This window comes from Streptomyces sp. 5-10, from assembly GCF_014712245.1.
GTDB classification, from domain to species: Bacteria; Actinomycetota; Actinomycetes; order Streptomycetales; family Streptomycetaceae; genus Streptomyces; species Streptomyces violaceusniger.
Genome location: NZ_JACVYG010000035.1, coordinates 1 through 57,671 on the forward strand (window position 1 = coordinate 1; position 57,671 = coordinate 57,671).

The 57,671-nt window shown below is 70.1% G+C and carries 36 protein-coding genes and 2 pseudogenes (1 of these 38 running past the window's edge); 23 read left to right on the forward strand and 15 right to left on the reverse strand.

From position 1 onward, the window contains the following. Positions 1–657: 657 nt before the first annotated feature. The 3 genes from IEJ02_RS31180 to IEJ02_RS31190 form a co-directional block, all read right to left on the reverse strand. Positions 658–876 carry a hypothetical protein gene (locus tag IEJ02_RS31180; RefSeq protein WP_086881444.1) on the reverse strand — a complete coding sequence of 73 codons (219 nt, stop codon included), beginning with the start codon at positions 874–876 and terminating at the stop codon, positions 658–660. A gap of 340 nt (positions 877–1,216) precedes the next feature. After that, a complete protein-coding gene (locus tag IEJ02_RS31185) occupies positions 1,217–1,507 on the reverse strand; it encodes a hypothetical protein (RefSeq protein ID WP_191067884.1) in 291 nt (96 codons plus the stop codon). Then, positions 1,497–2,063, reverse strand: a complete 567-nt coding sequence (locus tag IEJ02_RS31190) for a bifunctional DNA primase/polymerase (protein WP_191067885.1) — start codon at positions 2,061–2,063, stop codon at positions 1,497–1,499. Before IEJ02_RS31190 ends, IEJ02_RS31185 begins: the two co-directional genes overlap by 11 nt. 190 nt (positions 2,064–2,253) lie before the next feature. On the opposite strand from IEJ02_RS31190, the gene IEJ02_RS31195 reads away from it, so the two are divergent. Further along, entirely contained in the window at positions 2,254–3,720 is a 1,467-nt protein-coding gene (locus IEJ02_RS31195) for an NsdA family TPR-like regulatory protein (protein WP_223864770.1), read from the forward strand. Positions 3,721–3,979: 259 nt separating this feature from the next. Then, entirely contained in the window at positions 3,980–4,516 is a 537-nt protein-coding gene (locus tag IEJ02_RS31200) for a nuclease-related domain-containing protein (protein ID WP_223864781.1), read from the forward strand. A 24-nt stretch (positions 4,517–4,540) separates the two neighbouring features. On the opposite strand, the gene IEJ02_RS31205 is transcribed toward IEJ02_RS31200, so the two are convergent. Both IEJ02_RS31205 and IEJ02_RS31210 read right to left on the reverse strand, forming a co-directional pair. After that, entirely contained in the window at positions 4,541–4,840 is a 300-nt protein-coding gene (locus IEJ02_RS31205) for a hypothetical protein (RefSeq protein WP_317985969.1), read from the reverse strand. 217 nt (positions 4,841–5,057) lie between these two features. Continuing rightward, a complete protein-coding gene (locus IEJ02_RS31210) occupies positions 5,058–5,804 on the reverse strand; it encodes a hypothetical protein (RefSeq protein WP_191067887.1) in 747 nt (248 codons plus the stop codon). A gap of 301 nt (positions 5,805–6,105) precedes the next feature. Between IEJ02_RS31210 and IEJ02_RS31215 the strand changes: the two genes are divergently transcribed. The 7 genes and pseudogenes from IEJ02_RS31215 to IEJ02_RS31235 all read left to right on the forward strand — a co-directional run bounded on the left by IEJ02_RS31215 (position 6,106) and on the right by IEJ02_RS31235 (position 18,138). Next, positions 6,106–6,303, forward strand: a complete 198-nt coding sequence (locus IEJ02_RS31215; RefSeq protein ID WP_191067888.1) for a hypothetical protein — start codon at positions 6,106–6,108, stop codon at positions 6,301–6,303. 94 nt (positions 6,304–6,397) lie between these two features. Next, positions 6,398–6,570, forward strand: a pseudogene (locus IEJ02_RS49085) (bifunctional DNA primase/polymerase); the annotation flags it as partial. Positions 6,571–6,794: 224 nt separating this feature from the next. Beyond that, a pseudogene (locus IEJ02_RS49090) lies at positions 6,795–6,952 on the forward strand (DNA-binding protein); the annotation flags it as partial. 102 nt (positions 6,953–7,054) lie between these two features. Continuing rightward, positions 7,055–8,485, forward strand: a complete 1,431-nt coding sequence (locus IEJ02_RS31220; protein WP_191067889.1) for a hypothetical protein — start codon at positions 7,055–7,057, stop codon at positions 8,483–8,485. 126 nt (positions 8,486–8,611) lie between these two features. Beyond that, positions 8,612–9,817 (forward strand): serine/threonine-protein kinase, encoded by a 1,206-nt coding sequence (locus IEJ02_RS31225; protein WP_191067890.1) that lies wholly within the window; start codon positions 8,612–8,614, stop codon positions 9,815–9,817. 78 nt (positions 9,818–9,895) lie between these two features. Then, positions 9,896–12,940 (forward strand): DEAD/DEAH box helicase, encoded by a 3,045-nt coding sequence (locus IEJ02_RS31230; RefSeq protein WP_191067891.1) that lies wholly within the window; start codon positions 9,896–9,898, stop codon positions 12,938–12,940. 11 nt (positions 12,941–12,951) lie between these two features. Further along, positions 12,952–18,138: a DNA methyltransferase family protein gene (locus IEJ02_RS31235; protein ID WP_191067892.1), complete on the forward strand. Its 5,187-nt coding sequence runs from the start codon at positions 12,952–12,954 to the stop codon at positions 18,136–18,138. An 82-nt stretch (positions 18,139–18,220) separates the two neighbouring features. Here IEJ02_RS31235 and IEJ02_RS31240 read toward each other — a convergent pair whose 3' ends face one another. After that, positions 18,221–18,484 (reverse strand): DUF397 domain-containing protein, encoded by a 264-nt coding sequence (locus IEJ02_RS31240; RefSeq protein WP_191067893.1) that lies wholly within the window; start codon positions 18,482–18,484, stop codon positions 18,221–18,223. Further along, positions 18,481–19,386, reverse strand: coding sequence for a helix-turn-helix domain-containing protein (locus tag IEJ02_RS31245; protein ID WP_191067894.1), 906 nt, complete (start codon positions 19,384–19,386; stop codon positions 18,481–18,483). The genes IEJ02_RS31240 and IEJ02_RS31245 overlap by 4 nt, the downstream gene beginning before the upstream one ends. Before the next feature lie 147 nt (positions 19,387–19,533). Between IEJ02_RS31245 and IEJ02_RS31250 the strand changes: the two genes are divergently transcribed. The 3 genes from IEJ02_RS31250 to IEJ02_RS31260 all read left to right on the forward strand — a co-directional run bounded on the left by IEJ02_RS31250 (position 19,534) and on the right by IEJ02_RS31260 (position 24,544). Beyond that, a complete protein-coding gene (locus tag IEJ02_RS31250; protein ID WP_191067895.1) occupies positions 19,534–20,043 on the forward strand; it encodes an ATP-binding protein in 510 nt (169 codons plus the stop codon). Between the two features lie 154 nt (positions 20,044–20,197). Further along, on the forward strand, positions 20,198–20,602 hold the full coding sequence (locus IEJ02_RS31255) for an effector-associated constant component EACC1 (protein ID WP_223864785.1): 405 nt from the start codon (positions 20,198–20,200) through the stop codon (positions 20,600–20,602). A 6-nt stretch (positions 20,603–20,608) separates the two neighbouring features. Then, a complete protein-coding gene (locus IEJ02_RS31260) occupies positions 20,609–24,544 on the forward strand; it encodes a caspase, EACC1-associated type (RefSeq protein ID WP_191067897.1) in 3,936 nt (1,311 codons plus the stop codon). A 33-nt stretch (positions 24,545–24,577) separates the two neighbouring features. Here the strand turns inward: IEJ02_RS31260 and IEJ02_RS31265 are convergent, their stop codons facing one another. Further along, positions 24,578–25,636: a beta family protein gene (locus tag IEJ02_RS31265; RefSeq protein ID WP_191067898.1), complete on the reverse strand. Its 1,059-nt coding sequence runs from the start codon at positions 25,634–25,636 to the stop codon at positions 24,578–24,580. A 305-nt stretch (positions 25,637–25,941) separates the two neighbouring features. On the opposite strand from IEJ02_RS31265, the gene IEJ02_RS31270 reads away from it, so the two are divergent. From IEJ02_RS31270 to IEJ02_RS31285, 4 genes are all read left to right on the forward strand, one after another. Continuing rightward, positions 25,942–27,162, forward strand: a complete 1,221-nt coding sequence (locus IEJ02_RS31270; protein ID WP_191067899.1) for an AAA family ATPase — start codon at positions 25,942–25,944, stop codon at positions 27,160–27,162. Beyond that, the gene (locus IEJ02_RS31275; RefSeq protein WP_317985970.1) at positions 27,159–27,809 is read left to right on the forward strand and encodes a hypothetical protein; all 651 of its coding nucleotides are present in this window, start codon (positions 27,159–27,161) and stop codon (positions 27,807–27,809) included. Before IEJ02_RS31270 ends, IEJ02_RS31275 begins: the two co-directional genes overlap by 4 nt. Before the next feature lie 94 nt (positions 27,810–27,903). Then, on the forward strand, positions 27,904–34,824 hold the full coding sequence (locus IEJ02_RS31280) for a DEAD/DEAH box helicase (protein WP_191067900.1): 6,921 nt from the start codon (positions 27,904–27,906) through the stop codon (positions 34,822–34,824). Then, a complete protein-coding gene (locus IEJ02_RS31285) occupies positions 34,821–37,103 on the forward strand; it encodes a UvrD-helicase domain-containing protein (protein ID WP_191067901.1) in 2,283 nt (760 codons plus the stop codon). Before IEJ02_RS31280 ends, IEJ02_RS31285 begins: the two co-directional genes overlap by 4 nt. A 36-nt stretch (positions 37,104–37,139) precedes the next feature. On the opposite strand, the gene IEJ02_RS50015 is transcribed toward IEJ02_RS31285, so the two are convergent. The 6 genes from IEJ02_RS50015 to IEJ02_RS31320 form a co-directional block, all read right to left on the reverse strand. After that, positions 37,140–37,268: a hypothetical protein gene (locus IEJ02_RS50015; RefSeq protein ID WP_263408001.1), complete on the reverse strand. Its 129-nt coding sequence runs from the start codon at positions 37,266–37,268 to the stop codon at positions 37,140–37,142. Between the two features lie 171 nt (positions 37,269–37,439). After that, positions 37,440–39,116, reverse strand: coding sequence for an SWIM zinc finger family protein (locus IEJ02_RS31295; protein WP_191067902.1), 1,677 nt, complete (start codon positions 39,114–39,116; stop codon positions 37,440–37,442). Continuing rightward, positions 39,100–39,339, reverse strand: a complete 240-nt coding sequence (locus IEJ02_RS31300) for a hypothetical protein (RefSeq protein WP_191067903.1) — start codon at positions 39,337–39,339, stop codon at positions 39,100–39,102. The genes IEJ02_RS31295 and IEJ02_RS31300 overlap by 17 nt, the downstream gene beginning before the upstream one ends. 362 nt (positions 39,340–39,701) lie before the next feature. Then, a complete protein-coding gene (locus IEJ02_RS31305) occupies positions 39,702–40,970 on the reverse strand; it encodes a hypothetical protein (protein ID WP_317985971.1) in 1,269 nt (422 codons plus the stop codon). A 55-nt stretch (positions 40,971–41,025) separates the two neighbouring features. Beyond that, the gene (locus IEJ02_RS31310; protein ID WP_191067904.1) at positions 41,026–43,065 is read right to left on the reverse strand and encodes a hypothetical protein; all 2,040 of its coding nucleotides are present in this window, start codon (positions 43,063–43,065) and stop codon (positions 41,026–41,028) included. A gap of 749 nt (positions 43,066–43,814) precedes the next feature. Beyond that, positions 43,815–44,486 carry a hypothetical protein gene (locus IEJ02_RS31320; RefSeq protein ID WP_191067905.1) on the reverse strand — a complete coding sequence of 224 codons (672 nt, stop codon included), beginning with the start codon at positions 44,484–44,486 and terminating at the stop codon, positions 43,815–43,817. A 510-nt stretch (positions 44,487–44,996) separates the two neighbouring features. Here IEJ02_RS31320 and IEJ02_RS31325 point away from each other — a divergent pair. The 4 genes from IEJ02_RS31325 to IEJ02_RS31340 all read left to right on the forward strand — a co-directional run bounded on the left by IEJ02_RS31325 (position 44,997) and on the right by IEJ02_RS31340 (position 53,345). Continuing rightward, positions 44,997–46,586 carry a TIGR02677 family protein gene (locus tag IEJ02_RS31325; RefSeq protein ID WP_191067906.1) on the forward strand — a complete coding sequence of 530 codons (1,590 nt, stop codon included), beginning with the start codon at positions 44,997–44,999 and terminating at the stop codon, positions 46,584–46,586. Then, positions 46,583–47,848 (forward strand): TIGR02678 family protein, encoded by a 1,266-nt coding sequence (locus IEJ02_RS31330; protein WP_191067907.1) that lies wholly within the window; start codon positions 46,583–46,585, stop codon positions 47,846–47,848. The genes IEJ02_RS31325 and IEJ02_RS31330 overlap by 4 nt, the downstream gene beginning before the upstream one ends. Then, positions 47,845–51,990, forward strand: coding sequence for a TIGR02680 family protein (locus IEJ02_RS31335; RefSeq protein ID WP_191067908.1), 4,146 nt, complete (start codon positions 47,845–47,847; stop codon positions 51,988–51,990). Before IEJ02_RS31330 ends, IEJ02_RS31335 begins: the two co-directional genes overlap by 4 nt. 107 nt (positions 51,991–52,097) lie before the next feature. Then, positions 52,098–53,345 (forward strand): TIGR02679 family protein, encoded by a 1,248-nt coding sequence (locus IEJ02_RS31340; protein ID WP_191067909.1) that lies wholly within the window; start codon positions 52,098–52,100, stop codon positions 53,343–53,345. A gap of 194 nt (positions 53,346–53,539) precedes the next feature. On the opposite strand, the gene IEJ02_RS31345 is transcribed toward IEJ02_RS31340, so the two are convergent. Next, complete coding sequence (locus tag IEJ02_RS31345; RefSeq protein ID WP_191067910.1) at positions 53,540–55,234, reverse strand: TIGR04141 family sporadically distributed protein; 1,695 nt, start codon at positions 55,232–55,234, stop codon at positions 53,540–53,542. Positions 55,235–55,491: 257 nt separating this feature from the next. On the opposite strand from IEJ02_RS31345, the gene IEJ02_RS31350 reads away from it, so the two are divergent. The 3 genes from IEJ02_RS31350 to IEJ02_RS31360 form a co-directional block, all read left to right on the forward strand. Next, on the forward strand, positions 55,492–56,367 hold the full coding sequence (locus IEJ02_RS31350; RefSeq protein WP_191067911.1) for a hypothetical protein: 876 nt from the start codon (positions 55,492–55,494) through the stop codon (positions 56,365–56,367). Positions 56,368–56,457: 90 nt separating this feature from the next. Beyond that, complete coding sequence (locus tag IEJ02_RS31355) at positions 56,458–57,576, forward strand: hypothetical protein (RefSeq protein WP_191067912.1); 1,119 nt, start codon at positions 56,458–56,460, stop codon at positions 57,574–57,576. Next, positions 57,573–57,671: the start of a hypothetical protein gene (locus tag IEJ02_RS31360; protein ID WP_370467159.1), read on the forward strand. It continues 1,164 nt past the right edge of the window; 99 of the gene's 1,263 nt are visible here — the first part of the coding sequence; the start codon lies at positions 57,573–57,575; its stop codon lies off the right edge, out of view. Before IEJ02_RS31355 ends, IEJ02_RS31360 begins: the two co-directional genes overlap by 4 nt.

Here is a 57,671-nt window from a genome sequence, read left to right on the forward strand (position 1 = left end):
GACCGACAACTCCACCAGCGCCAATCCCGGCCTCCTGCCACGCACCGCAACGACGCGCACAGAAAAGCCGATCACGGCCACTGTCAACCATCAGCTGGGACCGAAGTGTCAAGCATCTCCCGGGACCGGACACGCGACGCTTGCGAGCTTGGCTCAAACTTTCTCTACGTCTTCAAGGGCGGCGCATGCGCGCCGCCGGGCGCCCCGCCGCCCCGTCCGGGCTGCGGCGCTGGGGCGCCGGTCCCGGCCGGACGGACGGGACGCCCGTAGCCAATGCGCGTCAGGGCGTTTCAAGTTCATGGCTGGGGCGGGCGGCCGAAGAGTCTTGAGCCACCTCCCCGGTTCGGGTCCCGCGTCGAGCAAGACCAGGGGGCCACTCGTGCTAATTGCGGGCAGGTCCAAAGCCTGCCCGAGTTGCCAACCAGCGTACGGCCCCCTGATCATGCTCGACCCCAAACCGGGCAGGCCACCGGCCCAACACTCTCCGGCCGCCCGCGTGCCCACGCTCGACACTCCCCGGCCCCGGTAAGACACCACGGCCCCGCACACCAACCGCAGTTAATCGGTGGCGCGCGGGGCCCGAAGCATGATGTTCCCGCGAGTTCTTCCGTATTCGCGACCCTAACCCGAATCGGTCGCCATGGGTGATGCAAATATTCAGCGCGTTATTTCGATGATGCTGAGCCGTTTGGCGAACAAGGGGACAGCAGGGCCAAGCGTGAACGGTTCGCTCGTGTCGAGGATCAACCGCTTCCCACCGCCATGTAAGGCAAACATGTTGTCCACGCGGGATTCCGTCCCGCCGATATTCACAATGTCGCCTATCCGCACAGTGGACGCGTAGACAGTCACGACGCGCACCAACTCGCTCCGCATGCCAACCCCTACCCCTCGGCGCCAGGCTGCCGAGGCACACGAGGCCGCTCGCCGTCAGCGCTCGCCCCCACCTGCTCCGCCATCTCCAAAGCAAGCCCCGTGACGAGCATTCCGACCAGGTACTGAACCGCCTCCGGCCGCACCTCCCCGAGGCACACCATTCCCTCACCGGCAACATTCACGTCAGCCCTGAGCCCCGGGAAATCGGATTCCAACCCCACCGCCCGCAACTTCTCCGCAAGAGCCTCCGCACCCCGCTTCGCAGCCGCCCAGCCCCGTACATACGGCACCTCCGGCGCAAGATCCTCCGCGCGCCTCGCGCACACACCTCGTGGGTCCGTCACGGCTTCCTCCCCTGTGCTTGGTTGCGAAGATCATTCGGGCACGAAATGGCACGGCGCAGCAGCTCCGCCAATCGCTCGGCCGTCTCAGGAGAAACGCGCCCAAGCTCAATGAGCCCGTGTCCGAACGCATTCAGGTCGGCCCGGAGATACGGGAATTCCCGTTGCATGCCCACCGCGGTCAGGACATCCCGCAGGGCCGCCGCCGCATCACGCGCCGCGTACCACTCCTGGCTTGTGTGTGGAGCCCAGGACGCGCTGTCATCCGACTTCCCGCCCTCACTGTGCATGGGCATCCTCCTGCCCAGAGCAAGACGCACCCGCGTCCGGCGCCCCTCGCTCGTTCTGCTCCTCGCCATACCGGTCGGCCCGCAACACCACCGAGGCGGCGGCAACGAACATGGCAGCCAGCGCGCCCAATCGCGCAGGGTTCGCCTCTGGCCTCCGCATCGGCGCGCGCAGCCATGCGTATCGATCCCCGCTGAGCGGCATCGGCCCAGGAACAACGACCACCGATTCCGGACCCAGGTACCGGTACTCCGGGGGATGTGGTGTCTCCCCCTTCACCTTGTCGTCGAACCTCTGACGCGACTTCGAAGGGAGGAAGAACCCGACCTGCTTCGCACCCCAGTCGGCCAGTACGGGGCCTATCGGCAAGCCACGTCGGTCCAACTGCTCGAACGTCTCCAGGCCGATCCGCTGCTCAATCACCACCACGTCGAAGAAGCGTCCCGTGGGCAGCGTGTACGGACTACGCGGATCCCGCGTCCATGCCGCCCGGCACTCCTCTGGGCTATCCGCCGCAGCGGACAGCCACTGAACCCCCCGTTTCGTCATCATCTGCATGGCGCCCCACTTCGCTAGCCTCGCCGACGACCTGTCAGCCGCCGCAGAACTAGCGTCTGTCCCACGCCCCTGAGCTGGGCAGATGACGAGGGGTGATGCGGGATGACGCCCACCACCAACCCACGTCACCCCACGTCATCTCTTTCCACGCACGACCAACCTGAAATACCGCTCCCATCAGCGGCTTTGATTGCGTAGATTCAAGGGAACGCAAAGTGACAGCTTCGTCACTCAGGAGGAGGCGAGCACCACGGACTCGGCACCACCGTTCGGCACGCTCCTGCGCGAGACCCGGAAGAACCGCGGTTGGGGTCAGCTGCGCCTGGTGCGAGAGATGCGCGCCGCCGCAGCGCGACGAGGAACAGCCCTTCCGACCGACGCCAGCGTCAAACGCCGCATCGCCAGCTGGGAGAACCTGCATAGCACCCCTGATGAGTTCTACGGGCCGCTGGTTTGCGAAGCGCTCGAGATGACCGCCGCCGAGCTCGGGCTGAACCACCTCACCGGCCAGGACACCCAACTCCTTGAGACCCGCTATCCACCCACCCCGGAGGATGCGTTCAGAGCAGTCGATCAGCTCTGGCGCGCGGACTTGCACGGGTACGAACCGCTGGTGCTGTCCGAGCCGTCACAGCCCGCGTGGAGCGAAGCGTCTCTCCGGTGGCTCGTAGCACCTGAGCCATCCTTCCCCGCAGCCCCGAGGAAGGGCAGTGCCCGCGTCGGCCTCGCAGACGTGGCAATGGTCAAGTCCACCAGCGGCATGTTCGCCCAGCTTGACGATCGATTCGGCGGAGATCACGCCCGCCACTCAGTGGTGCAGTACCTCAGCCGCGACGTCGCTCCTCTGCTCACCGGCCAGTACACGGAAGCTGTTGGACGCGCGCTCTTCTCGACCGTGGCGGAGTCCACGCTCCTCGCCGGGTGGATGTCCTACGATTCGTGCCATCACGGTCTCGCGCAGCGGTACTTCCTCCAGGCCCTCCGCCTCGCCCAGGATGGCGATGACCGCCGGCTGGCGGGAAGCATACTGTCGGCGATGAGCCACCAGGCCACGTTCCTGGGGCACTACACCGAGGCGGCCACGCTCGCCCGCGCCGCCCGCATGGGCATCTCAGGAGTCGCGACCCCAACCCTCATGGCCCAGTTCCACGCCATGGAGGCCCGCGCCTTGGCCCGCACAGGGGACACCCGCGCATGCGAACTTGCCCTGGCCGAAGCAGCCAAGGCGCTGGAGAGCCGCAACAGCGCCGACGAGCCCGAGTGGATCGCCTACTTCGACGAAGCCGAGCTAGCCGCCGAGGCCGCCCACTGCTTCCGCGACGTGAACAGCGCCCGCCGAGCCGTCGCCCACGCCGAGAACGCGATGAGCGGCAGCCATGTCCGGAGCGACTTCTTCGCAACGATGGTTCTGGCGGACGCGCACCTACGGGCAGGGGACCCCGAGGAAGCGTGCCGCGTAGCCCTGGACGCCCTCGACCTCGGTGAACAGCTCGAGTCCGCCCGCTGCGTGAGCTATCTCGCCGAGTTCCGGTCATCACCTCGCCAACGTCGGCGACACCTCAACCACCTGCGACTTCTACGGGCAAGCCGCCGACCACGAGCTGTGGACAGCTACCGCTCCAAACGCAGCCCCTTGATAGCAGGCAGGTGCTTGTAACTCTCCAGCACACGGAGGGAAAATGGAAATAATCCTTGCGATCATCGCTGTAACCCTAGTCTTCTGCTGCGATCGCCTCCTGAAAGCACGCGCGAGACGGAAGCGGAAGTTCCACCCAAACCACGCACACCCCATAAACCCCCGCCGCCCACAGAAAACCCGAGACGGAGTTCACTCCACCAAACCGAGCGGCAGTTTAATTCCTGCGAAATTCGACTTAGCGAACAACGAACCCGGCGAAGCTCTAACCAAGAGAGCAATGTCGGAGACAGGCAACCCCTTAGGCCATACTTCGTGGCATCTAGGTGCCGACGGCGAAGCGATGATGGCAGATCTACTCGACAGAGTATCGGGAGCCAGTTTCACAACTCTCCACTCAGTCCCCTGTCCAGTTGGAGGGGATATCGACCACCTAGTGATCGCCAAGACTGGCATCTGGACCATCAATACGAAGCATCACCCGAAGGCGGTCGTGGAAGTCATGAATGATGGTCTGCACGCCGAGAACACCGAAGATTCTGACTCTATGATCCGTCGGGCCAAAGAAGAGGCAAGCAGCGCAGCTTCTGTACTGACAGACGGTATGGGGCAGGCGATATTCGTGCGACCCGCTTTAGCGTATGTTGGCGGAGGGAGGGTCACAGGGACTCGCCAAGCATGCGGAGTCGTGGTGATGCGAGGAGAAGATCTTGCGCACTACCTCTCAAATCTTCCCCAAGTCCTAACAGCTCAGGAAGTCGCCGCTATTTACAGGACGGCACGAGATTCGCGCATTTGGTGGAATGCGAAAGAATGAACATAAGGCGACATTGAGCCGAAACTAGAATGGCTGCCATTCCTGACGTCCGCAACCAGTCCGAAGGGACTGCATACGCCGGTCGAACTCCTCAGCCGACTTCCTATTAGCGGGCACCTGCTGTCCGAGCCAAACCACCATCATCAGCTCGCGCAGGTCAGCCAGCACCGGATAGCCAGGCCAATTCATCAGATCGAACCCGTAGCGATAGACGAAAGCCTCATACTCCGAGCGCGTGTGCCAGCCGAAGCGGTCGTAGAAGATCGCAGTGAGGACGAGATCCCATTCCCGCGGAGCCAGTGTGAAGTCATCGAGATCGATCATGATGGCCTGACCGTCACGATGCCTGAGCACATTGCCTATGTTCGTGCGCAGGTTCGAATCCTGCCGGGGGCACTCGCCGACAGCCAGCGCAGATCACGCGCTGGCAAGGGCGGATGCCGTGAATGAAGAGCCGCGCCCAGTTCCACTGAGTGCGGCTCTTCGTCGTTGTTACGCGCTGATTGCGATAGAGCTGCGATAGGGCAGCACCCCGGGGGCATCACCAACTGGGCGGGGAGTCCAGTCGTTCGAGGTCGAGCTGGTAGGCGTTTCGCAACCGCATGAAGTCGTAGAAGTCACCCTGTGGCTCCCGCTTTACGACGAGCAAGCTCCGGGCCTCCAACTCCTTACGGGCCTTCGTCCAGGTGTCGGGAGACAGGCCGTAACGCTGACGCCTGGTCGTTGGGATATATCTCGCCTCGGAGTGCCCTCCCAGAACTTCGATGAGTGCAAACAGGACGGCTGTCGCGGTCGGCGACAAACACAGAAGCCACCCGTGGATCCAGAACCCCAGTGGCACCCCAACGTACCGGTTCCCGTCCCTCGGCTGGCTGTATTCCTTGCCGTCACCAGTTGCGCTTAGCAACGTGATCGCAGACGGGCGGCCCCACTGTGGTTCAAGACGAATGAACTGGTTGTCGCCAAGCCACTTCAAGTTGCTGGCGACCCTTCGCGGCCCCTTCTTCGGATCCAAGGCAAGCATCCGCGTCCAACCATGCGAGCTTGGTGGCGTCCTCAAGTCATACGGCTTTCCCGTGGCCATCATCGTGATGCACATATACAGCTTCAGCCGCACTTCACCGCCGCGCCCGCCCTGGATCAACCTGGCGAGCGGAGGTTCCTCCTCCGCACCCTCCGCAGCTATGACGAAGGCCGGCGGGAACGGAACGCGCCCCGACCTCTTCACCTTGTCGGCTGCACCCTTCAGCAGGCGGACCGCCTCGGCGCGCTGCTCGCCGCTCGACACGACTTTTACCTTCCTGCAGGAGGAACCGGGATCCGGGAGTACTTAGCGATACAAGGGGGTTCATGGTTCTTCTATAGATCCCGCCACGACGACAGGTGCACAGCTGTAAGAGCGGCATCACACTACAGCACAAACGCAGATGTCCACTGCACTGCCGCACCCTTCCCCCTTCAGGAAGGTAAATCATGCCTTTTGACCTGCGGTTTTTCCCCTGTCAGCATTCGTGGCGCGGTCGAGGGCAGATTGGCTACAACAGTCCTCGACACGGCAACGAGTCCATCGATGAGGGGATTGATGCAGGTTGTCCAACAATGATCAAGCACTGCGGAGCCTGTGGGCAGCGGTCATCATGCTTGGCGCGCTGGTCGCTGCGATGCTCTGCACGGCCGCTCTCTGGATGACCGGAGCACCTGTCTACGCCTCGCTGGCGTCAGGGGGCGCGGCCTTCATCGGCGCGGCAACCCTTGGCTTCACGCTCAGGAAGTTCATCACCGAGTAAGGGCCGGGCCGACTGCGCGACCCGAATCCGAAGCGGGGCACAGATTTCCTGGGCGGGGCGGGCACGGGTGACACCCGCCCCCACAGCTCCGGACGGTGCAACCGGGTGCCGCCACACGGAGCGGTTCGTTCGCACCGGCCTGGAACGCGGGCTTGCCCCGGCACGGGCCCGCACCGCATCCGGGGCGGGATCGCAGGCGTTCGGGGTGTCCCGGTTTCTCGCCGTCCAGCACGCAGCGTGCCTGGCCCGTGCGGACTGGAGGCCCTGTGCTGTGGGAGGTCACCTCCTACTCCAAGGCGTTGGCGCGGGAGGCGGCCGGCTTCGGAGGCGGGGTAGTCGACTTCGACAAGGCACGGTCGGCCCGCGACCAGTCGGCCGACCCGACCGCGTGCGTGATGGTCGACCGTCCGGCCTGCCCGCATACGTCGCCATACGTCGCCGCCACGGTGGCCCGCCAGATCGAGCACGACAACCTCAAGGAGCTCATCTCGGTCCTGGCCGACGCCGGCCTGCACGGTCACAAGTACGCCGTCGACGCCATGCTCAGCGCTACCGCCCTCGCTGCCCCCGGCCCACCACGGTTGTTACCTCCGATCCGGAAGACCTCATCACGCTGTGCGGCCCCCGCATCACCGTCTTCAAGGCCTGACACAGCCTCACTCCGGCCCAGCACTCCTCGTTACAGGGCCAGCAGCTCCAGGGAGTAATTTAGATAAAGACCATGGCCCAGACAGCTGGATAAGCTCCACGCGTGGCCTTCATCGTGACCTTGAGCGAGAACGAACTCAAAGCCAACCTGGGCAAGTTCAGGATTGAGCAGCGGTTGACCAAGTCCCGCCCCAAAAGCCTGAACATCAACGCGGCACTTGACGGCCCGCCCATCGCACTCTTGATCGGCGAGGCACCACCCCAGCCCGGCCGGGACCGATCACGGTGGCTGGCATGGATAGGCATCGTCGCTCGTCATGGCACTGTGGGAGCGGTCGACAAGAGCATCACCGTCGATCCGCTCCGAGAGTGCGGGCAAGTCGTTCCACTCGACGGCCCTGATGGCATCCTCCAGGACATACCAGCACCTCTGCGCCAAGAGTTCGACGATGCATCAGTGCCAGGCACCGTAGGTGCCTGCAGCAACCCCGTATGGCAATCGCTGGAGGGTGCGCTCCGCGCGGCACACCCCGATCTCGGGCCCCTGCTCGACTGGCTGATCGCCCAAGCCGACCCGCCTCTCTTCGGAAGCAGTGCGGCAGACGAGTCCTGGCAGGAGCAGCGCGATGCAACAGGAAGCCTGCTTCGCATCGCAGACTTCCCACTCGCCGCACTTGCTGCATGGCGACAGCCGCCGTCAGAAGACGACCCGTACACTGCCGGGCTGATTCCGCAGCCCGTGGAGCATAGCCTCATCGACTACGACGTCCGCGTCGCCGGCGAGGCATTCGGGATGTTCAGCGAATGGCAACAAGGCACCACGGTCCGCTGCGACATTCACGTACTCCACGACGCCTCAGGAAGGCGGCTCGAAGTGGTCAACGTCAACGCCACGCCGGTCGAATCGCGTCTGGGCACAGATATGCTCTACTACCACGAGCCCACCAAGAGCTTCGTCTTCGTCCAGTACAAGCGGCTTGATCCTGACACTCGCTCGATCTATGTGGACACACGGCTGAGACACCAACTCGACCGGCTCGAGGAAACAGCCAAGTTGAGCTGTCCTCCGACGCGGCCGAGCGAATGGCGGCTCGGCAACGACCCCTGCTTCCTGAAGCTGGCATATTGGCCACGGAATGCAGAAAAGCGCCCGACCCAAGAGCTCGCGCGAGGCATGTATCTGCCTGTCTCGTACGTCCGTCTCCTACTCGAAGACGACTCCACACGCGGTAAACGAGCGAACAGCACAGCGCGGATCCTCGGATACGATCATGTTGAACGGCATCTCACCAGCACTCAGTTCATCGACCTCGTCAAGCACGGTCTTGCTGGAACAGTAGGCACAACCAGGGAGCAGCTGTACGCATTGGTGAAGCGACGTGTGGACACCGGCCACAGCGTCGTGGTGGCTACGGAATCCAGCGAGGAGTCGGTCCGCGCGCGTCAGGCGCGCACTCGGAATCGGGGTGCCAAACGCAGGACCTATCTCCACCGCGCCTATAAGCAGAACCCGCCGGGCGGACTCCGTCAGTGAGAGCGGTGGGCAGTCTCCCGTGGGGCTACCCGTGGATGGCCCGCGCCATCCACATCCTCAGAGAGTGGTCTAGCGTGACGATGAGCACCGACCCCAGCACGCCCCGTCCCGAAAGCGAGGCCTCACGTGCACATCGCGCCCCTCAGCCCCGAGGACCCCGCCGAGCTCGGCGGGTACGAGTTGCTCGGCAGGATCGGGCACGGTGGCATGGGGCAGGTGTACCTGGGGGAGTCGCCGGGTGGGGAGCCGGCCGCTGTGAAGGTGATCAAGCCGTCTGTGGTGGACTCCGAGACGCGGCAGAGGTTCGCGCAGGAAGTGGAGATCCTCAAGACGGTCTGGGGGGCGCGGATCGCCGCCCTGTTGGACGCCGACGTGGAGGCGGACCCGCCATGGCTGGCCACCGAGTACGTCGAGGGGCTGGACCTGAGCCGACACGTGGGCAGTCACGGCCCGCTGCCCGCCCTGCTCACCGCCTCCCTGGGCGCGACGCTCGCCGAGGCGCTGGCGACTGTGCACAAGCAGGGTCTGCTGCACCGCGATCTCAAGCCCGCCAATGTGCTCCTGGGTCCGAACGGGCCGAAGGTCATCGACTTCGGGCTCGCCGTGTTCGCCGAGTCGAGCGTGTCGCTGACCTCCCCTAACACGGTCGTCGGCACCCCTTCCTGCATGCCCCCTGAGCAGGCGAACGGCAAGCGGCCGCTGACGCCCGCGGTCGATGTGTACGCGCTGGGCGCCGTGCTGCTGTTCGCCGCTTCTGGCCACCTCCCCTACCGGGCCGACAACATCCACGTCCTGTTCCACCAGATCGTCGATCCCACGACCGCCCCGGATCTGTCCGGGGCGCCGGATGAGCTGGTGCCACTGCTGACGGCGATGCTGGCCCACCGGGCGCAGGACCGGCCCCCGCTCGACGACGTGGTGCGGCAGTGCCGGGCGCTGATCGAAGCGCAGGGGCTGAAGGTCGCCCAGGCGCGGCGCAGGCTCACCAGCTACACGGCGGCTCCGGCGCACCTCTTGGACGAGCTGTTGGCCGTTCCACGAGCCGGGGCGTCTTCAAAGCCGCCCGCGGAGGCGGCCGACGCTCCGCCAAGCCGGCAGCAGCCGCCGGTGCCTCCTCCCGCCGCCTCCGCGGACGCCCCCGCCGCGCCGACCGCCGACCGCACGGGTCAAGGGGCAGCCCGCGGGGAGGCGTCCGGACAGACCCCCGCACGGCCCGCCACCCGCTCCAAGGACCGCGGTGCCACCGGGCGGCGCTCGCTGCGGCACAGCGCTCAGGCCCGTATCACCGCGCAGCGGCTGCGTGAGGCCTACGCCGCCAGTACGCCCTTCTGACCCATACGCCCGCCAGACCGGCGATACTTAACGGGCCCTTGAAGGGCCCGCCCCACGTACGACCTCAGGAGGCCACGGGTGACCGCCGTCCAGACCAGCGCGGAGCACAGCGGCGCAACAGCGGATCGGACGGTCCAGGACCAGTACCCGGCCGGCGCCCAGGTCCTCGTACGGGACGAGGAGTGGCTGGTCAGGAGTTCCGCGCCGACGGCGGAAGACGGCACCCGGCTGGAGGTCGTCGGGGTGTCGGAGTTCGTACGCGACCAGGAGGCGGTGTTCTTCTCCGGCCTGGACCGGATCGAGCTGCTGGACCCGCGCGACACCCGGCTGGTCCCGGACGACTCGCCGAACTACCGGCGCTCCCGACTGTTCCTGGAGGCGGTGTTGCGCCGCACCGCGCTGCCCCAGTCGGAGCGCCGGCTCGCCCTGGCCGACTCGTTCCTGCTGGACTCCTTGCCCTACCAGCGGCGCCCCGCCGAGCTGGCCCTGTCCGGCGCGAATCTCCGCCCGCGCCTGTTGATCGCCGACGTGGTGGGGTTGGGCAAGACCCTGGAGATCGGCTTGACGCTCGCCGAGCTGATCCGCCGCGGCCGGGGCGAGCGCATCCTCGTCGTCACCCCGCAGCATGTGCTGGAGCAGTTCCAGCACGAGCTGTGGACACGCTTCTCGATCCCCCTGGTACGGCTGGACTCGGTCGGTATCGAGCGGATCCAGCGGGAGATCCCGGCCGGCCGCAACCCCTTCACCTCCTTCAAGCGGGTCATCGTCTCCATCGACACCCTCAAGAACGCCGATCAGTACCGGCACCATCTGGAGCAGATCCGCTGGGACGCCGTCGTCATCGACGAGTCGCACAACCTGATCAACCGCGGCTCCCTGCGCAACCAGCTCGCGCAGGTCCTCGCTCCCCGCACCGACGCCCTGATCCTTGCCTCCGCCACCCCGCACAACGGCGACGCGCGGTCGTTCGCCGAGCTGATCAGCCTGCTGGATCCGGCGGCGATCCGCGACCCGGAGAACTACCGCGCCGACGACATCAAGCACCTGTTCATCCGCCGTACGAAGATCAGTCCCGAGGTCCGCGAGCAGATGAAGGGCCAGTGGGCGGACCGCGGGCCCTCCCGGTCGGTGCACTGCCCGGCGACCCCGGCCGAGGAGAAGATCTTCGAGGAGCTGGCGTCCGTCTGGCTGCCCCGTGACGGCGCCACCTCGGTGAGCTCGGTCCCCCTCTTCCCGTACACGCTGCTGAAGTCGTTCCTTTCCTCCCCCGCCGCCCTTAAGGCCACCGTCTCGGCGCGCGTCAAGACCCTGGAGAAGAAGGACGACCCGCGGGGCACCGCCGCCGAACTGGCCGCGCTGGAAAGACTGTCGGAGCTGGCCGCCGATCTGACCGAGGCCGACTCGGCGAAGTTCTCCGCCCTCGTGCACGAGCTCAAGGAGGAGATCGGTGTCGGCCCCACCTCCGATGAGCGGGTCGTCGTCTTCTCCGAACGCGTGCAGACCCTCCAGTGGCTGGCCCAGGTGCTTCCGGCCGAACTCGGCTTCAAGGGCCGCGCGGCCCGCGACTGCGTCCGCGTCATGCACGGCGGCCTCTCCGACGAGCAGCAGATGGCCTGTGTGGAGGAGTTCGGCCTGGCCGACACGCCCGTACGCGTGCTGCTGACCGGCGACGTGGCCTCCGAGGGCGTCAACCTGCACCGCCAGTGCAACCAGCTGATCCATTACGACGTGCCGTGGTCGCTGATCCGCATCGAGCAGCGCAACGGCCGCATCGACCGGTACGGGCAGGCCCGGCCACCGCAGTTCCGCGCGCTGATCCTGACCAGTGAGGTCGAGGGCGCCAAGGACGACACGGTCGTCGCCGAGCGGCTGCTGGACCGCGAGGACCAGGCCCACCGCTCCCTGGGCACCGCCGAGGCCGTGACCGGCCTGTACCGGGCAGAGGCGGAGGAGAAGTCCCTCATCCAGGACCTGCTGCGCGGGAAGTCCGTGGACGAGTCCCTGGATTCCCGCCGCCCCGGCGCGAACGGCGGGGACGGAGGGGACGCGGGCATGGACGACTTCCTCGCCGACTTCTTCGGCTCGGTCGGCGACGAACCGGCGGACCTGCACGAGCCATCCCAGTCGGCCGGTGCGGCCGCTCCCGAAGGCTCCGGGCGTACGGCCGCGCCCGGCGCGGCTTCGGCGGCGTCCGGCCGCGCCAGCGGCTCCCCCGTGATCCCCCGCCTCTTCGACTCCAGCGCGCACTTCCTGGACGAGGCGCTGGGCGAGGTCTACCCCGACGCCCACGACCGGCTGGAGCTGGACCGCGACCCGCAGTCGGGCCTGCTCTCCTTCCGCCCGCCCGCCGATCTCGTCCACCGTCTCAGGGCCCTGCCCATGGACTATCTCCGCGAGCAGCGGCTGCGCGATCGCCTCCTCGTCACCTTCAATCGCCGCCTCGCCGAGCACTCCCTCCAGCGGGCCCGGGAGTCCTCGACTTCCAGCTGGCCGGAGATCTCCCTGCTGACCGACCTGCATCCGGTCGTCGAGTGGCTCACCGACAAGGTGCTCGTCCGCCTGGGCCGCCAGGAAGCTCCCATGATCACCGCGAACGTGGCGGAGCCGATCTACCTGATCCAGGGCGTCTACTCGAACAAGCTCGGCAAACCCACCGTCGTCAAGTGGATGGGCGTGACCCGCAAGGGCGCGGTCGACGACGACATGGTGTCCCTGCTGCGCCGCTGTGGGGTCGGCCCGAGCATGGCCAACAAGCGCCACTACCGCGACCCCGGGCCGCTGCGCGAGGCCCTGCCCGAAGTCCTGCGCACGGCGGAGACGTTCCTCGACGAGCGCCGCGACGCCTGGGACGAACCGCTGCGCGAGCCCATCGCGGAGTACAAGCGCCGCCTCGCCACCTGGCACCAGCCCACCCTCGCCGGAGAGCGCGCCAAGGAGCGCCTGGCCGATCTCGCCGACTCCCTGCTCACGACGGGCCGCCCGCTGCTGCGGGTCCTCGCGGTGCTCCTCCCGGACCCCGACCGCAAGCGCGACGACCATGACGGGCCACCCCCCGTCACCCTCGGTCCCCCGCCGCTGTCCGTGCCCGCCGCCTGGTGGCTCCGCGCCCCCGTGACCCGCTGAGAGAAGCTGTCATGACGTACGACTCCCTGGTCAACCGCGGCGACTACTTCTCGGCCCACTACCTGGCCGAGGTGCTGCCCAAGGACCTCAAGTCGGGCCTGCTCCAGACGTGGAAGGAGCGCGAGGAGGCCGCGAGGCCCGCGACGCGGACCGACGGCGCCCCGCAGCCCGAACAGACCGGACAGCCCGGACAGCCCGAGGCGGCGGCCCCCGGCGGCGGCGAACTGCCCGTGACCCCCCGGACCGGGCTGCGCGAACTGCGCCGCTCCTACTTCAGGGCCCGCTCCTTCTTCGCCCTCCCCGAGGACGAGGACGGCATCGCCGCCGTATCCGACACCGACGACGACACGCTGACGTACGGCTCCCCGGAGTGGCGGGAGCGGGTCCGGTCCCTCAACGCCGAGGTGCTGCGCGCCCTCGGCTACGACGCGAAGCCGCGCACCCTCACGAAGGAGCGCGCGGGCCAGACGTACGAGATCCCCGTCGCGCACTCCGAGAAGGGCCTGGTCGCCCTGGACTGCGGCTGGGCCGCCGAACCGGACGCCGCCCTCGAGTCCGAGGGCCGGGGCCGGTTGCTGGAGCAGGTCGTGCTCGACGGCTCGACCACCCTCACCACCGGCTCCAAGCTGGCCTCGTTCCTCTTCGCCTGCGAGGAGCCGCCCCGGTACGTGCTGCTGCTCGGCGGCGGCGTGATCGTCCTGGCCGACCGCGCGGTGTGGGGCGAGGGTCGCTATCTCGCCGTCTCCCTCGACACGGCGTTGCAGCGCAACGACACCCGGGCGGGTGGCGAACTCGACACCGTGGCCGCCCTGTTCGGCGCGGACTCGCTGCTCACCCCCGAGGAAGGCGGCGAGAACCCCCTCGCCGAACTCCTCGGCAAGTCGTCCAAGCACGCCGTGGGCGTCTCCAGCGAGCTGCGCGACGGCCTCCGGACGAGCGTCGAGCTGATCGCCAACGAGGTGCTGGCCCGGCTGGCCGAGCAGGGCGTCAGCCCCGAGGACATCGGCGAGCTCCCGGAGCTCGGCCGCCGGCTGACCCGCGAGTCGCTGCGCTACCTGTACCGCATCCTGTTCCTGCTGTATGCCGAGGCCCGCCCCGAGCTGGGCATCCTCCCCGCCGAGTACCCCGAGTACCAGCAGGGGTACGGGCTGGGGCGGCTCGGCGAGCTGATCGCCGACCGCCAGCCGGTCGGTGAGGAGGCCCGTAGGGGCTTCTACCTGTACGAGTCCCTGGACCTGCTGTTCCTCAAGGTGCAGGTCGGCTATCGGTCTAGGCGCACGCATGGTGTGGAGACCGATCCGGTGGGCGAGAAGACCAGCGAGGACGCCGGCCTGCGCTTCGAGCCGCTGCACAGCAAGCTGTTCGAGCCCGAGTCGATCCGCCTCATCGGCGCCGACACCCTCCCCGACCCGCGCCACGACTCCGACGAGGCCCTGGCCCGGGGCGAGTCCGTCCGCTACCTCGACACGCGGCTGCGCAACGCCACGCTGTACGAGGTGCTGCACCGCCTGATGATCACACGAGGCAAGAAGGGCGAGCGTGGCGGCTTCATCTCGTACGCCCAGCTCGGCATCAACCAGCTCGGGGCGGTGTATGAGGGCCTGATGTCCTACAGCGGCTTCATCGCGGGCGAGGAGCTGTACGAGGTCGCCAAGGGCGGCGACCCGAAGGACGGCTCCTGGCTGGTGCCTCACTCGAAGGTCGACGAGTATCCGGATTCGGTGTTCGTGCGGCGGCAGGACCGGGACACGGGCGAAGTGCTGCGGGTGCGGCATGCCCCGGGCTCGTTCGTGTACCGGCTCTCGGGCCGCGACCGCCAGACCTCCGCCTCCTACTACACGCCCGAGTCGCTGACCAAGGTCACCGTGCAGCTCACCCTCCAGCAGCGCCTGGACCAGGACGGCACGACGACGGACGCGCGGGAGCTGCTGGAGTGGCGGATCTGTGAGCCGGCGCTCGGCTCCGGGGCGTTCCTCAACGAGGCGATCAACCAGGTCGCGGCGGAGTATCTGCGGCGCAGGCAGCGCGAGCTTGGGCAGTCGATCGACACCGAGCAGTACGCCGTCGAGCTCCAGAAGGTCAAGGCGTACATCGCCCTGCACAACTCGTACGGCGTCGACTTGAACGAGACGGCCGTGGAGCTGGCCGAGGTCTCGCTCTGGCTCAACACCATGCACCCGGGCATGGAGGCCCCTTGGTTCGGTCTGCACCTGCGGCGCGGCAACTCGCTGATCGGCGGGCGACGCGAGGTGTACGCGGCGGACAGGTTGAAGAAGGACGGCTGGCTGGGGAGTACGCCGGAGCGCTTCCCGCTGGCCGATGCGCTGGGGGGCGAGGCACTGCCGGAGGGGGCGGTGCACCACTTCCTGCTCCCGGCGAAAGAGTGGGGCGCGGTAGCGGCCGAGAAGGAGGCGAAGGCACTCGCGCCGGAGGCCGCGAAGGCGCTGGCCGCGTGGCGTAAGGCGATCACGAAGTCGCCGACGGCCAGGCAGACGGCCCGGCTGCAGGGGCTGGCCCGGCGGGCCGAGTACCTGTGGGGGTTGGTGGTGCGGCGGCTGGAGCTGTCGGAGCGGGACATCTCGCGGCGGATCGCGGTGTGGGGTGCGGAGGACGGCTGGCTGCGGCAGCCGGAGGTCGCGGTGCAGCGGGAGGGGGTCCTGGCGGATCTCCATGCAGAGGACACCCCGTACTGGCGGCTCAAAAAGCTCATGGACACGTGGTGCGCGCTGTGGTTCTGGCCGGTGCAGAGCGCTTCGCTGCTGAACGGTACGGATGAGCAGTACGCGCGGGCGGAGGCACTGGCGGAACGGGCGGCGGAGTTCGAGGCGGGGGAAGCGGAGTCGGTTCCGCCTGCGGCCGAGGAGGACTCCGGGGTTCTGATGGCGTGGGAGGCGGACGCCCTTCCTGGCTTCACGGCCGAGCCGAAGCAAATGACGCTGACCCGCGACTCGGTGTCCCGCCGCCGCACGGGCCGCCGCGTGGAGCAGGTCAAGGGACAGCGCCGCCCGGTCATCCCCTTGGCGAACCTGGACGACTGGCTCGACTTCGCGGAAGCGTTGCTCGGTACGCAGGATGTGCCGGCCGAGTCGTTGGTCTCGACGTTCGAGACCTTGGAGGACCTGTCGGTGTACGAGGACGAGCTGCCCGAGTGGATGGGGATGGATCGCTTCCAGTGGCTGGAGATCCGGTTCCCGTGGACGGGGGTCGCGAAGGATGTCGCGAAGGCGCAGGGGTTCTTCCACTGGGAGCTGGAGTTCGCGCAGGTGTTCGCGCGGGGCGGGTTTGATCTGCAGGTGGGGAACCCGCCGTGGGTGAGGCCTCGGTGGCAGGAGGATGTGGTCCTGGCGGAGCTGGAGCCGTGGTTCGTGCTGGAAGACAAGCCGAGTGCGGCGGACTGGCGCCTCCACAAAGAAGACGTACTGGCAACGCGTGCAGGCGGCCTGGATTTCCTGCTCAACGAGCTGGCCAACCATGCAGGGGCCGTCGCCACGCTGGGCAGCCCGGCTACGTATCCGCTTCTGGTCGGTACCCAGGGCGACCTCTACCGGGCATTCCTGGGTCGGGTGTGGCAGCATAGCGCACCGCACGGCAGGGCCGGCCTGATCCACCCGGACACGCACTTTAGCGGCGTACGGGAGGGGGCGATTCGGGCCGCCGCGTATCGACATCTCCGAGTTCACGCACATTTTGTGAACTCGTCGAACTGGGCATTCGAAGACCTCAACCGGTCTGCAGAATTCGGGATGCACATCTACGGTACGCCGCAAGAGCCTGAATTCGTGCACCTCAGCGAACTACGTGATGTCGAAGCCCTGCTCGGTTCTCTGACCCATGGCGGGCAAGGCCCGACGCCCGGCATCAAACACAACGGCTCTTGGGACATCCGGCCACACCGCGAGCGTGTGGTGCACGTGGACACAGCCTTGCTGGCCAGTTGGCAGGCGCTGACTGGCTCAACAGGTGGAGCGGCGCAGGCGCCTCTGCTGTACCCGGTCCTCGTTGGCGAACAAGGGGCGATCGAGGCATTGGCTGCTTTTCCCAACAGAGTGACAGATCACCGACCGATGACCTCCAGCGGTTTCCACGAGACCAACGCTAAGAAGGAGGGACTGATCCACTGGGTCAACAAGTCCGTCCCGGATATCAAGGATGTCATCCTCCAAGGACCACACTTCGCCTCGGCTCTTCCCTTCTCGAAGCAACCCAAGGTCCCCTGCCGCAGTAATAGAGACTGGGATTCACTCGCGCCAGCGGAAATTCCTGAGACGTTCACCCCTGTAACTAACTACGCGCGGGCCACCGACGAAGCAACGTACCTGGCAGCGCAGGACTCTTGGCTCGGAAGACCCTCCACAACGTACTTCCGACTTTCCTGGCGTAAAATGATCCCCTTCGACAGTAGCCGGTGTCTGCATGCTGCTCTCGTCCCACCCGGCCCCGCGCACACCAACGCGGTGTACAGCATGGCCATGAGGGATAATCGGCTAACCGCCCTCACCGCAGGTTTCTGGGCCGCCCTCCCGCTCGATTACATGCTCCGCATCACCGGCAAAGCAAACCTTCATTCAGCAGATGCCCTGGGGATGCCCGCCCCCGAACCAACGCACCCCCTCGCCCCCGCCCTCCTCCTCCGCACCCTCCGCCTAAACGCCCTCACCTCCCATTACGCGGCTCTCTGGACGGAGCTGTTCGACCCTCAATGGGCGGGCTACGAGGACTGGGCTAATCCCGACTGGCCCCATCTAAAGCCCCTCGCCGCTGGTCTCAAGCCGATCTGGGAGTACAGCACCCCGCTCCGCACCGAGCACGAGCGCCGGGCCGCGCTCGTCGAGTTGGACGCCCTCGTCGCCGTCTGGCTCGGCATCACCGCCGACCAACTCGTCGCGATCTTCAAGTCCCGCTATCCACAGTTGTACGACTACGAGTCGGCGACCTACTTCGACGCCAACGGCCGCAAGATCGCAGGCGACTTCAACACCTACGGCCACGGTCAGACCAAGCAGGACTACCTCGACCTGCTTTCTCATCTAGAAGACCCGGAGGGCACCCCGCCCCCGGACGGTTACCAGGGCCCCTTCTACAAGGCAGACCGGGAGGCCGAGATGAGAGCCGCACACGCGCACTTCCAAGCGCGGCTGGACGCGGAGATCGCCGCTGGGCGCTGGGCGCCGCCCGTTCGCGAAGAAGCGGATGTGTAGTTAGTCGGCAGTGGCTGGACAAGGATCTGCCCCTGACACCTGGTGTCAGGGGCAGACGCTCAACTTCTCTCACCAGAAGCCGCTACCGAGCCGCGAAGTTGACGAACGCAGTCCACGCGGCAGCATCGACGGCGAGGCCGGGACGAGTGATGTCCTTCGAGTCCCGTACATGGACTTTGTGGGGGCAGGCACTCACCTCTACGCATTCGCCCCCTTCTCCACTGCTGTGGCTGGACTTCCGCCACTCCATAGCGACCTCAACGCAGTCTCCACCATCTCCGGCGCTGTAACTGCTCTTGAACCATGCAAGTACCTCGTGTTGGCGCAGGGCACGCTCCACGCTCATTCCTCTCTCAGCAGCTTCTCAATCAAAGCCACCGACTCCTGCGGTGTGAGAGCCTGAGCGCGAAGAGTCCCGTAGGTGACTTCCAGCTCTCGCACCCTGGTGCGCTCCGTGTGCAGGCGACTGTCGCTTTGGACCTCTGTGTAGGCGATCCTCCGCCCATCCTTCGTTTCCATCAAGGTGAACGGTCCCGCCAGCCCAGCGTGCTCCTCACGCCTCAGAGGCATGACCTGCACGTCGACGTTCCGAGCCTGTCCGGCCAACATGATGTGCTCCAACTGGCCTCTCCAGACCTGTTCACCCCCGAGGCGCTTATGCAGCACAGCCTCTTCGATGACGAAGCTCAGATGCGGGAGCGGACGACGGGTGAAGATCTCCTGTCTCGCCAGACGGGCAGCGACGCGTTGCTCGATGGTCTCCTCGTCCAGCAAGGGACGCCACATCCGAAAGACCGCCCTCGCGTAGTCCGGGGTCTGCAACAGCCCTTTGACCACATGCGTGTCGTAAGCGTGCAGCTCAACCGCCTCTACCTCCAGCCTCGCCGCATCGCGGAAGAACGGCGGATACTGCGCCCGCGCGACCTCCTCCTTCATCTCCAGCAGGACCCCGCCCGCGTCCAGCACCTCGTCTGCCTGGTCGATCAACCGGGGCGGCGGAATCCGACGACCCTGCTCATACGCAGCGATCGTCGACACCGAGTACCCCACCATCGACGCGAACTCCGGACGCTCCAACCCCGCCCGCAACCGGAACCGCTTCAACTGCCTCCCGAACACCCGCAGAATGCCCGAGCCGACCTCCGGTGGCGGTTCCGGCTCCGCTCCCGCCCTCACCCCCGACTCACGCTGCGGCCCCTCCCCGAAGCCCGACGCCCCGTCGTTCTCCACACCCGTCGGCTCGTCCATGGCGTACCACCTCCCCGGCCAACGCGCCCCCGCGTCGGCCCGTCACGCTCTGCCCCGCCTACACACGCCGCGACAGCCACACACAGCAACTGCCCGTGCGCGCGCCGTATCTCGCCACGCTAGGACGAGGCCGGAAACGTGGGCCACATGAACAGCGAGATTTCCCCCGTACAGGGGGTATCCAGCCATGCCCACCAGCCCGCAACCGCCGAAGCCCACCCCGCCCGGAGCGACCACCACCCCACCCCCCTCCTCCGCGAATTCGCGATGCGGTTCACGTCCTCGCGGCACGGCGCCCGCCTCGCCCGGCGTCTCGTCTCGCAGCGGCTGGACGAGTGGGGCTACCCGTACGACGGCCGCGCCAACGAGACGCTGACGCTGATCACCGCCGAGCTGGCCGCGAACGCCATCCGCCATGGGCACGTGCCCGGCCGGGACTTCCGCGTCCGGCTGACCGAGACCGGCGTCACGCTCCGCGTCGAGGTGAGCGACACCCGGACCGAACGCGTACCGCCGCTGACCGTCCAGGAGCCACCGGACGACACCGAATCGGGCCGGGGACTGCTCATCGTCGCCCAGCTGGCGAGCCGTTGGGCCGTCACGCCGCGCGATAGCGGGCCGGGCAAGACCGTCTGGGCGGAGCTGCACCTGCGGTGAAGGGCACGCGACTGCCGCCGGACAGCCCTTTTCACGCCAATTACCAGCGGTTTACGGCAACACGCGCGCTCGCTGTCGGTCCCGCGGACTAATCTCGTGCGCTCGTGTGCCCCGTCCACACTGCGGAAAACCGAGGGAAAACGCCGTGACGACCATGCCCAGCGACCGAACCGGATGCCGGATCTCCATCGTGGACGAGGACCCGTTGCGCGCCCGCAAGGAGGCGCGTGAACTCCTCGCTGAGATCGCCGACATCGACCCGGGCGCCGCCCTGGACATCCCCCGGCGGCGCACGGCCGGTGAGGCCAAGAAGAAGGGCGGGCTGTCGGTCGACACGGTCGGGGTGTTGATCAGTGCGGGCTCGCTGGTCGTGGCGGCGGTGCAGCTCTGGCTGGCCCGCGTACCGCAGCGGACGATCGTCGTCAGGCGGCCGGACGGGGCGACTCTCCAGATCACGGGTAGGGAGGCGCGCGAGGACGACGAGCGGATCGATCGGTTCCTCGCGGGCAGCGGCGAGCCCGCCGACGGTCGCGACGACGACGCGACGGCGGCGGGCTGAGCGCGCATGACCGACAACGACCGGTACGCCATGCTCATCGGCGTCTCCACGTACGACAGCGACGCCTACCACGATCTGCCGCCCGTCCGCGCCGACCTGCACTACATGCGGGCGGTGCTGGAGAAGACCGAGATCGGCATGTACAACGAGTGCGCGATGGTCCCTGAGCCGACCCGCGCGGAGATGCTGCACGCCGTGGAGACGTTCCTGGAGGCACGGCAGCCGAGCGAGACGGCCCTGCTGTACTTCAGCGGGCACGGCGAGTTCTGCGAGGACGACAACCAGCTCTACTTCCTCCCCCGGGACGCCGACCCCGACGACCTGCCGGGCACGGCCGTACCGGCCGAGTTCCTGGAGCGGATGCTCTCGTCCTGCCGTGCCGCGTCGAAGCTTGTGCTGCTGGACTGTTGCTCCAGCGGTTCGGTCGTCCAGGGCTGGACCGCCAAGGGCACCTCGGACGACACCGGCCGGCGGCCCGCGCCCAGCACCCTGCTGCGACCTACGGGGGTGTACTTCATCACCGCCTCCGACGCGCTCCAGTCGGCGTCGGCGATGGCGCCGCCGGGGTCCACGCTCGGTACCTCCCGCTTCACCGGCGAGATCGTGGAGGGCCTGCGAAACGGCCTGATCAAGGACGGCGGCTGGATCACGCCGGACGACCTGTTCACCTACCTGACGGCCCAGATGGCACGGAACGGCGTGCCCGAGGAGCAGCGGCCGACCAAGTCCACGATCCGGGCCACGCAGAGCCTGCCCTTTGCGCGGTCCGTGGCGCGCCCCGTACACCTTCCGACGCCGCCGCGTGACGCGACGGAGGCGGCGCGGCAGTCCCCCGTCATGCTCAAGGCCCGGGAACTGGCGGTGCTGGACGCGAAGGACGGCGTGGACTGGCAGCGGCTGCTGCGCTACTACGTCCAGTGCCTCACCGCCGAGGCGGCGGCCGGCATGCTGCCGGACCGAGACAGCGGACGGGATGCGGGGTACTTCCTGCTGGCCAAGGGCCAGGAGACCATCCAGTCGGGGCGGGCCGCGACCTTCCGGGCTCCGACTCAACTGCCCAGGCCACAGGCCAAGCCAAGCAGAGCGGGCGGCGGCGACGCGGGAACGCAGCAGGAGTACTGGTACGGCTATCCGGCCGTCACGCTCCCCGTGCCCGAAGGGGGCGGCCGGGGGCGCCGTACCCCGGTGCGGATCGCGCCGCTGCTGGTGCAGCAGATGGAACTCGCCCCGGACGAGAGCGGCCAGGACGTGCTCCGGCCGACCGGCGTGCCGTCCCTGCACACGGGTGTCGTCTCGGAGCTGCTGGACGCCGACGACGCGGCCGAGCTCTTCGCGCACTGGCAGCCGACCTGGCAGGAGGGCAACGACACGCAGATGCTGCGGGCCGTGCGGGAGTTGCTGGAGGAGCTGGGGCTGCCGGAGCTGGAGCCGCTGGATCCTGCCGAGCTCAGTGAGCGGACGGTGATGCAGGCGCTTCGACCGGGCGCGCACAACGCGGCCGTGCTGCTGGTGCCGTCAGGTGTGGAGGTAAAAGCCACGCAGGGACTGGTGGACAACCTGCTGCAGATGTCGGCGCGGATCGGGCAGATCCCCGGCACGGCGATGGACGCGCTGCTGAGCGGCGATGAGGAGAACGGGGAGGACACCGGGGCGGGGTCCTCGGCGGTCGTGGTGGCGCCGGGGCCGTGCAACGAGAGCCAGGAGCTGGTGGTGTCCTCGGCGATGACGCGGGCCCTGACGGTGGCCACGGGGCCGCCCGGCACGGGCAAGAGCGAGGTGGTCACCGCCGTCGTCACGACCTGTGTCGCGGCCGGGCAGTCCGTGCTGGTCGCGTCGACGAACAACGAGGCGGTGGAAGTCGTCGCCGAGCGCTGCGACGCCATAGCGCCGGGGCTCATGATGCGGACGGGCAACGAGAAGGCGCGGGAGCGGGAGGCTGACAAGCTGGAGCGGCTGCTCGGTGAGCCCGGGGAGGCCCCACGGCGGGGCTCGGCGACCGTGGGCGGGGAGCTGCGCAACGCCCGGGCCCGGGCCGCCGGGCAGCGGGCGGAGGCGGAACGCCGGGTCGGTGAGGAGGGACTGCTGCTGGAGCTGCTGCGGGAGCGGGAGGAGCGGGCAGGCGCGCTGGAGCTGCCGCTGCCCCTCCTGGAGGGCGCCTGGGCGGCGGCATCGGGAGAGGACGGCACGGCCGCACTGAGCCGCTGGGAGGGCAGGGCCCGGAAGGCGGCCGGGGCCGGCTGGTGGCTGTTGGGCGGGTGGCGCAGGGCTCGGGCCCTGGCCGCGCTGGTCGCGGCGGTCGGCACCCCGGAGAGTGGCGGCCCGTCGTGGCCGGGGTGGGCGGATGAGCGGCCCGTGCCGCCGGAGCTGCTGGAGGCGCTGGCGGACGCGGTGGCCGTGGAGCGCCGACTGCGGGAGCTCGTGCCCGAGCACACCGGCTGGGACGAGGAGGGGCTGAAGCAGGCACGGCTGGAGACGGCGGGTGCCCTGTCGGAGCTGTCGGCCGAACTGTCACGGGCGGTGTCGGCGGAGACACTGGCGCGGGCACACGGGCTGATGGGGCAACGGCTCCAGACGCTGCGGAGCCGTTCGGGGGTCCGGAAGAGCCAGCAGAACCTGATGGCACACCTCAAGGGGTGGGCGATCAGCACCCACTCGGTGCGGCAGCTCGAACTCGCCCCCAAGATGTTCGACCTCGTCGTCATCGACGAGGCCAGCCAGTGCTCCATCCCGTCGGTGCTGCCGCTGCTCTTCCGGGCCCGGCGGGCGCTGATCATCGGTGATCCGATGCAGCTGGGCCACATCGCCGACATCGCACCGCAGCAGGAGCGGCAGGCGCGGGTCCGGTCCGGGCTGAGCGCGGCGCAGCTGGAGGACCACCGGCTCACGTACCACGTGTACTCCGCGTACCACGCGGCCGCGCAGCACGGTGACACGGCGTTGCTCCTCGACGAGCACTACCGCTGCCATCCGGAGATCGCCGACGTCGTCAACGGCTACTGCTACGCGGGCCAGTTGCAGGTGCTCACCGACGTACGGCGGCAGGTCCCGGCGCTCGACCCGGTGGGTGCGGCCGATCCGGCGCCGGTGCTGGGGTGGGTGGACGTTCCGGCCGGGGAGTCGGCGCGGGGCGGTGGCGGGCAGTCCTGGCGCAACGACGCCGAGGCGGGTGCGGTGCGACGGGTGGTGGACGAGCTGCTCGCACAACTGCCGCAGGACGCGACGGTGGGCGTGGTGACGCCGTTCCGGGCGCAGAAGGAGGCGCTGGCGCGGGCGTGGCGCGACGATGACCGGGTGCGGGTCGGGACCGTGCACGCGTTCCAGGGCGGGCAGCGCGATGTGATGGTGCTGAGCCCGGTGGCCACGCTGAACACCCCGCCGAGGACGACGCACTGGGTGGCGAGCCAGGTCAACCTGTGGAACGTGGCGGTCACCCGGGCCAAGTCGCAGCTCATCACGGTAGGCAGTCGCGCGTTCTGGCAGGGGCAGAGCGGTCTTCCGGCGTTGCTCGCCGGGCGTTCGGCGCCGCTGGGAGCGGAGAGCGGTGCCGGACAGGGCCCGGCCGCGGGAGTTGTCACCGGCGGCGGGCAGGGTGCGGGCGGCTCGGGGGCGTCGTTCCGCGAGGAGCTGGCCGACCGGCTCCAGCGGTACCTCGGGGAGCGTGGCGTCATCGATCTGGAGCGCGCGGCGGTGGTCGGCGGCCACACGGTGGATCTGCTGTTCACCGAGGGCGGCGAGAACACGGCGGTCCTGATCGACACGGGCCCGCCGCCCGGCCGGGACCCGGCGAGGCATCTACGGCTGACCCATGCCCGAGGTGACCTGCTGACCGGGCTGCCGTCCGGTGGCCACGGGGCGAAGGCGTGCGAGGTGGGCCGGACCGTGCGGGTGCCGGCGTGGCGGATCCTAGCGGGCGAGGACACGCTGGCGCCGCTATTCGGCTGAGCGCACCCGGGCCGTATGGGGGGGAAGGCCGGGTCAGTGCTGGTCGAGGCACCGGACGACGTACGTCATGTGCTGGATGTTCCCGGCCCGCAGCCAGTCCGGGGCCTGACCCGTGCCTTTGCCGGTCGTGAGGGGACCGTTGGCACAGTCGCGCAGCCAGGTCTCCCCAGCGCCGGCGGAGGCTCCCCGGAACTCGGGCAGCTCGCTGATCCGGCGAGCCGCGGCCCGGATGCTCGCCGTACGGTCGGGGCCTCCGTTCAGCACTTTGCACAGCACGAACCAGTGGTCGGTGGTGTAGCGGAGGACGCCCCAGCGCGGGGGCCCGCCGCCCCGCCCCTGGGCGAGAGCGGTGACGGGCTGCACGCCGTAGTCGCCATAGGTGAGCTCTGACAGGTAGTCGCGGCCGCTCGCCTGAATCTCGTGCCACATGTGCCAGTCGGCGCGTGGCTCTTCGTGCAACTGCCCCAGCTCCAGCATGTCGCCCGTGACCTGGGGGAAGCTCCCGCCGAGGACGGCGGCGGTCCGCCAGGCCGCCAGGGGGCGCAGGGCGTCCAGGGCTCGCAGTGCCTCCTTGCCCGCGTCGGGACGGGTCGGGAGGACGCTGCCCAGATCCAGCAGCAGATCGACGGGCACGTCGGGTCCGGCCTGGACCAGGAGTTGACCGACGTCTTCGGCCGTACGGCCGTTCCACTCCCCCGGCACGCATACGCGAATGCCGAGCCCACAGCCATAGCGGCGGGCTGTCTCCAGGGCGGCGGACTGCTGGGCCTTGATGCGCCTGGGCCCGGTCACCGGGCGGAGCAGCCGGGAGAGGCCCGTGCACTCGGACAGGATCTCGGCGAGCGCCGGTATCTGTGCCTCCTCGGCGAACGGGGCGTCGACCCAGCCGGGATAGCGGCGGTGCGCTCCCCTCACCCGGTTCAGTTCCTGCTGCCAGTAGGCCTTCTGCAGCGCCGCCGGGGGCACGCCCGGGCACGGCGGAAGGTTCCACAGCGGGGCCATCGCGGCCTGTATGTCCGGCCGGACGTGTTCGTAGGCCGTCCGGGCGTTCTGCCGGACGGGTAGGACGGGGACGTAGAGCGGTTCGGCCATCGCGGCTCCCCCTCGGCACTGCCCGCGCGCTTTCCCTCCTGCTCAGGGTCGGTGAACGGCAGGACGAGGGAAAGACAGCCCTTTCGGTCCGGATGGCGGAAATGCGCAGGTACCTGGTACGGCTGTGACGAACGTTGTACTGTTCGTGATGCTCGGTGGCCGGATGCGGTAAGTAGACGGCGCTCGTGGGGGACTGAGTGCCGTTCAGCCAGGTGCGCCACAGTGCGTCGAGGTCCGTCCGCCGTGCGTCGAACCAGTCCGCCCCGGGTTGCTGATACCCGGCTGCTTCACGATGGGCGCGAGGCTTGAACCACCGCATACTGGGCCTGACGGTGCGCAACTTCCGCACCCTGACCGACACGAAGCTGCCTCTCGGGCCTTTGACCGTCATGGTCGGGCCCAACGCGTCAGGCAAGTCCAACGTCCTGCACGCTCTGGAGTTCCTGGGAGACGTGTCCCGGAAGGGGATCGAGCCGGCGCTCGAAGAGCGCGGGGGGTTCGATGTTCTGGCCTTCCGTGGCGGCCGCAAGCCGGTGTCGCGGATCACCGTGGGCATCGAGGGCATCTGGTCCGACCGTGCGACCGACGAAGCCCCGGACCGCTATGAGTTGAGCGTGTCGCGCACCCGGCTGCCGGAGGGGTCTCGCGAGCGCTACTCGGTGTACCGGGGCGAGCGCTTCACCCAGCATCCGGCGGAGGGCGCCGAGACCTCGGTGGAGCTGACGAGCGGTTCGCTGACGGTCAGCAGCGCCCTGGCGGCAGACGGCGAAGGCGGGTCGGTCAACGTCGGGCGCATGGCTTCCGCCCTGCATCAGGAGCGGTTACTGCCGCTGGCCGACGACAGCCCCTCCGCTGTCGCCGTTGGGGCCGTGCGGCGACACCTTTCCCAGATCCGGGTCTTCGACCCGGACGTGCGCAAGGCCCGGCAGCCATGGGGCATCAGCGAATCGGGCCGGTACCTGGAGAGCGACGCGTCCAACCTCGCGGACTTCCTGCGCGGGCTCAAGGAAGACGACGGAGATGCCTGGGAGCTGCTCCTGGAGGACGTCCGGACGGTGGTGCCGCAGATCCGTGACATCCATCTCGTGACGCCCCCGGACTTCGTGTCGTACCGGACGGCGGTGGAGCTGGAGGAAGAGGGCCTGCGGGGCCGCACCCGCCTGACGGATGCCTCGTGGGGCACCGTCCGCATCCTGTGCATGCTCGCGATCTTCCACGACCCGAATCCGCCGTTGCTCACCTGCATCGAGGAGATCGACCACGGCATTCACCCGCACGCCCTGAGTCTGCTGGCGGGACGGCTACGCGAGGCCAGTACCCGCAGCCAGTTCCTCGTGACCACGCACTCGCCGGTCTTCGTGAACGAGTTGGAGCCCGAGGAGTTCGTGGTGTGCGAGCGTCGTCGCAGTGGCGCCTCCCTCATCCCGGCTCGCCGGCCCGAGGACACGCGACGCGTGATCGAGAAGTCCGAGTACGAGCCGATGGGCGATCTGTGGTACTCGGGCGCCCTGGGCGGTGGTCTGTGAGTCCGAAGCCCGCGCGAGGCGGCCGCCGGCGTTCGGTGATCGTGGTGGCCGGGGAGGGCGACTACGACCGCAAGGTGCTCCAGCACCTGGTGCCCGCTCTGCACCCCGGGAACTGCCCGGAGGTGGTGACCATACGGAGACCCATTCGGCTGGCCCGCGCTCAATCGAAGCTCTCTCCCCGCTTACAGGAGATCAGAAGGTTCGCGGTGGCCCAGGCCGACACCGCGAAGCTGGCCGGTGTCGTCATACACGTGGATCTCGACGGTGTCGCCGATGACGCCTACGACAAGCTCCGCAGGCGCATCACCGAGGAGATGCGCGCGACCTTCAAGGACTGCCCATCGGCCCTCGCGCTGGCGGCCTACGAGATCGAAGCCTGGCTGATGCTCTTTCCCGACGCCTTTCCGAAGGTCAGGCCGGGCTGGCGGCTCCGGGAGGCGGACTGCCGCCGGGACCTCGCCAAGCTGGAGAAGGCCAAGGAACACCTCGTGAAGTACCTGGGCAAGCCCCCGTACCGCGAGTCGGACGCCCCCGCCATCATGCGGGCGGCGGTCACAGGCGGGCATGTCAACGCCCGGCCGACCGGCAACAACCGGTCGTACCGGGACTTCGCCGATGAGATAGCGAGCTGGGAGAAGACCGCCTGAACCGGGACAGAACGGCCCACCGGCAAACATTGTCGGCGGCCCCCTATACCGTGGTACCGATCACCTGGGCACCGGCATCGCAAGGGGGACCGTCGTGAAGCCCACCATGGCCGCCGCGCAGCTGCGCGGCAGTCTGACGCAGTACCTCACGACGACGTACGCCCTCGCCGACGAGGACACCCGCAGCGCCCTCGAGCGCTTCCTCGGGCATCCGGAGACCGGGATCTTCCGGGGCCCCTACCTGCGGATCAGGACGCCGTTCCACCTCGCCGAGGACGGCTGGCAGCAGGACATGGAGTGGTCCGCCGGCTTCCCGGGCTTCGTACCGTGGCGGCACCAGGCGAAGGCGTGGGCCCGGCTGTCCACGCTGCGCGGGCCCGCCCGGCCGACGCTGGTGACGACCGGCACCGGCTCCGGCAAGACCGAGTCGTTCCTGATTCCCGTCCTGGACCACTGTCGGCGGCAGAAGGCCGAGGGGCGGGGCGGGATCAAAGCTGTGCTGCTGTATCCGATGAACGCGCTCGCCACCGACCAGGCGGGGCGCGTCGGGGAGTACCTGGCGCGCCCGGAGCTGGCCCAGGTGACCGCGGGTCTCTACATCGGCGACCGGCCCGACACCGACTTCCGGCGGGTGATGACGCGCCGCGAGGAGATGCGGGCCTCCCCGCCGGACGTGCTGATCACCAACTACAAGATGCTCGACCTGCTGCTCCAGCGCGGGGAGGACCGGAGCCTGTGGGAGGGCGCCGACCTCACCTACGTCGTGCTGGACGAGTTCCACACGTACGACGGGGCGCAGGGCACCGATGTCGCGATGCTCCTGCGCCGGCTGGCCGCCGCCACCGGCGCGTCCCGGCCCGGCAGGCCGCTGGGGTCGATCTGCCCGGTGGCGACCTCGGCCACGCTCGGCGAGGGGGCGCCGGGCAAGGAGGCCGGGGGCGTCCTCGACGTGGCGGCGCGGGTGTTCGGGATGCCGTTCCCGGCGGACGCGGTCATGGGTGAGGAGCGGATGACCGCCGACGAGTTCACCGGGTCCGTGGACTACGAGCTGGAGGAGCCGCCCTCACCCCAGGAGGTGGTGGCGGTGTCCGGCGGGCCGGACGTGGAGGCCCGGCCCGACCTGCTGGACCTGGACGCTCTCGCCACGCGGCTGCTGGGCCGCTCCGGTCTTGACGCCTTCCGCATCGGGCGGCTGCTGAAGCGGCACGACTTCACCCACGGGGTGCTGTCGCTGCTGAACGGAGAGCCGCTGGACGAGTGGGCGCTGCGGGACCGGCTGGCCCGGTTCGGCTATTCCTGGGGTCGCACCGCGCGGGAGAACCCACGGCTGGTGCTCCAGGCGCTGGGCCGGTTCGTGGCGCTGCTCTCGGCGGCCCGCGACCCGGAGTCCGACGAGCGCAAGCCCCGGCCGCTGCTGCACATCGAGGCGCATCTGTGGGTACGGCCCGTGACGCGGGTGCTGCGCGGGGTGGGGCGCACCCCGGAATTCCGCTGGTACGAGGACGACCGGACCGCCGCCCGACGGGCCGCGCTGAGCGCCGTGCCGCCCGGCGACGAGGACCCGGACGCCTCGTCCGGGAGCCGGCCGCCGTCCTCGGCGGGCCGACCGCAGCCGTTGCCGGGGGCCGACACGGCTCCGCGCCCGGCCCAGGTGCACCTGCCCGCCGTGTACTGCCGCAACTGCGGTCGCTCCGGGTGGGCGGCGCTGTCGCCGGAGGCCGACCCCCAGCAGTTGGTGATGGCGCAGGACCGCATCTGGCGTGCCGCGGTGGGGCGGGACAAGCGGCGCGTCCGCTACTTCATCTCCGCCACCGAGAGCGAGTGTCAGGAGGCGCTCGACGCGCTGACGGGGGCGCGGCCGGCGGACGGCAGGACCGACCCGCTGTCGGTGGTCGTGCTCGACGGCGGGCAGGGCACCTACCGGCTGCCCACCGCCGGGGACGACGGCGAGCTCGTCGACGCCTGGTTCGCCCTGGCCCTGCTGGACAAGAAGACCGCCGACCGTGCGGCGCGGGACGACCGCTGCCCGGCCTGCCACACCGACAACAGCATCCGCTTCCTCGGCACGGCGAAGGCGGCCCTGGCCTCGGCGACCGTGACGCAGCTCTTCACTGGCGGCGACATCGCGCTCGTGCCCGAGGAGCGCAAGACGCTGCTGTTCAACGACTCGACGCAGGACGCGGCGCACCGCGCCGGGTACGTCGCCAACGCCTCGTACAAGTTCTCGCTGCGTTCGCTCCTCGCCCACAACTTGGACGAGTCGGGGGCGCCGACCGCGCTGAACGACCTGATCGGCCATGTGCTGGACTCGGTGGACGACCCGGAGGCGCTGGCCGCCGTGGTGCCCCCCGACCTGCACGACGAGCCGGGCGTCGACCGTCTCCTGTCGGGCCGCGGGACCGGCGACGCGCGGACCTGGAAGCTGATCGGGGAGCGGCTGGCGTTCGCGACCGTGATGGAGTTCGGGCTGCGCAGCCGCATGGGGCGCACCCTGGAGCTGACCCGCACCGCGGCCGCCGAAGTCAAGGTGGCCGAGCCGGACCGCATCACGGACCTCGCCCGTGACCTGCATCTGTCCCTGCCCGGGCAGCTGCTGGCGGGAGGCGGGCTGCCCACGCCTGAGCGGTATCTGGCGTATGTGCGGGGGCTGCTGGAGCGGATGCGGACGCGTGGCGCGGTGCGGCACCGCTGGCTGGACACCTGGATCAAGGAGGCGGGCAGTAACCGCTACCTCATCTGGGGGCGCAGGCCGGATGGCATGCCGGCCTTTCCGGAAGGGATCGCCCCGCCGCGCTTCCTGCTGGACGGGCAGAAGGAGCAGACCGAGTTCGACGCGATCACGGGACGCCTGGGCTGGTACCAGGACTGGACCCGCAGGTGTCTGGCGCTGGACGCCGCGGGGGCCGTGGAGTATCTGCGCAGGCTGCTGCCCGCCCTCGCCGAGGAGCGGGTCCTGGCCGTGCGGACCGCCCGCGACCGGCAGACCCGGGTGTACGGGCTCCAGCCGGGGCACATCGAGGTGCGGCTGCTCGACGACGCGGTCGTCAACAAGGCCTTCGTCAGCTGCGAGGACTGCGGCTGGCAGCAGGTCGTCGCGCCCGAGCGGCGCACGCGCTGGTACGGGCACCCCTGCCCCCGGTACCGCTGCAAGGGGCGGCTGACCGCGCCCCAGCCGGGGTTCTCCCGGGTCGGCGGCGCCATACAGGAGCGGGATTACACCCGCGACTACTACCGCCGTCTGTATCTGACGGGCGGCACGTTCCGGGTAGTGACCGCCGAGCACACGGGCATGCTGAGCCGTCCGGAGCGGGAGCGGGTCGAGCGCTCCTTCAAGGCGGGGACGCACTACACCGACCCCAACCTGCTGTCGTGCACCCCGACGCTGGAACTCGGCATCGACATCGGCGAGTTGTCGGCCGTCCTGCTCGGTTCCCTTCCGGCCGGGCCGGCCAACTACGTGCAGCGCGCCGGGCGGGCCGGCCGGCGCACGGGCAACGCGCTGGTGGTCGCTTTCGGTGGCCGCAAGGCACGCGATCTGTACTACCTGGACGAGCCGACGGAGATGATCGCCGGGACGATCCTGCCGCCAGGCTGTTATCTGTCCGCGGTGGAGATCCTGCGCCGCCAGTACACGGCCCGGCTACTGGACCTGGCGGCCCGTGGCGAGCTGCGGACCTCCGACGGCGAGGTGCTGACGCCGCTCCCCCGGCTGTCGTCGGCCCTGTTCGGGGCCGGTGGTTGGTGCCAGGACCTCGCTGACGCCGCGCAGACCCACGGCGCGAAGCTGGTGGAGGAGTTCCTGGCCCTGTTCCCCGACCGCAGTGACGGGCGGGACCCCGACAGCTCCGACGGCGCGGCCGTGTCGGCGTACGCGGCCGAGGAGCTGAGGGCGTACGCGACCGGCGGCATCGTGCGCGCCCTCCAGGAGGCCGAGGAGGACTGGACGGGGCGGCGCGAGGAGCTGCGGCGCAGGATCATCGCGATCGACGAGGCCGCCGGGCATCTGGCCAGGTCGGACGACACGCAGGACCGGGAGCGGCGCGAGCTGCTGGCCGAGCGCCGCAGCGCGGGGGACCTGCTGCGGGAGCTGAGCCAGTCGAGCGCCCACGCCACCCTGGTGGAGCTCGGCCTGCTGCCGAACTACAGCCTGACCGACACCACCACGCAGTTGGAAGCGACGCTGTACTGGTCGGAGACCCCGGGCGAGGACGACGGCCCGCGGGAGGCGGGAGCCGAGGAAGCACCGGCCCGCAAGATCTACCGCAGTGAGACCCGGGACTACGAGCGGTCCCGCAAACTTGCCCTCACCGAACTGGCCCCGGGCAACAGCTTCTACGTCAACGGCTACCGGCACGTCGTGCGGGCCCTCGACATCGGGAGCCCGGAGCGCCGGGCCTGGTCGGTGTGGCGGCTCTGCCCGGCCTGTGGATATGTGCGCACCGAGGACGCCGAGCACGACACCGCCCCGTGCCCGCGCTGCGGCGGCCGGGAGATCGCCGACGCGGGCTGTGTGCAGTACGTACTCCAGCCCAGGCGGGTGCTCTCCCGCGACAAGCGGGACGACGCGCGGGTGCGGGACGACCGCGACGAGCGGGAGCACAGGTACTACGCGGTCCTCACCACCGTCGACATCGACCCGGGCCGCCTCGCCCCCGGCTCCTGGCGGCACGACACCGCGGTCTTCGGAGTGGACTTCACCCGTCATGCCAAGATCCGGACGTTCAACCTGGGGCTGGACCGCGAGGACGGCAGCAGCACGGTGCCGGTGGCGGGGCGGGACGTGCGGCTCAACCCGTTCTTCGTCTGCACGAGCTGCGGCGGGGCGACGGCCGACGGCCGTCCCGTGGTGGACGTGCCACAGCACGCGCTGACCGAGTCGGGGGCGGCGAGCACCCCGGCCGCGACGCACCACATGCTGTGGTGCCCGCGACGCCGTGTCAGAGGGTCCACGGCCGGTACGGACGGGCAGGGCAGGGGGGAGGACGTGCCGCTGCTGCTCGCCCATGAGCTGACCACAGAGGCGGTGCGCATCCTGCTGCCCGCGTCGGTCGCCCGGGCCAAGGAGCGGCTCGCCTCGTTCACCGCCGTGCTGTTCGCGGGCATCGCGGCCCGCTACGGCGGCGACCCGGACCACATCGACATCGCCGAGGCGACGATGCCCGACCACGCGGGCGATGCGGACACCGATTGGCCGAGGCGCTTCCTCGTCGTCTACGACCGGCTGCCCGGCGGGACGGGCTACCTGCACCGGCTGGCGTCCGCGGAGGGCTTCCGGGAGGTGCTCCTCAAGGCGCGGGACGTCATCGAGGGCTGCCCGTGCCGTGAGAAGGGTCTCGACGGCTGCCACCAGTGCCTGCTGCGGCGCGTCCCGGCCGCCGACTACGACAAGGTGAGCCGCCACGAGGTCCGGCAGATGCTGGACGAGCTGCTCGGCGCCGACGGCGAGGGCTGGCGGACCTCGCCGGTCGCGACGACGCGGCACATCCCGCTGCAGCGCCAGGCCGAGAGCGACCTGGAAATCCTGTTCGTCGAGGCGCTCCAGGACTGGGCGAAGCTGGCCGAGTCCCGGGCCACCGCGGACCGGTACACCACGTCGGCCGGGACGTCCGCCCTCGATCTGCGGCTGACGGCGGCGGACGGCACGACCGTGAGCTGGCGCGTCTCCCAGCAGCGGGCGCTGGACGGCACCCGGCCCGATTTACTGCTGGAGCGGCTCGACGCCCCTGGCCCACGCGTGGCCCTCTACCTCGACGGGTACGCCTACCACGCCACCCGCGAGCACAACCGGCTCGCCGACGACGCCATGAAGCGCACCCGGCTCAGGGCTGAGGGGCTGCGGGTGTTCCAGCTGACCTTCTACGACGTCAAGGAGTGGCGTCAGCAGATCAAGGACACCGGGTACGCACCGGCGGGGCCGAGCGATCCGGTGTGGGAGCCGTACGGCACCAATGGCCGGAAGCGTGCCCGTGACTACTACGAGCGTGTGGGCCGGGGCCTGCCGGGTGATCTGGCCGAGACGGTGTGGGTCAATCCGGCCTGGCTGCTCCTGGCCTATCTGCGTGCCCCCGATCCGGCGCGCTGGCAGCGGCGGGCGGAGGCAGTGGCCGCGGGCATGAGCGGGACCGATGGCATCCGTGCCGCCGCCCTCGCCGGCGAGAGCGTCGGCGATGGCCTCCGGGAGGCGCTGCGCGGCGGCGCCCCCTCCGGGACCGCCGGGCCGGTGCGACTATTGTCCGGCCTGGACGCGTCGGGCTGCCGTCTGGTGCTGGCCGCTGACGGCAGGCGCACTCCGCCGGCGTGGACGGGGCTCACCGTCCTGGACGACGGGGACGCGGCTCTGGCCGACGGGCAGGCGCACAAGCGGCGCTGGCGGGCCTGGCTGTACTGGAGCAATGTGCTGCAGTTCCTGGAGCACGGCGGCGGCGACAGCGCCCAGTTGACGACCAGCATGCTCGACGGCTTCGCCGCCGAGGTGCTCACCGTGACGGGCGGCGTCGGCTGGTTGCCCTCGACACGTGTCCCGGTGCCCGCGCAGGCGGGAGAGCCCGCCGCCGTCATCGCGGCGCCGCCCGTGCCCGCCCGCACCGTCGACGAGGAAGTCCCGGCGCAGCCCCAGGCCGGCCCCGGCCGCGCGGCCACGGGCTGGGGCCCGGAGCGGGACCCGGGCTGGGACCGGGTCATCGAGTACCTCGACCCGGAGGAGCCGGGGCTCGCCGACCTCGCCCACGCGCTGGCCGACGCCGGGGTGCCCGCCCCGCAGGACGGCTACGAACTGGACGAGCACGGATGGCAGGCCGAACTGGCCTGGTCCGACGCGCGCCTGGGAGTGGTCCTGGCCCCCCGCCCGCACGGCGACGATCCGGACCAGGAGGCGGAGGACCGGGACAAGGCATTCGCGGCCGCGGGCTGGGAGGTCCGCACCGCCGCCGCATGGGACCGGGCCCAGCTGATCGCCCGCCTCACCGGTCAACAGCAGAACAGCACGGTCACCAGCGACGGGGAGTCGAAGCGATGAACACCTCGGGCGTCACACTGCGCCTGCTCGACAAGGCCGACAAGGAGATCCGCAAGCTCCCCCGCACGGTCAAGGGCGCGTTCTTCGACTTCCAGCACAAGTTCAGGACCAACCCCCATACCGCCGGGCTCAAACTCCAGCAGCTCAAGGGCGACAGCAGGCTGTGGTCGGCGCGGGTCAACGACGAGTACCGCGCACTGCTGCTGCGGCTCGCCGAGGACGACTGGCTGATCGTCTCCGTCAAGCACCGAAAGGACGTCTACGACCGCATGTCGTACGGCGTCAACCAGGTCACCGGCGGTATCGAGTACGTCGACCTGGAGGTGGTGGAGGACAGCATTCTGCGCCGGCTGCCCGCCCCGCCCTCCTCAAAGCCCGCGCCCGCCACACCCACACCGCCCGCGTCCCGGGAGCCAGCACCGGCGCGGCCGCTGTTCGCCGACTGGACCGATGAACAGTTGCTGCAGCTGGGCGTCGCCGAACCGCTGCTCCCGGTCATCCGCACGCTCACCACCGAGGACCAGTTGCTCGGCCTGGTCGAGTACGCGCCGCAGCTCACCGGCGAAGTGCTGCTGTCGCTGTTCGACGGGGCGTCGTTCGAGGACGTACTCGACCAGGTCACGAAGCCGGTGGCCGCCACCGAGCCGGTCGACCCGGAGGACTTCGGAGCAGCCGTACAGCGCCCGGCCACGGTCGTCACCACGACGGACGAGGCTCTTCGGGAAGCCTTGGAGAGCGGCGACTTCGGCCGCTGGAAGGTCTTCCTGCACCCCACTCAGGCCAAGCTGGTCGAGCGGCGCTACAACGGCCCCGCCCGGGTGGGCGGCGGCCCCGGCACCGGCAAGACCATCGTCGCGCTGCACCGAGTGCGGCATCTCGTGCGGCAGCTCTCCCCCGGCCGCGACAAGCCCGTCCTGCTGACGACCTACAACAAGAACCTCGCCGCCGACCTGCGCTCCCGGCTGTTGGAGCTGGGCGGGGAGGAACTGCTGGCCCGGGTCGAGGTGAGCCACGTCGACCAGCTGGCGCTCCGCATCGTACGGGAGGCCGAACCCGGCAACGGCAAGCAGACCATCGACGACAGCCAGGCCGTACGGGAATGGCGCGCGTTGCTCGACGAGCTCGGCGAGAACACCTGGGACCCGGAGTTCCTCCACGACGAGTGGACGCAGGTCATCCTCGGACAGGCCGTCGGCACCCGCACCGAATACTTCCGGGCCCGGCGCGCCGGCCGCGGCCGGAACATCGGCCGCGCCGAGCGCGCCGAGATCTGGCAGCTCTGTGAGCGTTTCACCCAGCGCCTGGACCGTCTCGGGCGGCAGACCTGGGACCAGGTGGCCGAGCGCGCCGCGCGACTGGAGATGGGCCGCGAGCAACGCATCCTCAGCATCGCCCGGCAGCGGGAGGACGCGGACGGCCTAGACAACATCCACCTACAGGACGGCTCGGGAGGATGGCTGCGCTACCGGTACCGGCACATCGTCGTGGACGAGGCCCAGGACCTGCGGCCCGCCCACTGGAAGATGCTGCGCGCGATGACCCCGCGGGCCGCGGACGATCTGTTCCTGGTCGGCGACACCCACCAGCGCATCTACAAGAACCAGGTGACGCTCGGCAGTCTGGGCATCAACATCCGTGGCCGGTCCTCGAAGCTGAGCCTCAGCTACCGTACGACCCGGCAGATCCTGCGCTCCGCCCTGGGCGTCCTGGGGGAGACGACGTACGACGACCTCGACGGCAGCGAAGAGACCCTGGCCGGCTACCGGTCGGTGCTCAGCGGCAGCCGGCCAGCCGGGCACTCGTTTCCGGACTGGGCCTCGGAGCGGGAAGGCATCGTCGCTCTCATCAAGGAGTGGGACGCGAGCGCTGAGCCGCATACCCCGCACGAGCAGATCGCGATCTGCGTGCCCACCAACCAGATGGCGGCCGAGGTGGGCTACACGCTCAAACTGCAGGGCATCCACTCGGTGGAGATCCGTTCCGACGGCCCGCACGGCACCGGCGGGGTGCACATCGGCACCATGTTCCGGTTCAAGGGGCTGGAGTACCAGCGGATGATCATCGCTGGGGTGACGGATGGTCTCGTGCCCAGGGAAGCCGTCAACGCGTTGCGTGACACGGACCCCGTCCGATACCGGCACGAGATCCAGCGGGCCCGCTCCTTGCTGTTCGTCGCGGCCACCCGAGCACGCGATACCGTGGATCTCTTCTGGCACGGGACGCCCAGCCCATTTCTGGGCCCCTCGCTGGCAGGCACTGTGGGGAGTAGCGACCGATAGATGAGGACGCCGACGTCCGCGAGTGCTCGCCGTACCTCACAGGCTCTGTTGACGGAACCATTCCAGCGTCTCGGCGAACCGGACCAGCCCACCGCCGCGCAGGACGTCCAGCGGAAAGCTCGGCCGTCGTCGGGGCAATTCCGCGTCGCGGACGGTCAGCGTCACTCCGGGAATCGCCCGGATCCGGTCACGGAGCTCCGCGAGCAGCCCGGGCCTGGTGAAGGGCTCCCGCCTCGCCAGATACGCGAAGACGACTTCGACGACCCCCGATCGCGGACCGGCCGTTGTACGCCACCTCCTGTCGTACGGGAGCGGGTTTCGGGGCCGGTTGTGGGTTCACAGGCCGTGCTGGTCGAGGAGCCGCATCAGGTTGCGTTTGCGCTTCTGGTCGGCGCGGAGGGCGGTGAGGTACGTGGTGAACTCGTCCTGGGTGCCCAGGCGGCGGTGGCAGTCGCGGATGCTCAGCAGCAGGCTGGTCAGCTGCTCGTAGATCGCGTTGCCCGTCTGCTGCGTGAGGGGTTCGGCCAGGCGCCGGTAGACGGCGAGCGCGTCGCCGGGGCGGGCAGCACGGGCCTGGTCGGCGAGCGTGAGCCACTGCCGGTCGTCGGCGCCGGTCTCGATGGCGGCCTGCCAGGCCGCGTCGATGTCCTTGTCGTCGAGCAGGGCGTCGATCAGGATCAGGCCGCCGTACCGGGAGTGCTGTTGCTGCTCCGCATCGGCACGCAGCAGAGCCAGCGCTCCCTCACGCTCGGCCGGCCAGCAGTCCCCTGCCCGGGCGGCGGCTCGCAGTTGCTGGTACGCGATCAGGGTGCGCCGGGCGCCGAAGTGGTCGCGGCGCAGGGCCACGGCGTCGGGGAGCCGGTCCGCCTGCGCGTAGCGGTCGCAGAGGTAGTCGACGAGGGCAGTGTCGACGGCGGCGAGGTCGCGGGCGTCGTGGATGCCGCGTTCCGCCCAGCGCAGGGCCTCGCCGGGGCGCCGGGCGGTGTCCAGCTCGTGGGCGATGACCAGGTGGGTGTGTCCGTTCGGTGCCAGGTCGGCCGCATGCACGGCGATCACCGCGTCGACGTCGCCACCCGCCTTGGCCAGACGCTCCATCAGGTACTTCTCCGCCCAGCCGCGGCGGTTGCCCCGCCAGGCCTCGACCGTCAGCCTCCGCAGGGCGGCCATCCCCTCTTCGCCGAGGACGTCCTCATAGTCGAGCGGATCGATGTCTGCGAGGCCGTCGTCCACGTCGCCGAGCGCATGGCCGACCAGCCAGCGCGCGAGCTCCTCCGGGTCGGGGCGTGCCGCACGGCACGCGCCGAGATGGGCACCTGCGAGGTCCGCACCGACCTGCCCGAGCCATCCGTCCGAGTCGTCGACACTCTCCACCGCGTCGGCGAGCAGCTTCATCGCCTCCCGCGCCAGGGTGATCGCATCATCGGCCCGGCCCGAACCGGTGAGCGCGCCGATCGCGGACACCGCCTGCCCGGCCTGGTCGGCGTAGGCGCGGGCATCGGCGTACTCGACGTACCCGTACTGCGCGAACGGTGAGATATCCAGCAGATCACGGATACGGGCCCGGACCGCGGCGAGGTCGCCGCGAGCGCTCGCGGCCCGAAGCTCCAGGCGGCGGCGCAACTGCCGGTCCTCGGCGATCTGTTCCCGTAAAAGGGCGAGTAATGAGTCCTTGGACAGGGCGGACAGCCACCCGTCAAGGTCCTGCGCACGGTCCCGGGCCGCCTTCCGCTGCCGCGGCAGGCTCTCCCGCTGGGCGAGCACGGTCAGGCCGAGGGCGACCAGATGCTTGCAGAAGTTGCCCTCCATGCCGTACGGGCAGTCGCACTCTCCGGACAGCCCACCTGGCCCGTCCAGCGTCAGCTCCACCTCGTACCGCTCCGTGCCATGGACAATCGCGGTGACCCAGCCGTCACCGACCTCGACCCCGGACACCGCATCCAGGTAGCCGAGCCCGCGCTCGTAGGAACGGGGGCCGGCCAGCATTTTGAGGTTCGCCTCAGTGAGGCCGCGCATGCTTCTTCCGCTCTGCTGTGGTTGCGCTCTGATGCACCGCCAGCCTAGGCCGCCCTACGACCTGCACCCACACGTCGCAGGCGGCGCCCGAACCGTCCCGTACCAAGCCGCTGACGCCGCGCTGCTCACTCTCCGCCTCGATCACCGCGCCGTCGGCGAGCAGCGTCCGCCCCTCGGTGACCTCGGTGTCGTCGGCGAACGCGTGCACTGGCTTCTCGTCCATAACCACAGCCATGCGGTCATTCAAACGCGCCCCCCGGTGCGTACGGGCGGGTCCGTGCGCAGCGACCGAAGCGCCGGTCGTCTACTTGCCCCTTCGACTCACCGGGAAGGCCGTCTGGATCACCAGCTCACCGCCCACCCATGGACCGCTTTGTCCCCATTCGCCGAGTTCCCTGCCGAGGACACCTCGGCGAAGGTGCCGAAAGACCCCGCTACCAGCCACGATGCTGGATGCGGGGTCTTCGCGTATGCGCAACCGGGCGCCTGCCACGACCCGCAGGGGGTCGGAAACGGAACGGCACGCCCCATCCCAGCAGGCCGGGCGGAAGGGCCGGCCTCCGGCCGCAGGGGCCGTCGCCTCGGTCAGGTGGGGACGCTGCCGGTGTTCACCGGCAGCTTGTCCTGCTGGCGCTGGAGGGCCCGGAAGTCGTCGTACCAGCCGAGGCTCTGGGCGGGCGTCGACGACTTGCCCTCGGGGCGTGCGGTGCGGCTCGCGTACAGGCTGTTCAGCAGCCAGGGGTTCTTCTTCGGGCCGAAACCCTTGGTCATGGCGGCTCCCTGGACCACGCCGTAGGTGGCCACGGCGAGCTTGCCGGTGTCGCGGAACTGCTTGACCTGGTTCCTCAGCCAGTGCTTGTGGCTCGCGTACCACGGGCTCATGCCGAGCAGGTCCTGCCACTGGCGCTGCGACCACGGGTGGTCGATCGCCTGCTTGATCGCCTGCCACACCTTGGTGCCGGGGCTCATCTTGTAACGCTCGGCGAACTGGCGCGGAATCGGGTCGCTCAGGTGCTGCCGCCACAGCTGCACCAGGGAGAACTCGGTGACCAGGAACTTCTGCCCGTGCCCCAGCCGCGGCACCACGAAGTCGAGGTACTTCTTGGCGTTCGCCATCGACGACACATGGGGATGGATGTCCACCCCCTCGATCCCGTCGGTCTTCCGCGCGAACTCCATCCACCGCTCCGCGCCCTCGCCGCGCCACTCGGGCTCGTCGAGGTGGTTGAGAGCGCCCATGTAGATGCGGGTACGGCTGCTCTTACCGCTGTGCCTGGCCCGGTAGGCGAGCACATGCTCGGCGACCTTCTCGTAGAAGTCACCCAGCGGACCGTTCCAGTCCTCCTTGCGGCTCTCGATGAACGGCTCGTTGCCGACGACGAGGATGTTCACCTTGTCCAAGACGGTGTCCAGCACCTTGTCCACCTTGGCCAGCACGTCGTTCATCTCGGAGCTGTCCGGGTCCGGGAAGGGCTTGCCGTTGTGCGGGAGCTTGAGGCTCAGAATGGTGCCGTAACCGTGCTGGGAGGCGTTGAGCAGAGTGGAGACGGCCCGGTCCTGCATGGCACCGGTCTCCTCCTTGGCACGGATGGCGACGAAGCCGCGCAGCCAACTGGCGTCCACCCCCTCGAGCTCGGTGAAACCACAGCCGGTGGGGTCCTCGTTGAAGTTGCCGCCGAGCGCCCCGTCCGGAGCCGACCCGCCGCCGGAGCCGCCGCTGGACCCGCTGCCGGAGCCGCCGCTGCCGCCGCTGTCCCCTCCGCCATCGTTCTTCGAGCACCCGGCGGCGAGGAGGGCCGCCCCCGAGGCCCCGACCAGCCACCGCCGCGACACTGCGAGATCGTTGTGCTTCACGTGCTTTCCCTTTCCACGGCCTACGCCGAAATCGATCTGTGTGCGAGAACGGCGTCTAGCCGAGCAGGAACCTCGCCTGGGAGCCAGGACCGGTGGAATCCATCCAGAACGAGATGATCGCCCGAGCGCCGGAGCTCGCCCAGCCAGAGGGCGCATGGGCGCCCAGAGCGAGGGCAAGCCTGGCGTGGCCCACCCTCGCGCGATCGAGCTCGGGGGCGTGGACCAGCTCATCCGCGGTCGCACCGCGCCGTCCCCACGGCAGGGGCCTGGTGCGGCGCTTGTCGAGGATGTCGCCGTGCCAGAGCACGCTCTTCGCGACGCCGTGGTCGAGTACGTAGTCGACCCGGATGCCGAACAACGCCTCCGACGAGGTCGGTTGGTGGTCCGGGAGCTCGGTGAGGACGTCCATGTCCAGGGTCCGCGGCAGCCCGCGGTACTCCGCTCCGCACAACGCGGTGCCCTCATCCCCCTCGACGCCCAGATAGGCGACGGCACGCACGGCGTCGTAGCAGCCGTAGGCATTGCCGCGCACCGCGGTCGTCCCCTTCGGCCCCGTGACGCGGTCGGCGTATGTGTGCTTCCGGACCAGGGTGGCGGACAGGCCCTCCCGGTCCAGGACGGGATGGTGCGACGCGGCGCCGACCTCCACGTACACCAGACCCGGGCCCGCCACCGTCACGGTCTTGTACAACTTACGGGAACGTCCGCGGAGGTGAACGGTCTCACTGGGGCCGAAGTCACTTCCACTGTGCTCCAGCGGGCTGCCGTGCTTCTGATCGATGTGATACACCCTCAGCTCGGTCTGCCTCCCGTCGGCCGGCGGAACGTCGGCCAGCTCGAGCTGGATGGTCCGCGACTCGCCGGACTCGTTCCACACCAGGACCGAGCCGCGATGCTCGTCACCGGACGCCATGGCGCCGACGCCGTCGGGCAGCCCACCGCGCACCGGGGTACGGCGGTCCGGCATGCGCGCGTAGAGCTTCAGCGCGTTGAACAACGGCGTGCGGAGCGCCTTGCCGCCCTTGAAGGCGATCATGTGCGGCAGCCAGCCGCTGAAGGTGAACGTCTGCAGGTCGGGTATCCGCAGCGCCTTCTCCAACGCCGCCATCGAGCGGGCCGCCTCCAGCGCGGTCCCGCCCTTCTTCTCCCACTCACCCGGGCGGAACACCCCGAACTGGGCCTGAATGAGCGGAACGGTGTTGAAGTCGCCGCGCAGCGCGTTGCGTGCGCCGTCGACGAGGTCGGAAAGATCCTCGCCGTAGTTGTTCATGGTGAGGTAGTCGAACGGCAGGTCGGGGTCGGCCCTGCGCCGCTTCCGCAGCTCGTCGACGGCGGTCTCCAGGTAGCTCCGGCCGCCCAACTGCCGACGGGGGTGCGCGTCGACCGGAACGAAACTCGCCATCCCGAACAGCCCCTTGGGCCCGATCGCACCGGCGTAGGCGTCGTAGATGTCGACCATCTGCCGGATCGACGCGAGATCGGGAGACCCGGTGAGGTTGTGGCTCGGCTCGTTCCACATGCACCAGCTGACCGGATGATCGTCGTAGAGCCTCGCCCACCTGCCCATCGCGTCCGCAGCGGCCTTCAGGTCGGTCGGGCGCGGGAACTTCCGCGGCGCCTTGGCCTTCGCGGCGTCCTCCCACTGCTTGGGCGCGCCCTCCAGTTGATACATGGCCTCGATGCGGCGCCGCCGCAGCTCGCTCTGCACCTTGTCGAGAAAGGAGTTGCGCCGCACCTCGACCTCGCCGTCCTCGACCTCGATGGGGTACGGCTTCATCGAGTCCCAGTCCGTTTCCGGAAAGCGGAGTTCTCCGTCGTAGAGCGCCGGACGGATCTCGTCCAGGTACCGCAGGCTGTCCAGGATCTTGTCGGTGTTGAGGGCACGCCCCACGCCGATCTTCGACTTGACCAGGGGGAAGAACGCCGTCCTGCCGAAGTCGACCCGGAGGGCGTCCGACGAGGACGACGAGGACGACGAGGACGCGGACGCGCGACAACCGCCGAGGGCAGCCGCGGTCCCGATCCCGACCGTAGCGGTCAGGACGCGCCGTCGGGTGTACGAGGCGAGGTCGTCCGGTTCCGGTGGTCGTTGCACTTCTCCTCCTGGTGCCATGTTCTACAGGGTGGGTTGGTCGTCGCTGGTGAGGGTGTGGGGAGCAACCGGTGGGGATGGATCGTTCCGGACGGGTTGTGGGAGTGGTCGCGGCCGTTGCGGCCGGTGCCGCGGGTACGGCCGCAGGGCGGTGGGGCGGTGGGGCGGTGGGAGCGGCGACCGTCGATGATGAGGCGGTGTTCGCGGGCAACGCCCGCGGCACTGGGGGCTGAAGTCGCCACCGGCCGGGCTCCCATCGAGAGGCGACCCCGGCCTCGGCCGGCGTCACCGCCCCGAAAGGGTCCGCGCCGGCAAAGCCTTCGACCGGCTCGACCCGCGTCGATGGCTTTGCGGCGAACTCCTCGCGGTACGGATCGCCCACAAAGGGACCGAACCCAACCATCGGCTCGGTGCGCACGTTGGGTGATCGGGAGACCGGTGCCGTGACTGTCCGGCTACCGCCGGCTCAGCACCCGCTACCAACGACCCCCGCGGACCTGGGCTTCCTCGGTCTTGCCGCTGCCCTGTGCCGCGCCAAACGCTCCTGCCGCCCCACCATGCAGGACATGATCTAAAACCGCGAACGCAGCGGATTCCCTCTCTCGCCGGGTGTCTCCGCCGAGAACACCCACGAGCCTCGATCCGCAGCCGGTGGTCGGCGGCATCCCGCCCATCCGCTCCCGCCTCGGGCCGCGACGCCGACGCCTTGCCAACGCACTCCCGGACCGCCGCGAGATCACGCCCCGCCGCAGCTACTGCCCTTGAGGCCGCAGTGTCTGATGACCGCTGTCCATGTCGAAGTCGCCGATGTACCACTTCCCGTTGACCTTGGCGGTCTCCACCTTGGCCGTGAAGGACTTCGGGTCCACGCCGTGCGAGCGGGACAGCATGATCGCCCGCAGGGGCTTTCCGTCGACGGTGATCTTGGCCGTCGGGACGGCTGCCTCATCGCCCTTGGGGGTGGGCGCGTCGACCTTGACCGTCGGCTTGCCAGAGGCATCCCGCGGCGAGAACGCCTCGCTCATGGACTTCAAACCGGGGGCCATCTTCTGCCTCGCCGACGCGTTGCACGTCTGGGGGGTGGCGGCCTTCGGGGACGAGCCGCTGCCCGGCACCGTGGAGAGCAGGCACGCCTGCTTCGCGTCCTTCTCGATGACCGCGCTGACCCAGGCTTCGACCGCGGAGGGCACAGTGGACTGGCCGCCCGCCTGTGCGCTGGAGCCGCCGTCGCCCGACGAGGCACCGGAGTTCTCCGATGCGTCGGCCGAGGGAGAGGGGCCGCTGCTGTGCGAGGCGGAAGACGAGGGCGAGGCGGAGGAGGAGTGCGAGCCGCCCGAGCACGCAGCCATGAGCGGCGCCGCCGCCAGCAACGTGGCCGCGGCGGCCCAGCCCATGACCCTCTTACCGGACTCTGGTCGTGCCATGACTTACTGCTCCTTACACGTGCGGTGTCCCCCCTTTGCTGCCCGTGGTGGCTGCGACGGGCAACGAGAGCCGAACGGCTGCACGAAACGCTACAACGCCGGCTACGTCGGAGGTCCACGCGGGGCGTTCCGCGGGGCGTCGCTGAACACGACCACGCGCAACGCGACATGAGGCCGACACGGCTCGGGGACCGCCATGACGGGCTGGGAAGCCCGGCCTGCGGCCCGTCGCGCCGGCCGAACACTCTCGAACCGGCCCGTCAGCGCCGGTTCGAGGGCCGGTCCATCGACCTGACACCGTGGCAGGTACCGCGTGTCGTGGCGCGCGGCTCGCGCGTCATCGTGCCTCTCGTGGGGATCAGCGTGGTCTGCGAGCGACCGGTCGCTCTGCGCGAGCGGAGTGTGACGCGTAAGTGGCAGGGCATCCTGTCAATCCCCGCGGCCCATCCTGTCAATCCCCCTGGCGGGGATTTCCGCCCTGGTGTACGTGTCGGGAAGAATGCCGGGACGATGACGTCACCAGCTTCCGGTCCGCGCGGCAGCGAGCACGCGCCGTTCATCCATCTGACCGTGCCGAACGCGGCCTTGTACCGTCAGGTGATGCGTGCGTTCCTCGCGGCGAAGGAGCGGTTCGCGGTGCATCTGCGGCCCGAGGACGTGCACGCCGCGCTGCCGTCGGAGTACCGGCCGACGGATCCGGACACGGTGGTGAAGGCGCTGGACAGCCTCGTGGAGTGGGGCAACCTGCGGGCGGATCCGGACACCTCGCGGGTCACCGCGGTCGAGGACTTCTACCGCAAGCGGTTCATCTACCAGCTCACGCAGGCCGGGGAGGCCGCCGAGCAGGCGTTGTCGGTGTACGACGAGGCACTGGGGCGGCGCGGTGCGCTGCAGGCGGTGGCGCTGCACGACATCGTCACGCAGCTGCGTGCCCTTCTGGTGATCGCGGCCGAGCGGGAGGAGGGCGGGCCGGACGCGGCGAAGGCGCATCTGGCGCTTTCGGCGCTGACGGGCCGGTTCGAGGCGCTGGCGGAGAACGCGCGGGCGTTCATGGGGTCGCTGCAGCGCACCATGGATCTGCACGGTGTGGAGGTGGAGGTGTTCCTCGCCTACAAGGACCGGCTGATCCAGTACCTGGAGCGGTTCATCCAGGACCTGATCACGCTGGGCGGGCGGATCGCGGTGCTCATCGGCGAGCTGGAGCAGGACGGGCGGGCCGGTGTGCTGCTGCGGCTGGCGGCGGTCCGTGAGGCGGCCGACGCCGCGCCCGAGGACGCCGAAAGCGCCGAGGAACAGGCCTATGAGCGGTGGGCGGCGAAGTGGTCGGGGCTCACCGCCTGGTTCGTCTCCGCGGACGGCCGTGAGTCGCAGGCCCGGCTGCTGCGCGGGCGGGCCCTCGGGGCGATCCCACAACTCCTCGCGGTCGTCAGGCAGTTGAATGAGCGGCGGGCCGGGCGTTCGGACCGGTCCGCGGACTTCCGCACCCTGGCCCGATGGTTCGCCGAGGCCCCGGACGACGAGGCGCGGCACCGGCTGTGGCGCGCCGCCTTCGGTCTGTACTCCGCGCGTCATCTGACCGTGGACGCCGATACGCTGGCCGAGCGCACGGCCCGCCCGGTGCCCGCGTCCACGTCGTGGGCCGAGGCCGAGCCGCTGCGGATCAGCCTGCAACTGCGCCGTACCGGCAGCTACGAACGCCGCGGGCGGGCCCGCCGGGTGCGGGACCGCTCCGAGCAGCGACGCCAGCTCGCCGAGATCGCCGCCAGGCAGGCGGAGGAGATCGCCGCCGCCCGTGCGCGGCTCGCGACGGACGGCATCACGCGGTTATCCGCGCTGGGAGAACTCGACCCGGTGGCCTTCGGACTGTTCTTGCAGCTGCTCGGCGATGCCCTGGCCACGTGGCGGCCCGGCATGACGAGCACGGTGGCGACCAGCAACGACGGCTCGTTGGAGATCCGGCTGACCGCCCTCGCCGACGGGACGACGGCCGAGATCCGCACGCCGGGCGGGACCTTCCGCGGCCCCGACCACCTGGTCGAGATCACCGACCTCACCCGGCCCGGGCACACACCGGCGGAGACGATTGAGGGGGAGCTGTGACCACACCCCTGGGCGAGGTGCTGGACGGCCGGCGGACGGCCGAGGTGCACAAGGCGGCCCGGACGCTGTTGAAGGAGCCGCTGTTGCTGGCGCGGGGCCCGCACGCGGACGAGTTCCGGCTGGTGCGGCAGCACGCCTCGGAGCTGCGCGACTGGTTCGACCGCAACACCGGCTGGTCACTGCGGGTGGACGCGGAGGCCGCCCGGCTGGCCCGGATGCCCGGCACCCTGGCCGATCCCACGCATCCGGCGCGCGAGGCGTCCCGTGGCCGCGCCGCGTTCACGCGCCGCCGGTATGTGCTGCTGTGTCTGGCGCTGGCCGCGCTGGAGCGGGGTGAGGCGCAGATCGCCCTGGGTCGCCTGGCCGAGCAGGTGGTGCTGGACGCCGCCGATCCCCATCTGGCCGCCGCCGGGGTGGAGTTCACGATGGAGCGCCGCGACGAACGCCTGGATCTGGCGGCGGTGGTGCGGCTGCTGCTGCGCCATGGGGTGTTGCGGCGGGTGGCCGGTGAGGAGGAGGCATACGTCAGCGGTAGCGGCGACGTGCTCTACGACGTGCAGCGGCGCGTCCTGGCCGGGCTGCTGGCCGCCCGCCGCGGCCCGTCGACGATCATCGCCGAGGACTTCGAGGACCGCCTGGCCGAACTGACCGCCGAGAGCGCGCTGGACAGCGACGAGCTCCGCTTCCGCGCGATCCGCCAGCGGCTGACCCGGAGGCTGCTGGACGACCCGGTGCTGTACTACGAGGAGCTGACCGACGAGGAACTCGCCTACCTGACCCGCCAGCGCGCCTTCCTCACCGCCCGCATCACCGAACTGACAGGCCTGGTCGCCGAGGTGCGGGCCGAGGGCATCGCCATGGTCGACCCGCACGACGATCTGACCGACGTACGGATGCCGGAGCAGGGCACGCACGGGCACGTCACCCTGCTGCTCGCCGAACACCTGGCGGCCATGGACGGCGAGGTGAGCCGCGCTGACCTCGAACGCAAGGTTCGGGAGCTGGCCACCGAACACGGCGCGTTCTGGTCGAAGAGCGCCAAGCAGCCCGGCGCGGAGGCGGAGCTGGTCGGCCAGGCGCTGGAGAGGCTCACCGTGCTCGGCCTGGTCGCCCGCACCCCGAAGGGCATCGTCCCGCTGCCCGCGCTCGCGCGGTACGCGGTCGGCGAGACCGTCGTGACGGAACCGGGACAGCCCTCCTCCCGCACAGCCCGCACAGCCCGCACAGCCCGCGCCCCCAAGCGAAAGGCACCGCAGCCGTGACCGCCCTGCCCGACCCCGCACCCGGCCGGTGGCAGCCACTGCGCATCGGCCTGGTCGACCTCTTCTACTACGACGCCGAGGAGTTCTGGTTCCGCGACGGCCGCCTGCTGCTGCGCGGCAACAATGGCACCGGCAAGTCCAAGGTGCTCGCCCTGACCCTGCCCTTCCTCCTGGACGGCGACCTGTCCGCCCGCCGGGTGGAACCGGACGCGGACCCGGGCAAGCGCATGGAGTGGAACCTGTTGCTCGCCGGTCGGCACCCGCATCCGGAGCGGCTCGGCTACACCTGGATCGAATTCGGCCGCCGCGACCAGGAGTCGGGCCGGGCGCACTTCCGCACCCTGCTGTGCGGGCTGAAGGCGGTAACGGGCCGCGGCATCGCCCGCCACTGGTACGCGGTCACCGACCAGCGCGTCGGCGAGGAGCTGGCCCTGCTCGACGCCACCGGCACCGCGCTGTCACGGGATCGCCTGGCCGAGGCCGTCGCCGGCCGCGGCATGGTCTACGACCAGGCGAAGACGTACCGCAGAGCGGTCGACGAGGCGCTGTTCGGGCTCGGCGAACGGCGCTACGCCGCCCTGGTCGACCTGCTCATCCAGCTGCGCCAGCCCCAGCTGTCCAAGCGCCCCAACGAGACGGCGCTGTCCCGCGCGCTGACCGAGGCGCTGCCGCCCATGGACCAAGCGGTGATCGCCGATGTGGCCGAGGCGTTCCGCTCCCTGGACGAGGAGAAGGAGGAACTGCGAGCGGCCAGTGAGGCCGAACGGGCCGCCTCCGCCTTCCTCGACCACTACCGCCGCTACGCCCGCGTGGCCACCCGCCGGCGGGCTCGGCTGCCGCGCAGCGAACACGCCCGCTACGAACAGCTGCACCGTGACCTGTCCCAGGCGCGGACCGAGCGAGAAGAGGCCGAGCGGCAACGGGCAGCGGCCGCGGAGCGGATCGCCCGGCTGGAGGAGACGGCCGTGCGGCTGGCGGCGCAGGACACCGCGCTGCGAGCGGGCCCGGACATGCGCAGCGCCCGGGAGCTGGAGCAGGCGGCGGCCGATGCGCGGCGCACCGCCGGCGAGCGGGCCCGGGCGGAGGGGGACCGGGACCAGGCCGCCCAGGCGCACTCGCGCGCCCTCGGCCGCCTGACGAGCGCCGAAGGGCGGCTGGCAGCGGCTGAGCGGCAGGTCGAGAACACGCTGCACCAGGCACGGGAGACGGCCCGGGCGGCCCGGCTCGATGACGTGCTCGGCACCCACGACGCGGTCCCGGAGGTGGAACTGCGCCACGCGGCCGAGGAGTCGGTGGCACGCAGGAGGCGCACCCTCGACCACGTGGAGGAGCTGGCCGCGCGAGCCGAACGGGCCGCCGGTGAACGGCGGACCGCCGCGCACCGTCTGGACGAGGCCCAGACCGAGGCCGCCCACACCGCCGAACGCCAGGCCCAGGCCGAGTCGTCCGTCGCACAGGCGGGCCAGCACCTGGTGGATGCCGTACGCGAGCACCTCGACCGGTGCACGGAGCTGGACCTTCCCGACCCGACGGGGCTTTTGGACGCCTTGCACGACTGGGGCACGCATCTGCACGGCCCCAGCCCCGCCCGGGAGCAGGCCGCGGCAGCGCACCGAGGACAGGCCGCTGACCTGGCCGACCGGGCCGCCGCCCTCGGCCGGCAGCTGGCCGAACTGGACGAGCGGCGCACCGTGGCCGAACGCGAGCTGGCGGAGCTGGAGGCCGGTGGCCAGCACGGACCGACGGCGCCCCACACCCGTACCCCGGGCCTGCGCGACCGGACTCCCGGAGCGCCTCTGTGGAGGCTGGTCGACTTCCACGACCACGTCACTCCGGATCAACGGGCGGGGCTGGAGGCCGCGCTGGAGGCGTCCGGGCTCCTGGACGCGTGGGTGTGCCCGGACGGCACCATGCTGGAGGCGAGCGGGCACGACGTACTGCTGGCCCCGCTGCCTTCGCCCGCGCCGCGGGCGGGCTCCGTGCTCGCCGACGCGCTGCGGCCCGCCGTCGACCACGGCGATCCCCGGGCCACGCAGGTCGGTGAACCGGCCGTGTCCGCTCTCCTGGCGACCATCGGTCTGGGAGATACCGGCGCACCCGGCACGTGGGTGGCGTCGGACGGTCGCTTCCGCATCGGCGCGCTGACCGGCAGCTGGTCGAAGGAAGCGGCCGTGTACGTGGGCGAAGGCGCCCGCGAGGAAGCACGCCGCGCCCGGATCGCCACCCTGCGCGGCGAACTGGACGCCCTGGCCGACAGCACCACGCGCCGTGAAACCGAACGCGCCACGGTGGCCGCGCGCCGGCGCACCCTGGACGCCGAACTGGCCGCCGTCCCCGACGACGCCCCCCTGCGCCACGCCCACGCGGTGGCCGCCGCGGCGGCGGACGCCGCTCACCGGGCCCGCACCCGCCAGGAGGAACGCGCGGCCGAACTCACCGAGGCGGCCCGGCGCGAGGCCGAAGCGGGCACCGCACTGACCGAGACGGCCGACGCCGTGACCCTGCCCGCCGAGCGACCGGCCCTCACGGCCGTCCGCCAGGCCCTGGCCGACCACACTGCCGCCCTCGCCGCCCTGTGGCCGTCGCTCCGCGACCGGGCCGAGGCGCGCCGCGCTGTCGCCGACGAGCAGGCGGAAGCCGGCCGGACCGGGGAACGGGTGGCCGAACTGGACGAGCGTATGGCCGAGGCGACCCGGCTCGCCGCCGCCGCGGACGAACACCACACCACGCTCCGCTCGACCGTCGGCGCGGCCGTCGCCGAACTGGAGCGCCGTCTTGCCGAAACCGCGGATGCCCTCGGCGCCTGCGAGCGGGACCAGAAACAGGCCCGTCACGAGTACTCCGCCGCGGACCGCCGCGCCGGCCGCGCCGAGGGCCGCATCGAGCAGCTGAACAAGGACGTCCATGAAGCGGCGGCCACGCGCGCCGAGGCCATCGCCGCGCTCCAACGGTTCGCGGCCACCGGCCTGCTGACCGTGGCCCTGCCGGAGACTCCCCTGCCGCCGCTGGACGGCGGCTCCTGGGCCGCCACCCCGGCGATCGCGCTCGCCCGAGCGGTCGAGACGGCACTGTCCGGCACGGACGACTCCGACGGCGCCTGGGAACGCGTGCAAAAGCGGCTCAGCGAGGAGTACAAGAAGCTCCAGGACGTCCTCTCCCGGGGCGGCCACCGCGCCACGGCGCGCATGACCGAGGACGGGATGATCGTCGACCTCGTCTACCAGGGCCGCGAGCGGGCCGTACCCGAACTGGCCGGGGCCCTGGCCACCGAGGTCCAGGAGCTGACCCGCATCCTGTCGGCACACGAACGCGAAATCCTGGAAACCCACCTGCTGACCGAGGTCGCCGGCACCCTTCAGGAGCTGATCGGCACGGCCGAACGGCAGGTACACGCCATGAACACCGAACTCGAACAGCGGCCCACCTCCACCGGCATGAAGCTGCGCCTGGTCTGGCGGCCCTCCCGCAAGGCACCGGTCGGCCTGGCACAGGCGCGGGCACGGCTGCGCCAGTCCGCCGACGCCTGGGCGGCCGATGACCGGGCGGCGGTGGGCGAGTTCCTGCAAGCCCAGATCGCCCGCGCGCAGGCCGAAAACGCCACAGGCAGCTGGCTGGAAGTGCTCACCACCGCGCTCGACTACCGTGCCTGGCACGAATTCGGCATCGAACGCCACCAGCACGGCACCTGGGTACCCGCCACCGGGCCCGCCTCCGGCGGCGAACGCGTCCTGGCCGTCTCCGTACCCCTGTTCGCCGCCGCTTCCGCTCACTACGCCACCGCCGCTCCCCACGCCCCGCGCCTGGTCACCCTGGACGAAGCCTTCGCCGGTGTCGACGACGACTCCCGCGCCAAGTGTCTGGGCCTGCTCCACGCCTTCGACCTGGACGTGGTGATGACCAGCGAGCGTGAATGGGCCTGCTACCCGCAAGTGCCCGGCATCGCCATCGCCCAGCTCTCCCGCGTCGACGACATCGACGCGGTCCTGGTGACCCGCTGGCAGTGGGACGGCGCCGAGCGGACACGGGCCCCCGAACCCGACCGCCGCATGGCGACGGTCCCCGCACCGGCGCACTCCCCCGGGGATCCCGAGCCCACCCCCGCCGAGAACCCCGCGCCGGGCCAGGACGCCCTGTGGGCCTGAGAAGTGACGCGGGGCCGCCCGTGGCGTGGGAGGACCGCCCGTGACGAGGAAGGACCGCCCGTGGCGAGATAGGACCGCCCGTGGCGAGAAAGGGGGAAGACCCTCACATGAGCGCATCCGACGCCCCCGCCGGGCGCGTCGACCACGACCGCCTCGCCCGTCTCCTCGGCGATCCGGGCTGTGCCTGGCTGCTGGACCGGATACGCCGCCGCATGGAACGCGCCGAGCCACTCACCGGCCCGGTCATCCTGGCCGCGCCCACCGACGGCGAGCGGGCCGCCGCCGAGCGCCTGCTGGGCCGAGCCCCCGGCGGCGGGCGCTCGCTGAGCGTCCGGCTCGACGCCGTCGACACCATCCTGCGCCGCTCCGGCGTCAGCCCCGACGGCCTCGCCACCGCCGTCATCGCCCTCACCGGACCCGTCACCCTCCTCAGCGACGCACGCCGACGGGAGGCGGACGCCTGGCACGACGCGTACACCCCGCTCACCGGTTTGTGCTCCGAGCGGCCCGAACTGACCGACTGGGGCGAGCACATACGCGTGAGCGGCCTCGTCCTCCGCCTCGCAGGCGACCCGGAGTCCGCCCGGGCCCTGCTCACCTCCACCGCGACGGCGCTGCGAAGCCTGCCCGCGGATCCGGCCGTCTCCCTCCCGGCCTTCGCCGCCCGCACCCTCGGCGACGCCCACGCCCTCGACGACGGCACCCCGCTCGCCGCCCTCGTCCACTCCGGCGTCCGCGCCCTGACCGGCTTCCCCGACGGCACCGGGGCGGAGTGGCGCCGCGAAGCATGGGCCTGCGCGGGCCTCCTCAAGGACGCCCTGTCCTCCACCGTCCTGACCCTGGGCCTACGCGGCACACCCGCACTCGACTGGGCCACCGGCACCGGGGAACCCGCCGTGCTCACCCTGCGCCAGCTCACCCACGCCCCTCCCCGCGAGGCGCCCCCGGTGGTGCACATCTGCGAGAACCCGACCGTGCTCGCCACGGCGGCCGACACCTACGGCCCTGCCTGCCCGCCCCTGGTCTGTCTCCAGGGCCAGCCCTCGGCCGCCGCCCTCACCCTCCTGCGCCACCTGCACTCCCACCGGGCAAGGCTGCTCTACCACGGCGACTTCGACTGGGGCGGCATACGCATCGCCGCCGCCTTGCTCCGGCGCGTGCCCTGGCACCCCTGGCGCTACACCACCACCGACTACCGCGCCGCCGCCGACCGAACCCCCATGGCACCATCCCTGACGGGCACACCTGCCACCGCTCCCTGGGACCCCGACCTGCGGACCGCCCTCAGCGAACTCGGCGTACGCGTCGAGGAGGAAACCGTCCTCGACGATCTCCTGACCGACCTCGCACCCTGACAACTTGACGGTATCGCTCGGCGTATGCGCCCGTCTCAGCATGACGAAAGCCCCGGATCACTCCGGGGCTCGCATCATCCGTTGATCGTCAGGACCATACCTTCATTCGGTGTGGCCCACCTCCGCTTCACCCTCTCCCAGGCTTTTCATGACGGCTGTATCCATGGACGGGTGAGAAGTGTGTTGAGGCTCCGCTACGCGGCCAGACGACTGATTCCCGCCCGGCTCGGCGGCACCTCCGTGGCCTGGATCCCGATGACCTCGACGGCGACGCCCCACGCCTCAAGGATCTTGGCCGTCTGCACGAGGGTGACCTGGGAGAAGGGGAACAGCGTGTCGGCGGTGAGGTCGGTGCCGTCCTTCAGCAGGATCGCGAATACGACCTTCGACGGCCGGAAGCCGTCCGGCAAGGCCCGGCCGGGCCGGGCCATGGCCACCTTCCGGGCGAACCCGCCCATGGCCTCCGGCGAGTGCAGCAGGGCCTGAACGGCGACCACGGCCTGACCGAATAGATGGCTCAGCGCGTCGGAGCCCTTGGCCCGCTTCACCATGACCAGGACGTCGTCCGGGCTCAGCAGGTCGCAGATCTCCACGCCGTTGCCCCGGTGCAGCGCGGTCCGGACGTTGTCACGGTCGAAGCAGACGTACCCGGGCCGCAGGTCGGGCACCGACTCGTTGTAGTCCCGCTCCTTGTCTCCGAGCACCCAGGCCGGAAGGTCGACCGAGGGCGTGCCGGTGATGAGCCGCTGCACCTGTGAACGGATCGCCTCCAGATACGCCTCACCGATCTCGTACCACTGCCCGTCCAGCAGGAAGAACCGGCGGACGCCGAGCGTCACCTGCGCCTCGATCCACCGCAGCACGCTCGACGTCCAGATGACGTCACGCTTCTCCGCACGGGTGTGCGCGTAGAGGGTGACGGTGCCGTCCCGGAGCGCGGCGAAGCGCGTTCCCGCCCTGTGCACGCGAGCCCGGTTGAGGACGTACTCCAGGCTGAAGTCGTCAGTGAAGTAGGCCTCCGAGCGGTTGACCTTGGTGGCGAACGCCTGGGCGGCGGCGTAGTCGTCCCAGTGATCGGACGGGACGGCGACCGCGATACGTCCGTCCGGCACCTCGCCCAGCATGTCGTCGAGCCGCCCCTCCAGCCGCGTGACGAGGTCGGCGTCCTTGACCGGGACGATGTGCTCGACGAACTCCAGTTCATGAGCCGGGACCTCGTCCCGAAGGACCCGGGCGATGGCCCGGATGTCCGCGACCAGGTCCGGAGCCTCGATACCGAGGCGCATCCGCAGCCCGGTACCGCCCTCGACGCTGGAGATCTTCGTACGGTCGTCCTGAGCGATCGTGAGCTGGATCCCGTCCAGCCGGCCGCCCAGCCGCCGCACGATCTGCGCGTGCTCCTGGACGCCCAGGCTCCAGACCGGAGCGCCGCCGGGCACGAGGGTGATGTCGGTCCGGCCGCCGCCCGGCGTATGGGAGACCAGGTCCCGGATCTGGGCGGGGTCCACCCTGCGGATCACGAAACTCAGCCCGAACCGCCGGTCCTTGACCTGGTCGGGCACCAGGCGGAAGCCCTGGTCGTAGCCGATGGCGTACACCTCGCCGTCGACCGCGAGCATCAGCAGCCCGGCCGACCGGTTCACCGGCCGCGACACCTCGCACCCGGTCGTGCGGTTGATCTCGCCGCACCAGCTCGCCACCGGCTGCTCGAAGCTGCCGGTGACCAGCAGCGCCGGAACGCCCAACCACTCCTCCGGCACGTGCAGTTCCGCATCAACGGCTTCAAGCCGAGCCGGGTCGAGGACGTCGAACATCGCGTCGACCGTGGGAGCGACACCCGTGAGCCGGTACAGGGTGCGCTTGGACGTGCCGGACGTGCTGGTGGCCATGGTGCCGCTCCATTCGAATCGACGTGTTGTGGGCAGGGGGAAGCCCGGGAGGCTCGGGGAAGCCGGGGAGCCTTGGCGGCGACGTACGAGGGGCCAGTGCTCGCTCCCGCTCCACTGGGCACTCATTGCCCCCTGTCTCGGGACAGACAGCACCGTTCGGACCGGCCGGGTGCGCCGCCGCGTTCGACCGTAGCAGAAATCTTGGAATTCATTGGAAATTCTTGGCATAGGTTGGCTCCTGCACTAAGCTGCTCCACATGGCGGCATCACTGGAGGAGCTCGAGCAGTGCCTGTCCCACCTGCGCACCCAACTGCGCGGTGCTGTGCGCGCACGGGACAAGGCCGAAACCGCGCGCATCCGTCGCGCGCTGCGCGAGGCCGAGGCCGCGTGGGAGCACGCCCTCGAGATCGAGGCAGAGTCGGATGGCGAGGCAGTCCTGACCGAGCCCCCGCCCCCACAGGCGTCGGCAACCGCAGGCGCACCACTCCGCGAGGAGCGCCCGACGCACGGCTCCATCCCGATCCGCGAACAGGTCCACCAGGCGCTCACCCTGCTGGGCGCTCCTGCCTCCCCGAAGCTCATCTCGTCCACGTACGAGGCGTTCTTCACCGAGTCGCTGGTCGCCACCAAGCTCGCGTCGCTCCGCCGCGACGAGGAGCGCTCCTTCACAGCACAGGGCTATGCCCGCCCGTACTACATCTGCGCTGCACTGACCCACGACCGCCTCGTCCCCGCGCGAGGACTCCTGGCCCTGTCCACCTGGCCCGTGGAGCGGCGAATCATCGGCCCGCTCAGCCCGCGCGCCGACTTCCTCACCCACGCGGTGGGAACCGCCGAGCAGATCAAGCGACTCACCACCGCAGGGCATCCGGCCTCCGACGCGGCCTGGCGGCTGCTGCGCCGTTTCGCCCTCACGATCCCGGGCGCCCACGACGCCGTGGCCCCGGAACCCGACCCCGCCCGCGTGATCGCTGCCGCCCACGCCGAGGCGGCCGTCCACCAGCAGGAGGACGACCAGCAGCGACAAGCGGCCGCGCAGCGCGCCCGTGCTCAACTCGCGGACGCACAGCAGCTATTCGGCGCGGCTCCGATGCGTGACGCCCTCCGCGACGCGGGTGGGACCCTGTCCTGACGGTCCCTTCCCGACGGCGATGACGTCAGGCGCCTCGCACGCCGGTGAGCTCCCAAAGACGTTCCCGAAGACGCTCCCGAAGTAGAGACGATGCCCTCGCAGCAGTCCGAACCTCCCGACGGCCGACTCACGCGGCTGCGTGGACCGCAGCCCCCTCAGCCGTACACCGCCCGCAAGATCACCGCCCTGACCGCCAATCCCGCCTGCGCCCGCCGCGCCGTCCTCGACGCCGCCGGAGTGGACAAGGCACTGCTCGCCCAGCAGGTTGGCTACGAGCCGCGCTTCGGCCAGTCACCCTTCGCCCTCGCCCGCGAACAGGCGTTCCACAGCCTCGTGAAGTGGGGCGGTTACGCCGAGCTCATCCGGCTGCTGCGCGAGGAGCTCTCCGCCCCCGTGGAAGAGGCTCATGTCACCGACCTCAACGAGGTGGGGGGCAACACGGACCTGCACGTACGCGAGCGGGAGACCCACCGCCTCATCGCGCACGTGGCCTCCGGCCAGGACGTACGGCTCATCCTCGACCGCCCCGTGCTCACCCTCGAGGTCGCCGGCCAGACCGCGTACCTGGAGCCGGACGCGCTCACCCATCGCATCGGGGGGAAGTTCTACGTCGTGCTGATCCGCTCGTTTGCGGCGATCGACGGCCAGGCCAATCCGACCGCCGTCGCCGAGGCGGCCAAGCAGGCCGCGGTGTACGTCCTCGCCCTCCACCACGCCTTCGACACCGCCGGACTGCCCACCGAGCAAATCTCCCACGAGTTCCTGCTCGTCTGCCCAAAGGACTTCTCCAACCGCCCCTACGGCCGCCTGATCGACCTCCGGCAGGAACTCGACGCCCTCCAGTTCCAGCTCTCCCGGCTTCGGCGCGCCGAGGACCTCGCGGCCCAGCTGCCCGAGACGGCGACCTTGGACACGACTCGGAGCACGGACGAACTCTCCGCCTCCATAGGGGCGTTGGACGCTTCGTACACCCCCTCCTGCCTGTCCTTCTGCGAAATGGCGCGTTACTGCCGCGACGAGGCCGACGGATGCGCCTTGCCGGCCCGCCTGGGCAACGGCGTGCGCAACGACCTGCCGGGCATCGACTCCACCCGCACCGCGCTCGACTACCTGGACGGCGTCGCCGCCCCGGGAGAGGCCGAGGAGGAAGCCGCCGATCTGCTGCGCGCCGCCGCCCGGCTGCGCCGACTCCGCCGGGGGGCCGCATGAGTGTCCTGTCCACCGTCGCGGCGCTCACGGCGTCCCGCACCGGCCGTGCCGAGCCGCTGACGACCGTCCGTCATCAGCACTTGGACGAGAAGCCG

Excerpts from the sequence above, each read along its gene's own strand:
- IEJ02_RS31180 (WP_086881444.1), bottom strand. The coding sequence starts at position 876 with ATGCGGAGCGAGTTGGTGCGCGTCGTGACTGTCTACGCGTCCACTGTG.
- IEJ02_RS31185 (WP_191067884.1), bottom strand. The coding sequence starts at position 1,507 with ATGCACAGTGAGGGCGGGAAGTCGGATGACAGCGCGTCCTGGGCTCCA.
- IEJ02_RS31190 (WP_191067885.1), bottom strand. The coding sequence starts at position 2,063 with ATGCAGATGATGACGAAACGGGGGGTTCAGTGGCTGTCCGCTGCGGCG.
- IEJ02_RS31200 (WP_223864781.1), top strand. The coding sequence starts at position 3,980 with ATGTCGGAGACAGGCAACCCCTTAGGCCATACTTCGTGGCATCTAGGT.
- IEJ02_RS31205 (WP_317985969.1), bottom strand. The coding sequence starts at position 4,840 with ATGATCGATCTCGATGACTTCACACTGGCTCCGCGGGAATGGGATCTC.
- IEJ02_RS31235 (WP_191067892.1), top strand. The coding sequence starts at position 12,952 with ATGACGTACGACTCCCTGGTCAACCGCGGCGACTACTTCTCGGCCCAC.
- IEJ02_RS31240 (WP_191067893.1), bottom strand. The coding sequence starts at position 18,484 with ATGAGCGTGGAGCGTGCCCTGCGCCAACACGAGGTACTTGCATGGTTC.
- IEJ02_RS31245 (WP_191067894.1), bottom strand. The coding sequence starts at position 19,386 with ATGGACGAGCCGACGGGTGTGGAGAACGACGGGGCGTCGGGCTTCGGG.
- IEJ02_RS31250 (WP_191067895.1), top strand. The coding sequence starts at position 19,534 with ATGAACAGCGAGATTTCCCCCGTACAGGGGGTATCCAGCCATGCCCAC.
- IEJ02_RS31255 (WP_223864785.1), top strand. The coding sequence starts at position 20,198 with ATGCCCAGCGACCGAACCGGATGCCGGATCTCCATCGTGGACGAGGAC.
- IEJ02_RS31260 (WP_191067897.1), top strand. The coding sequence starts at position 20,609 with ATGACCGACAACGACCGGTACGCCATGCTCATCGGCGTCTCCACGTAC.
- IEJ02_RS31265 (WP_191067898.1), bottom strand. The coding sequence starts at position 25,636 with ATGGCCGAACCGCTCTACGTCCCCGTCCTACCCGTCCGGCAGAACGCC.
- IEJ02_RS31285 (WP_191067901.1), top strand. The coding sequence starts at position 34,821 with ATGAACACCTCGGGCGTCACACTGCGCCTGCTCGACAAGGCCGACAAG.
- IEJ02_RS31295 (WP_191067902.1), bottom strand. The coding sequence starts at position 39,116 with ATGCGCGGCCTCACTGAGGCGAACCTCAAAATGCTGGCCGGCCCCCGT.
- IEJ02_RS31300 (WP_191067903.1), bottom strand. The coding sequence starts at position 39,339 with ATGGACGAGAAGCCAGTGCACGCGTTCGCCGACGACACCGAGGTCACC.
- IEJ02_RS31320 (WP_191067905.1), bottom strand. The coding sequence starts at position 44,486 with ATGGCACGACCAGAGTCCGGTAAGAGGGTCATGGGCTGGGCCGCCGCG.
- IEJ02_RS31325 (WP_191067906.1), top strand. The coding sequence starts at position 44,997 with ATGACGTCACCAGCTTCCGGTCCGCGCGGCAGCGAGCACGCGCCGTTC.
- IEJ02_RS31340 (WP_191067909.1), top strand. The coding sequence starts at position 52,098 with ATGAGCGCATCCGACGCCCCCGCCGGGCGCGTCGACCACGACCGCCTC.
- IEJ02_RS31345 (WP_191067910.1), bottom strand. The coding sequence starts at position 55,234 with ATGGCCACCAGCACGTCCGGCACGTCCAAGCGCACCCTGTACCGGCTC.
- IEJ02_RS31350 (WP_191067911.1), top strand. The coding sequence starts at position 55,492 with ATGGCGGCATCACTGGAGGAGCTCGAGCAGTGCCTGTCCCACCTGCGC.
- IEJ02_RS31355 (WP_191067912.1), top strand. The coding sequence starts at position 56,458 with ATGCCCTCGCAGCAGTCCGAACCTCCCGACGGCCGACTCACGCGGCTG.